This is a genomic window from Streptococcus mitis (assembly GCF_047459985.1).
GTDB classification, from domain to species: Bacteria; Bacillota; Bacilli; order Lactobacillales; family Streptococcaceae; genus Streptococcus; species Streptococcus mitis_DZ.
The window spans coordinates 230,686-288,356 of sequence record NZ_JASHHD010000002.1; the positions used below are offsets into that span (position 1 = coordinate 230,686).

At 41.1% G+C, this 57,671-nt stretch carries 58 protein-coding genes, 1 tRNA gene and 1 riboswitch (1 of these 60 running past the window's edge); of the genes, 15 read left to right on the forward strand and 44 right to left on the reverse strand.

From position 1 onward, the window contains the following. Positions 1-143 precede the first annotated feature (143 nt). The gene (locus QM959_RS02650; protein ID WP_414371277.1) at positions 144-1,427 is read left to right on the forward strand and encodes a uracil-xanthine permease family protein; all 1,284 of its coding nucleotides are present in this window, start codon (positions 144-146) and stop codon (positions 1,425-1,427) included. 199 nt (positions 1,428-1,626) lie between these two features. Here QM959_RS02650 and ffh read toward each other — a convergent pair whose 3' ends face one another. The 3 genes from ffh to QM959_RS02665 all read right to left on the reverse strand — a co-directional run bounded on the left by ffh (position 1,627) and on the right by QM959_RS02665 (position 4,010). Next, positions 1,627-3,198 (reverse strand): signal recognition particle protein, encoded by a 1,572-nt coding sequence (gene ffh, locus QM959_RS02655; RefSeq protein WP_414371280.1) that lies wholly within the window; start codon positions 3,196-3,198, stop codon positions 1,627-1,629. Between the two features lie 11 nt (positions 3,199-3,209). Then, on the reverse strand, positions 3,210-3,542 hold the full coding sequence (locus tag QM959_RS02660) for a putative DNA-binding protein (RefSeq protein WP_000402066.1): 333 nt from the start codon (positions 3,540-3,542) through the stop codon (positions 3,210-3,212). A 90-nt stretch (positions 3,543-3,632) separates the two neighbouring features. Further along, on the reverse strand, positions 3,633-4,010 hold the full coding sequence (locus QM959_RS02665; RefSeq protein WP_414371283.1) for a DUF1934 domain-containing protein: 378 nt from the start codon (positions 4,008-4,010) through the stop codon (positions 3,633-3,635). Between the two features lie 71 nt (positions 4,011-4,081). Here QM959_RS02665 and QM959_RS02670 point away from each other — a divergent pair, with 71 nt between their 5' ends. Both QM959_RS02670 and yidA read left to right on the forward strand, forming a co-directional pair. Beyond that, positions 4,082-5,386, forward strand: coding sequence for an HD domain-containing protein (locus tag QM959_RS02670; RefSeq protein ID WP_414371286.1), 1,305 nt, complete (start codon positions 4,082-4,084; stop codon positions 5,384-5,386). A 12-nt stretch (positions 5,387-5,398) separates the two neighbouring features. Next, complete coding sequence (gene yidA, locus QM959_RS02675) at positions 5,399-6,205, forward strand: sugar-phosphatase (protein WP_247935386.1); 807 nt, start codon at positions 5,399-5,401, stop codon at positions 6,203-6,205. A 360-nt stretch (positions 6,206-6,565) separates the two neighbouring features. Here the strand turns inward: yidA and QM959_RS02680 are convergent, their stop codons facing one another. Continuing rightward, positions 6,566-7,162 carry a rhomboid family intramembrane serine protease gene (locus QM959_RS02680; protein WP_414371289.1) on the reverse strand — a complete coding sequence of 199 codons (597 nt, stop codon included), beginning with the start codon at positions 7,160-7,162 and terminating at the stop codon, positions 6,566-6,568. A gap of 184 nt (positions 7,163-7,346) precedes the next feature. Here QM959_RS02680 and QM959_RS02685 point away from each other — a divergent pair, with 184 nt between their 5' ends. After that, positions 7,347-7,478 carry a hypothetical protein gene (locus tag QM959_RS02685; RefSeq protein ID WP_293920350.1) on the forward strand — a complete coding sequence of 44 codons (132 nt, stop codon included), beginning with the start codon at positions 7,347-7,349 and terminating at the stop codon, positions 7,476-7,478. A gap of 37 nt (positions 7,479-7,515) precedes the next feature. On the opposite strand, the gene QM959_RS02690 is transcribed toward QM959_RS02685, so the two are convergent. The 6 genes from QM959_RS02690 to QM959_RS02715 all read right to left on the reverse strand — a co-directional run bounded on the left by QM959_RS02690 (position 7,516) and on the right by QM959_RS02715 (position 9,615). After that, a tRNA-Arg gene (locus QM959_RS02690) sits at positions 7,516-7,587 on the reverse strand. A 42-nt stretch (positions 7,588-7,629) separates the two neighbouring features. Further along, a complete protein-coding gene (gene rplS / locus QM959_RS02695) occupies positions 7,630-7,977 on the reverse strand; it encodes a 50S ribosomal protein L19 (protein WP_001068669.1) in 348 nt (115 codons plus the stop codon). Positions 7,978-8,095: 118 nt separating this feature from the next. Further along, positions 8,096-8,425, reverse strand: a complete 330-nt coding sequence (gene crcB / locus QM959_RS02700) for a fluoride efflux transporter CrcB (protein ID WP_414371292.1) — start codon at positions 8,423-8,425, stop codon at positions 8,096-8,098. Further along, complete coding sequence (gene crcB / locus QM959_RS02705) at positions 8,419-8,793, reverse strand: fluoride efflux transporter CrcB (protein ID WP_247935392.1); 375 nt, start codon at positions 8,791-8,793, stop codon at positions 8,419-8,421. Before crcB (QM959_RS02705) ends, crcB (QM959_RS02700) begins: the two co-directional genes overlap by 7 nt. Further along, complete coding sequence (locus tag QM959_RS02710) at positions 8,790-9,056, reverse strand: chorismate mutase (protein WP_414371296.1); 267 nt, start codon at positions 9,054-9,056, stop codon at positions 8,790-8,792. The genes crcB (QM959_RS02705) and QM959_RS02710 overlap by 4 nt, the downstream gene beginning before the upstream one ends. A 115-nt stretch (positions 9,057-9,171) precedes the next feature. Further along, positions 9,172-9,615 carry a flavodoxin gene (locus tag QM959_RS02715; protein WP_001162125.1) on the reverse strand — a complete coding sequence of 148 codons (444 nt, stop codon included), beginning with the start codon at positions 9,613-9,615 and terminating at the stop codon, positions 9,172-9,174. Positions 9,616-9,718: 103 nt separating this feature from the next. On the opposite strand from QM959_RS02715, the gene QM959_RS02720 reads away from it, so the two are divergent. From QM959_RS02720 to QM959_RS02730, 3 genes are all read left to right on the forward strand, one after another. Beyond that, positions 9,719-10,654: a DHH family phosphoesterase gene (locus QM959_RS02720; RefSeq protein WP_414371299.1), complete on the forward strand. Its 936-nt coding sequence runs from the start codon at positions 9,719-9,721 to the stop codon at positions 10,652-10,654. A 95-nt stretch (positions 10,655-10,749) separates the two neighbouring features. Continuing rightward, positions 10,750-10,992, forward strand: coding sequence for a type B 50S ribosomal protein L31 (locus QM959_RS02725; RefSeq protein ID WP_061824508.1), 243 nt, complete (start codon positions 10,750-10,752; stop codon positions 10,990-10,992). A 122-nt stretch (positions 10,993-11,114) separates the two neighbouring features. Beyond that, on the forward strand, positions 11,115-12,488 hold the full coding sequence (locus tag QM959_RS02730) for an IS1182 family transposase (protein ID WP_414371302.1): 1,374 nt from the start codon (positions 11,115-11,117) through the stop codon (positions 12,486-12,488). 102 nt (positions 12,489-12,590) lie between these two features. Here the strand turns inward: QM959_RS02730 and QM959_RS02735 are convergent, their stop codons facing one another. The 3 genes from QM959_RS02735 to QM959_RS02745 form a co-directional block, all read right to left on the reverse strand. Beyond that, positions 12,591-14,273, reverse strand: a complete 1,683-nt coding sequence (locus QM959_RS02735) for an alpha-L-fucosidase (protein ID WP_414371304.1) — start codon at positions 14,271-14,273, stop codon at positions 12,591-12,593. Position 14,274: 1 nt separating this feature from the next. Beyond that, entirely contained in the window at positions 14,275-18,063 is a 3,789-nt protein-coding gene (locus QM959_RS02740) for a sugar-binding domain-containing protein (RefSeq protein ID WP_414371306.1), read from the reverse strand. 183 nt (positions 18,064-18,246) lie between these two features. After that, positions 18,247-19,131: an SPFH domain-containing protein gene (locus QM959_RS02745; RefSeq protein ID WP_025172052.1), complete on the reverse strand. Its 885-nt coding sequence runs from the start codon at positions 19,129-19,131 to the stop codon at positions 18,247-18,249. Positions 19,132-19,420: 289 nt separating this feature from the next. Here QM959_RS02745 and QM959_RS02750 point away from each other — a divergent pair, with 289 nt between their 5' ends. Next, positions 19,421-20,278 carry a 5'-nucleotidase, lipoprotein e(P4) family gene (locus QM959_RS02750; protein WP_247935190.1) on the forward strand — a complete coding sequence of 286 codons (858 nt, stop codon included), beginning with the start codon at positions 19,421-19,423 and terminating at the stop codon, positions 20,276-20,278. A 638-nt stretch (positions 20,279-20,916) separates the two neighbouring features. Here QM959_RS02750 and adcA read toward each other — a convergent pair. From adcA to QM959_RS02815, 13 genes are all read right to left on the reverse strand, one after another. Beyond that, entirely contained in the window at positions 20,917-22,422 is a 1,506-nt protein-coding gene (gene adcA, locus QM959_RS02755; RefSeq protein WP_414371308.1) for a zinc ABC transporter substrate-binding lipoprotein AdcA, read from the reverse strand. A 9-nt stretch (positions 22,423-22,431) separates the two neighbouring features. Further along, complete coding sequence (locus QM959_RS02760) at positions 22,432-23,238, reverse strand: metal ABC transporter permease (RefSeq protein WP_414371311.1); 807 nt, start codon at positions 23,236-23,238, stop codon at positions 22,432-22,434. Next, a complete protein-coding gene (locus QM959_RS02765; RefSeq protein ID WP_247935187.1) occupies positions 23,231-23,935 on the reverse strand; it encodes a metal ABC transporter ATP-binding protein in 705 nt (234 codons plus the stop codon). Before QM959_RS02765 ends, QM959_RS02760 begins: the two co-directional genes overlap by 8 nt. After that, a complete protein-coding gene (gene adcR, locus QM959_RS02770; protein ID WP_153224128.1) occupies positions 23,935-24,375 on the reverse strand; it encodes a zinc-dependent transcriptional regulator AdcR in 441 nt (146 codons plus the stop codon). The genes QM959_RS02765 and adcR overlap by 1 nt, the downstream gene beginning before the upstream one ends. A gap of 250 nt (positions 24,376-24,625) precedes the next feature. Next, the gene (gene dltD, locus QM959_RS02775; protein ID WP_414371313.1) at positions 24,626-25,894 is read right to left on the reverse strand and encodes a D-alanyl-lipoteichoic acid biosynthesis protein DltD; all 1,269 of its coding nucleotides are present in this window, start codon (positions 25,892-25,894) and stop codon (positions 24,626-24,628) included. Continuing rightward, complete coding sequence (gene dltC / locus QM959_RS02780) at positions 25,887-26,126, reverse strand: D-alanine--poly(phosphoribitol) ligase subunit DltC (RefSeq protein ID WP_050203593.1); 240 nt, start codon at positions 26,124-26,126, stop codon at positions 25,887-25,889. Before dltC ends, dltD begins: the two co-directional genes overlap by 8 nt. Positions 26,127-26,139: 13 nt before the next feature. Then, positions 26,140-27,384, reverse strand: coding sequence for a D-alanyl-lipoteichoic acid biosynthesis protein DltB (gene dltB, locus QM959_RS02785; RefSeq protein WP_414371316.1), 1,245 nt, complete (start codon positions 27,382-27,384; stop codon positions 26,140-26,142). After that, positions 27,381-28,931, reverse strand: a complete 1,551-nt coding sequence (gene dltA, locus QM959_RS02790; protein WP_414371319.1) for a D-alanine--poly(phosphoribitol) ligase subunit DltA — start codon at positions 28,929-28,931, stop codon at positions 27,381-27,383. Before dltA ends, dltB begins: the two co-directional genes overlap by 4 nt. 20 nt (positions 28,932-28,951) lie before the next feature. Continuing rightward, positions 28,952-29,083, reverse strand: coding sequence for a teichoic acid D-Ala incorporation-associated protein DltX (locus QM959_RS02795; protein ID WP_000813667.1), 132 nt, complete (start codon positions 29,081-29,083; stop codon positions 28,952-28,954). A 221-nt stretch (positions 29,084-29,304) separates the two neighbouring features. Beyond that, entirely contained in the window at positions 29,305-30,009 is a 705-nt protein-coding gene (locus QM959_RS02800) for an MIP/aquaporin family protein (protein ID WP_414371322.1), read from the reverse strand. Between the two features lie 70 nt (positions 30,010-30,079). Further along, on the reverse strand, positions 30,080-31,906 hold the full coding sequence (gene glpO / locus QM959_RS02805) for a type 1 glycerol-3-phosphate oxidase (protein ID WP_414371325.1): 1,827 nt from the start codon (positions 31,904-31,906) through the stop codon (positions 30,080-30,082). Between the two features lie 47 nt (positions 31,907-31,953). Next, positions 31,954-33,465, reverse strand: coding sequence for a glycerol kinase GlpK (gene glpK, locus QM959_RS02810; RefSeq protein WP_414371327.1), 1,512 nt, complete (start codon positions 33,463-33,465; stop codon positions 31,954-31,956). Positions 33,466-33,624: 159 nt separating this feature from the next. Then, positions 33,625-35,052 carry a helix-turn-helix domain-containing protein gene (locus QM959_RS02815; protein ID WP_414371330.1) on the reverse strand — a complete coding sequence of 476 codons (1,428 nt, stop codon included), beginning with the start codon at positions 35,050-35,052 and terminating at the stop codon, positions 33,625-33,627. 164 nt (positions 35,053-35,216) lie between these two features. On the opposite strand from QM959_RS02815, the gene hslO reads away from it, so the two are divergent. The 3 genes from hslO to QM959_RS02830 are packed head-to-tail and all read left to right on the forward strand — an operon-like array spanning position 35,217 to position 37,609. Then, positions 35,217-36,089, forward strand: coding sequence for an Hsp33 family molecular chaperone HslO (hslO, locus tag QM959_RS02820; RefSeq protein ID WP_414371333.1), 873 nt, complete (start codon positions 35,217-35,219; stop codon positions 36,087-36,089). Beyond that, entirely contained in the window at positions 36,076-37,056 is a 981-nt protein-coding gene (dusB, locus tag QM959_RS02825) for a tRNA dihydrouridine synthase DusB (protein WP_025169901.1), read from the forward strand. Before hslO ends, dusB begins: the two co-directional genes overlap by 14 nt. A 1-nt stretch (position 37,057) precedes the next feature. Then, positions 37,058-37,609, forward strand: coding sequence for a cysteine hydrolase family protein (locus QM959_RS02830; RefSeq protein WP_414371336.1), 552 nt, complete (start codon positions 37,058-37,060; stop codon positions 37,607-37,609). Between the two features lie 69 nt (positions 37,610-37,678). Here QM959_RS02830 and QM959_RS02835 read toward each other — a convergent pair whose 3' ends face one another. After that, a complete protein-coding gene (locus tag QM959_RS02835) occupies positions 37,679-38,377 on the reverse strand; it encodes a hypothetical protein (RefSeq protein ID WP_414371339.1) in 699 nt (232 codons plus the stop codon). A 286-nt stretch (positions 38,378-38,663) separates the two neighbouring features. Here QM959_RS02835 and QM959_RS02840 point away from each other — a divergent pair, with 286 nt between their 5' ends. After that, positions 38,664-38,894, forward strand: coding sequence for a hypothetical protein (locus QM959_RS02840; protein WP_414371341.1), 231 nt, complete (start codon positions 38,664-38,666; stop codon positions 38,892-38,894). A 203-nt stretch (positions 38,895-39,097) separates the two neighbouring features. On the opposite strand, the gene QM959_RS02845 is transcribed toward QM959_RS02840, so the two are convergent. From QM959_RS02845 to QM959_RS02925, 17 genes are all read right to left on the reverse strand, one after another. Then, positions 39,098-39,871 (reverse strand): NUDIX domain-containing protein, encoded by a 774-nt coding sequence (locus tag QM959_RS02845; protein WP_414371342.1) that lies wholly within the window; start codon positions 39,869-39,871, stop codon positions 39,098-39,100. Between the two features lies 1 nt (position 39,872). Next, on the reverse strand, positions 39,873-40,649 hold the full coding sequence (gene pnuC / locus QM959_RS02850) for a nicotinamide riboside transporter PnuC (RefSeq protein WP_414371344.1): 777 nt from the start codon (positions 40,647-40,649) through the stop codon (positions 39,873-39,875). Positions 40,650-40,658: 9 nt separating this feature from the next. Beyond that, positions 40,659-41,717 (reverse strand): AAA family ATPase, encoded by a 1,059-nt coding sequence (locus tag QM959_RS02855; protein WP_414371346.1) that lies wholly within the window; start codon positions 41,715-41,717, stop codon positions 40,659-40,661. Positions 41,718-41,864: 147 nt separating this feature from the next. Beyond that, positions 41,865-44,297 (reverse strand): ATP-dependent Clp protease ATP-binding subunit, encoded by a 2,433-nt coding sequence (locus QM959_RS02860; RefSeq protein ID WP_414371347.1) that lies wholly within the window; start codon positions 44,295-44,297, stop codon positions 41,865-41,867. Position 44,298: 1 nt separating this feature from the next. Continuing rightward, a complete protein-coding gene (locus tag QM959_RS02865; protein WP_414371348.1) occupies positions 44,299-44,757 on the reverse strand; it encodes a CtsR family transcriptional regulator in 459 nt (152 codons plus the stop codon). 118 nt (positions 44,758-44,875) lie between these two features. Then, complete coding sequence (locus QM959_RS02870) at positions 44,876-45,604, reverse strand: ABC transporter ATP-binding protein (RefSeq protein WP_414371350.1); 729 nt, start codon at positions 45,602-45,604, stop codon at positions 44,876-44,878. After that, positions 45,604-46,611, reverse strand: a complete 1,008-nt coding sequence (locus QM959_RS02875; RefSeq protein ID WP_414371352.1) for an ABC transporter substrate-binding protein — start codon at positions 46,609-46,611, stop codon at positions 45,604-45,606. Before QM959_RS02875 ends, QM959_RS02870 begins: the two co-directional genes overlap by 1 nt. A 37-nt stretch (positions 46,612-46,648) precedes the next feature. Continuing rightward, a complete protein-coding gene (locus QM959_RS02880; RefSeq protein ID WP_414371354.1) occupies positions 46,649-47,407 on the reverse strand; it encodes an ABC transporter permease in 759 nt (252 codons plus the stop codon). Beyond that, a complete protein-coding gene (locus tag QM959_RS02885; RefSeq protein ID WP_247935168.1) occupies positions 47,370-47,660 on the reverse strand; it encodes a thiamine-binding protein in 291 nt (96 codons plus the stop codon). Before QM959_RS02885 ends, QM959_RS02880 begins: the two co-directional genes overlap by 38 nt. Before the next feature lie 76 nt (positions 47,661-47,736). Beyond that, a riboswitch (TPP riboswitch) is annotated at positions 47,737-47,839 on the reverse strand. Between the two features lie 81 nt (positions 47,840-47,920). Then, positions 47,921-49,039 (reverse strand): choline binding-anchored murein hydrolase CbpD, encoded by a 1,119-nt coding sequence (gene cbpD, locus QM959_RS02890; RefSeq protein WP_414371356.1) that lies wholly within the window; start codon positions 49,037-49,039, stop codon positions 47,921-47,923. Positions 49,040-49,127: 88 nt separating this feature from the next. Then, a complete protein-coding gene (locus tag QM959_RS02895; protein ID WP_001278169.1) occupies positions 49,128-49,394 on the reverse strand; it encodes a Veg family protein in 267 nt (88 codons plus the stop codon). Between the two features lies 1 nt (position 49,395). Next, positions 49,396-50,748 (reverse strand): replicative DNA helicase, encoded by a 1,353-nt coding sequence (gene dnaB, locus QM959_RS02900; protein WP_000852490.1) that lies wholly within the window; start codon positions 50,746-50,748, stop codon positions 49,396-49,398. Between the two features lie 43 nt (positions 50,749-50,791). Further along, entirely contained in the window at positions 50,792-51,244 is a 453-nt protein-coding gene (gene rplI / locus QM959_RS02905; protein ID WP_000864214.1) for a 50S ribosomal protein L9, read from the reverse strand. Next, on the reverse strand, positions 51,241-53,214 hold the full coding sequence (locus QM959_RS02910; RefSeq protein WP_414371358.1) for a DHH family phosphoesterase: 1,974 nt from the start codon (positions 53,212-53,214) through the stop codon (positions 51,241-51,243). The genes rplI and QM959_RS02910 overlap by 4 nt, the downstream gene beginning before the upstream one ends. 135 nt (positions 53,215-53,349) lie before the next feature. Continuing rightward, positions 53,350-53,898: a ribosome hibernation-promoting factor, HPF/YfiA family gene (gene hpf, locus QM959_RS02915; RefSeq protein ID WP_000599100.1), complete on the reverse strand. Its 549-nt coding sequence runs from the start codon at positions 53,896-53,898 to the stop codon at positions 53,350-53,352. Between the two features lie 79 nt (positions 53,899-53,977). Then, a complete protein-coding gene (locus QM959_RS02920; protein ID WP_414371359.1) occupies positions 53,978-54,640 on the reverse strand; it encodes a ComF family protein in 663 nt (220 codons plus the stop codon). Then, positions 54,637-55,935 (reverse strand): DEAD/DEAH box helicase, encoded by a 1,299-nt coding sequence (locus QM959_RS02925; RefSeq protein ID WP_414371361.1) that lies wholly within the window; start codon positions 55,933-55,935, stop codon positions 54,637-54,639. The genes QM959_RS02920 and QM959_RS02925 overlap by 4 nt, the downstream gene beginning before the upstream one ends. A gap of 56 nt (positions 55,936-55,991) precedes the next feature. Here QM959_RS02925 and QM959_RS02930 point away from each other — a divergent pair, with 56 nt between their 5' ends. The 3 genes from QM959_RS02930 to cysK all read left to right on the forward strand — a co-directional run. After that, positions 55,992-56,627 (forward strand): YigZ family protein, encoded by a 636-nt coding sequence (locus QM959_RS02930; protein WP_414371363.1) that lies wholly within the window; start codon positions 55,992-55,994, stop codon positions 56,625-56,627. A gap of 14 nt (positions 56,628-56,641) precedes the next feature. Next, entirely contained in the window at positions 56,642-57,085 is a 444-nt protein-coding gene (locus tag QM959_RS02935; RefSeq protein ID WP_414371365.1) for a PH domain-containing protein, read from the forward strand. 96 nt (positions 57,086-57,181) lie between these two features. Continuing rightward, on the forward strand, positions 57,182-57,671 hold the 5' portion of the coding sequence (cysK, locus tag QM959_RS02940) for a cysteine synthase A (RefSeq protein WP_414371367.1). Its footprint extends 437 nt past the window's final position; the window shows 490 of its 927 coding nt (coding positions 1-490); it begins with the start codon at positions 57,182-57,184; the stop codon falls past the right edge of the window.

The window sequence follows — 57,671 nt, forward strand, 5'->3', positions numbered from 1 at the left end:
GTTTTTAATGACATCCCGTGAGGTGACGAAGACACAGAAATACTTGAAACTCTTTAAAGTCTAGATTTTAGAGAAGTCTTACTCTGAGGGCCTATTGCTGTAAAATAATGGGCTCTTTTTTGATGCCCAAAAGTGAGGTTTATATGAAACAAGAATCAACTGTTGATTTGTTACTCGACGTTGACCAACGTCCTTCTTTTGGTAAGGGGATACTACTCAGTTTCCAGCACGTTTTCGCCATGTTTGGTGCGACCATCTTGGTACCCTTGATTTTGGGAATGCCTGTATCTGTTGCCCTATTTGCTTCAGGTGTTGGAACACTCATCTACATGATCGCAACTGGTTTTAGAGTTCCAGTTTATCTAGGATCATCATTCGCCTTTATCACAGCTATGTCCCTAGCTATGAAAGAACTAGGAGGTGAAGTATCAGCTGCACAAACAGGGGTTATCCTTACAGGTTTTATCTATGTGCTTGTCGCTGCTGCTGTTCGTTTTGCAGGTACAAAATGGATTGATAAACTCTTGCCACCAATCATCATCGGACCTATGATCATCGTTATCGGTCTTGGACTTGCAAGTTCAGCTGTTACCAATGCTGGTCTTGTAGCTGATGGAAGTTGGAAAAATGCTCTTGTAGCAGTCGTTACTTTCTTGATTGCTGCCTTTATCAATACAAAAGGAAAAGGCTTCCTACGAATCATTCCATTCCTCTTTGCCATTATCGGTGGTTACCTCTTCGCACTAACTCTTGGCTTGGTTGACTTTACACCAGTTCTAAAAGCTAACTGGTTTGAAATTCCTGGTTTCTACTTGCCATTTAGCACAGGTGGTGCCTTTAAAGAGTACAATCTTTACTTTGGTCCAGAAACCATAGCTATCTTGCCAATCGCTATCGTAACAATTTCTGAACACATCGGAGACCATACTGTTTTGGGTCAAATCTGTGGTCGTCAATTCTTGAAAGAACCAGGTCTTCACCGTACTCTTCTTGGTGACGGTATCGCAACTTCTGTTTCTGCCTTCCTTGGTGGACCAGCCAATACAACTTACGGAGAAAATACAGGGGTTATCGGTATGACTCGTATCGCTTCTGTCTCAGTTATCCGTAACGCTGCCTTTATCGCGATTGCCCTTAGCTTCCTTGGTAAATTTACTGCCTTGATTTCAACTATTCCAAACGCTGTACTTGGTGGTATGTCAATCCTTCTCTATGGTGTTATCGCAAGCAACGGTTTGAAAGTCTTGATCAAAGAACGTGTTGATTTTGGTCAAATGCGTAACCTTATCATCGCAAGTGCCATGTTGGTCCTTGGACTTGGAGGAGCTATCCTTAAACTTGGTCCAGTTACACTTTCAGGTACTGCCCTATCAGCCATGACAGGAATCATCTTGAACTTAATCTTGCCATACGAAAATAAAGACTAATACTCTTCGAAAATCAAATTCAAACCACGTCAACGTTGCCTTGCCGTACTCAAGTACAGCCTGCGGCTAGTTTCCTAGTTTGCTCTTTGATTTTCATTGAGTATAAGAGTCTAAATACATCAAAACGAGCATTTCCAACTACGGAAGTGCTCGTTTTTCTTCTTTCTAAAAAAGGAAAGCCCTGCGGCCTTCCTTTGTCTTACTTGCGTTTCTTCTTCGCTTTTTTCATTTTGTTAGCCATACGTTTCATGGACTGTTTCATGGCAAATTCACCGATTTTACCTTTGAGTCCACCACCAAACATCTGGCTCATATCTGGCATTCCTGCTCCTCCGAGAGCTGATAAGTCAGGCATACCACCTTGTCCCATCATTCCTTCAAGGGCAGACATATCCATTCCTCCCATATTTGGCATATTTTTAGGAAGGTTGTTTGGATTGATTCCCATTTGCTTCATCATCTTGTTCATATCTCCAGACATGACACCCTGCATGAGTTGTTTGGCCTGATTAAAGTCTTTAATGAATTTATTGACTTCAACAAATGTATTTCCAGACCCAGCAGCGATACGACGGCGACGGCTAGGATTTAACAAATCTGGATTTTCACGTTCTTCAGGTGTCATGGAAGACACAATAGCACGTTTGCGAGCAATTTGGCGCTCATCTACCTTCATGTTTTGAAGGGCTGGATTATTAGCCATACCTGGAATCATCTTGAGCAAGTCTTCCATTGGCCCCATGTTTTGCACCTGATCCAACTGATCAATGAAATCATTGAAATCAAAGGTGTTTTCGCGCATCTTCTCAGCCATTTCAAGGGCTTTTTGCTCATCGTATTCTTGAGAAGCTTTCTCAATCAAGGTCAGCATATCCCCCATACCAAGGATACGGCTAGACATGCGGTCTGGGTGGAAGGTTTCGATATCTGTAATCTTTTCACCTGTACCAGTGAACTTGATTGGTTTTCCAGTAATGTGACGAACAGACAGAGCCGCACCACCACGAGTATCCCCATCAATCTTGGTAAGGATGACCCCAGTCACTTCCAACTGAGCATTAAACTCACGCGCAACATTGGCCGCTTCTTGACCAATCATGGCATCAACGACAAGGAGGATTTCATTTGGTTGAGCCAGTGCTTTCACGTCACGAAGCTCATTCATCAAAAGCTCATCAATCTGCAAACGACCTGCTGTATCAATCAAGACATAATCATTATGGTTGGCTTGGGCTTGTTCCAAACCTTGACGGACAATCTCAACCGCAGGAACTTCTGTTCCAAGTGCAAAGACAGGCACATCAATTTGTTGCCCCAAGGTTTTAAGCTGATCAATGGCAGCAGGACGATAGATATCCGCCGCAATCATCAAAGGACGGGCATTTTCTTCTTTCTTGAGTTTGTTGGCCAATTTACCAGCAAAGGTTGTTTTACCAGCCCCTTGCAAACCAACCATCATGATGATTGTAGGAATCTTAGGAGACTTGATAATCTCAGCCGTATCAGAACCTAGAACGGCTGTCAATTCCTCATCAACGATTTTGATAATCTGTTGCGCTGGATTAAGGGTATCAATGACCTCATGTCCGACCGCACGCTCACGAACTTTCTTGATAAACTCCTTCACCACAGGTAAGGCAACGTCGGCCTCAAGCAAGGCCAAGCGAATCTCTTTGGTTGCCTCTTGGACATCAGCCTCTGAGATTTTTCCTTTTTTACGTAGATTTTTAAAGACGTTCTGCAAACGTTCTGTTAAACTTTCAAATGCCATGTTTCTTCCTCTTATTCTCTATTATCAATGCTTGTTAAAATTTCTATCTGCTCCTGCAGAAAGTCATCCTTGGGATAGCGCTCCAAAATCTGGTCAAAAATCTGACTGCGGACAATGTAGTCCGAGTACATGTGCAATTTCATCTCATAATCTTCCAGAATCTTTTCTGTTCGCTTGATATTGTCGTAAACAGCCTGACGACTGACACCGAACTCTTCAGCAATCTCAGCAAGGCTGTAATCATCAGCGTAGTAGAGCTCTATATAATTCATTTGCTTATCTGTCAAAAGCGCTGCATAAAATTCAAAGAGCGCATTCATACGATTGGTTTTTTCGATTTCCATAACTTTTATTATACCAAAAAATAGCCTAATCTACCAGACTAGGAAGCCAATCCAAGAAGATAGCCAGGTAAATTTGAAAAAGACATGAGCCTAACCCCAAGTAATTTCCAATTGATAGCTGGCAAAGGGGTGTCCCTCTTGATTTTGTAGTTGATAGTCTAAATAGATCTTTTGTCCATCCACTTGATAACGATTCGTTTGGATGATAAACTCCTGCATGCCCATAGGTGTCGGAATATAGGCTAAACTATCGCTATCCTTTAGAAAGCGCATAATGGTCTTGGGATTGGAAAAACGGCTCATCATCAACTCTTGACCATGAAATTTAATGACTACTTTTTCCTTTTCCTCATTATAAAAAAGCAGGTAGCTATAATCTCCCTTTTCATGCACTTCCACGTCATAAAGCTGGTCAATCACTTCCAACTGCTCATCAAACTGAATCGTATTTCGCATCCGAATTTTCACATCAAGTCCTCTTTCTTGTCTCTTGTCCTACTATTTTACCAAAAAGAGCAGGATTTTGCTATAATGGTCATATGAACGAAAAAGTATTCCGTGACCCTGTTCACAACTACATCCATGTTAATAATCAAATCATCTATGACTTGATTAATACAAAAGAATTTCAACGCTTGCGCCGGATCAAGCAACTAGGAACTTCCAGTTATACCTTCCACGGTGGGGAGCACAGTCGTTTTTCCCACTGCTTAGGAGTCTATGAGATTGCACGACGCATCACAGAGATTTTTGAAGAAAAATATCCTGAGGAATGGAATCCTGCCGAGTCTCTCTTAACCATGACTGCAGCCCTGCTTCATGACCTAGGACACGGTGCCTATTCGCATACTTTTGAAAATCTCTTTGACACAAATCATGAGGCGATTACGCAGGAAATTATCCAAAGTCCTGAGACGGAGATTCACCAAGTCCTGCTACAAGTGGCACCAGATTTTCCAGAAAAGGTAGCCAGTGTTATCGACCATACCTATCCTAACAAGCAGGTCGTGCAACTCATTTCTAGTCAGATTGATGCAGACCGCATGGACTATCTCTTGCGCGATTCCTATTTTACGGGAGCATCTTATGGGGAATTTGACCTGACTCGAATCCTCCGAGTTATTCGTCCTGTCGAAAATGGTATTGCCTTTCAGCGCAATGGCATGCACGCCATCGAAGACTACGTCCTCAGTCGCTATCAGATGTATATGCAGGTCTATTTCCATCCTGCAACACGCGCTATGGAAGTCCTCCTACAGAATCTCCTAAAACGCGCCAAGGAGCTCTATCCTGAAGAAAAAGATTTCTTTGCACGAACTTCTCCACACCTCCTCCCTTTCTTTGAAAAAAAGGTGACCTTGACTGACTATCTGGCTCTGGATGATGGTGTCATGAATACCTACTTCCAGCTCTGGATGACCAGTCCTGACAAGATTCTCGCAGACTTGTCGCAACGTTTTGTCAACCGCAAGGTCTTTAAATCCATCACCTTTTCACAAGAGGATCAAGACCAACTCGCCAGCATGAGAAAATTGGTTGAAGACATTGGCTTTGATCCAGACTACTACACTGCCATTCATAAGAACTTTGACCTTCCTTATGATATTTATCGTCCCGAATCTGAAAATCCACGGACACAGATTGAGATTTTACAGAAAAATGGAGAGCTGGCAGAACTCTCTAGCCTGTCTCCTATCGTCCAATCCCTTGCTGGCAGTCGTCACGGAGATAATCGCTTTTATTTTCCAAAAGAAATGTTGGAACAAAATAGCATCTTTGCAAGCATCACCCAGCAATTTTTACACTTGATCGAAAACGATCATTTTAAACCAAATAAAAACTAAAAGAGGAACTATATGAGTATTAAACTAATCGCCGTCGATATCGATGGAACCCTTGTCAACAGTCAAAAGAAAATCACTCCTGAGGTCTTTGCAGCTATCCAAGATGCCAAAGAAGCTGGTGTCAAAGTCGTGATTGCAACTGGCCGTCCCATTGCAGGTGTTGCCAAACTTTTAGACGAATTAAACTTAAGAGATGAGGGGGACTATGTAGTGACCTTCAACGGTGCCCTTGTTCAAGAAACTGCTACAGGACATGAAATTATTAGTGAATCCTTGACTTATGAAGACTATCTAGATATGGAATTCCTCAGTCGCAAACTTGGTGTCCACATGCATGCTATTACCAAGGATGGCATCTACACAGCCAATCGTAATATCGGAAAATACACTGTACACGAATCAACCCTCGTCAGCATGCCTATCTTCTATCGTACACCTGAAGAAATGGCTGATAAGGAAATCGTCAAATGTATGTTTATTGATGAACCAGAGATTCTCGATGCTGCGATTGAAAAGATTCCAGATGAATTTTACGAACGCTACTCTATTAACAAATCTGCTCCTTTCTACCTCGAACTCCTTAAAAAGAATGTAGATAAGGGTTCAGCTATTACTCACTTAGCTGAAAAACTAGGATTGACCAAAGATGAAACCATGGCTATCGGGGACGAAGAAAATGACCGCGCCATGCTGGAAGTCGTTGGTAATCCAGTTGTCATGGAAAATGGAAATCCAGAAATCAAAAAAATCGCCAAATACATCACTAAAACTAACGATGAATCTGGCGTCGCCCACGCTATTCGTACATGGGTACTGTAAAAGGAAAGAATAGACGAAAACCGCTCAGCTGAGCGGTTTTTGATAACTAATTACTGCCCCCTACATGAATTTGTAAGAAATTTTCATATTGAAAATAAACAAAAATGTTGAAATATAGCTGATTCTAGGGAAATACTTTTAGGTATTTTCAATGTCAGGATTTAAAAATGGGGCAAAAGTGGGGCAGCTGAACAGCTGTTTTAATTGTAGAAATATATCCCATCGTGTCTCCCTTTTACCGTTATAAAATCACCCTTTGCGCAATGACAAAAGGTGATTTCTTCATTGATATAGAATATTATATGTCGCAATAATGGAAGAGTCAAGGATACAGGATGAAAACCTCGCTCAAGAGCCGGTTTAATAGTCGGTTGTCCTTCTTAAGTTTTTACTTCCTATAAAAACCAAAAGGTAACTAGCAATTCCTGAAAGATGCAAGAAGGTCGAGATCCATCCGGTGATTATTGGTAAAAGCATCAGGCTAGCTAGAAGGATTAAGAAAAGATAATACAGTTTTACGGTGCATGAAAATTCTTTCCAAATATTCGGTAAAAGTATGACTCCTCCAGTTATAAAAGCATAGCCAACCGCAGAAATCCCCGTCGCCTGAATTTTTTGCCCCTGTGTTAAGAAGTGAAAGGCGATGGAAGAGATGACTGTCGCGGTAACAAAAACAAGCAAGACATGTTTGGAGCCTCTTTTCCTTTCCAGTAGTCCGCCAAAAGGTAGAATCATGAGCCCATTTAAAAATAGATGTACCCATAAAAACCAGAGGGGGGCTCCTTTACTTCCATGCATCAAGGTTCCACTCATATACTGCCAATAATAAACCGGTTTTGAATGAAAGGCCAATAGGTCGTACATAGCATTCCCATAAATAGAAGTGAGAATTCCTAACAATAAACAAATGAAAGTTAAAGTACTGACAACTGGGTAGGTTTTGAGGATGTTTTTCATATTGCTAATTCTCTTCTATATACTTCTAATTTTTTCAGTTCTTCATCTATGTCTATTATACTACACTTCGATTCTAATTTCCCATTTTATGCTCACCTTCAAAGACAATAGATATTAAACAAGAAAATGCCAGTAGATGTAGTTGTAGATGAAAATCCAGATCGGTTTCCAAGCGGAGTAATGGATGATTGGTAATGAAGAAAGGGTGTTGATACATTCAAGTTATTATCATACTGAGGAAGATGGAACAACAAAACAAGATGAGTTCAGTGCAACTAAGCAACCGGAAGAACTGAAGAATAAGATTATACAATAGAAAAGCGAGGTTACCCTCGTTTTTTTATTGATTTAGATACCCCCTGCAGGAATCGAACCTGCAACTACTCCTTAGGAGGGAGTTGTTATATCCATTGAACTAAGGGAGCTAGATAAAAACTCTGCTGAAAAAGCAGAGTTTTTTAGTCGAATTAACGACGGATTTCTTTGATACGAGCTGCCTTACCTTGAAGAGCACGCAAGTAGTACAATTTCGCACGACGTACTTTACCGTAACGAACAACTTCGATTTTTTCAACACGTGGAGTGTGGATTGGGAAGATACGCTCAACACCTACACCGTTAGAGATTTTACGAACTGTGTAGTTTTCTGAGATGCCAGCACCTTTACGTGCGATAACAACACCTTCAAAAATCTGAATACGTTCACGGTTACCTTCGACAACTTTCGCGTGTACACGAACAGTGTCACCAGGACGGAATGATGGGATATCTGTACGAAGTTGACCTTCAGTCAAGCTTTGGATTAATGGATTCATTATATTCTCCTATCTTTGTCAATCTTGAGGAATCTTCCTCAGCGGATAAACTGTATTTTTGTGCGTCCACTACACACAAGATACAGTTTACCAAATTTCCACAAAAAAGTAAAGAAATTTATAGCAGAATTCCTAAAAAAATCGCAATCAAACCACCTAGGTAGGTCAAAGTCAGGTAAGAATAAAAGACCTTCCTATCGCTTAGCAGTCTTTGAAGTTCGTCATTCAAGGTCGAAAAAGTTGTTAAACCTCCGCAAAAGCCTGTTGCTAGAATAGCATAGACTTCCTTGGCTTCCACATGATTGTAGAAAATTCCAATCAAAAAACAACCTAGAAGATTGGCTATAAGCGTTCCGAGGGGCAATTTAGAAGCTTGATTATAGCGGGAAAAGAAATAGCGCACTAAAGCTCCGCAGCCACAAGCGATTGCAAGATAGACGATTACCATTTCTTCCTCCCCAAATAATAAGCCAAAAGCAGACCTCCACCGATACTCAAAAGCAAATACATGATCAAACTAAGATAACGCCCTGTATCCAGCAGTTTTACAGCATCAAGCATTAGACTGGAAAAGGTTGTTAAACCTCCACAAAAGCCTGTCCCCAGTGCTAAAACCAAGCCTTTACTGCTTCCCTTATATACCAGATAGCCTTTTACCAGATAGACCAAGCAGAAAATTCCTATATAGTTGACAAGAAGGGTTCCCCAAGGAAATTCTGGACTAGCTGGCAACCAAGAAGAAACAAAGTAGCGGACAAGTCCGCCAAACATAGCAGCTAGAAAAATCCCTAGCGGATAAAATTGTTCTTTTTTCATTTGATATTTTGATCCTGATAATCACGCGAACGTTTGAGTATGTCCGAAAACGTTGCGACAATAGTCTCCTGATAGCGCTTGTCCTCTACACGACTCCTAACCTTCTCAAAAATAACTGCTTCTCTCTTGGTATCTAAAATCGGTTTATCCGAAGCCTTCTTATAAGCGACAACCCCTTCAACTAAGTGCATTCGTTCTTCTAATAGTTTGACAATTTGGTCGTCAATTTGATCAATTTCTTGACGAATTCTATCTAAATCCATACAGTCTCCTCCTTTATTTGAATTATTGTATCAAAAAGCTACTAAATAGGCTAGTAAAATTCCAACTTATAATAAGAAAAATGCACTGATTGATTGCATCAGCGCACGTTCATGCTTATCCTACTTTAGCAGCCAATTCTTCTGCGAATTGTTCCAAGCGTTCAATGTCTTCTTCCTCAGCAGAAAGATCAACTTTAACGCATTCTGAGCCTTTTTCTGCTCCTGTCGCTACAAAGACACGATCAAAGTCATCAACAGCCTTACAGAATTCATCGTAGAAGGTATCTCCTGAGCCGACCACTCCGTAGATTTTGCCATTCAAGTTGAGATCTGCTAGGTCTTCGTAGAAGTCCATCATCTCATCTGGCAATTCTCCATCACCATAAGTATAGGTCGCAACGATAGCGATGTCTGCTTCCAAGAAGTCTGAAGCGTCAACAGTTGTACATTCATCAACATCGACATCCAATCCCAAGTCACGTAATTTGTCTGCTACAATATCTGCAATTTCTTCGGTATTACCGGTCATACTGGCAAATACAATTTTTGCTAATGCCATATCGTCCTCCTCAATTTATCTTTCTCCATTATATCACATCTTTTTCATTTTAAAAATAAAAATTCTTGTGCTACAATGAAATGAGAAAGAATTGAGGTTATTTATGGAAATTTGCCATCACATTTTAGAAAAAATCAAAGAATACGACACGATTATCATTCATCGTCATATGAAACCAGACCCAGATGCCTTAGGAAGTCAAGTGGGTTTGAAAGCTCTTCTCAAACATCATTTCCCAGAAAAAACCATCAAAGTCGTAGGTTTTAATGAACCCACTCTTACTTGGATGGCTGAAATGGATCTTGTTGAAGATAGTGCCTACCAAGGCGCCCTTGTCATCGTCTGTGATACGGCGAATACTGCTCGTATCGATGATAAGCGCTATAGTAAAGGTGATTTTCTCATTAAGATTGACCACCATCCAAATGATGATGTATATGGTGACCTATCTTGGGTGGATACTAATTCAAGTAGCGCTAGTGAGATGATTACCCTATTTGCCCAAACAACTCAACTGGCCTTGTCAGATCGAGCTGCTGAGTTGCTCTTTGCAGGAATTGTTGGTGATACAGGTCGCTTCCTCTACCCTTCTACCACTGCACGGACTCTTCGCCTTGCTGCTTATTTGAGAGAGCATAACTTTGACTTTGCGGCTCTCACTCGTAAAATGGACACTATGAGCTACAAAATCGCTAAACTTCAAGGCTACATCTACGACCATCTGGAAGTTGATGAAAATGGTGCAGCGCGCGTTATCCTGAGTCAAGAAATCTTGAAACAATTCGATGTCACCGATGCTGAAACTGCAGCCATTGTCGGTGCTCCTGGACGCATTGATAGTGTCAGTCTCTGGGGAATTTTTGTGGAGCAGGCTGATGGCCACTACCGCGTTCGCTTACGCAGTAAAATTCATCCTATCAATGAAATCGCCAAGGAACATAATGGCGGAGGCCACCCTCTAGCAAGCGGTGCCAATTCCTATAGCCTGGAAGAAAACGAAATCATCTACCAAAAGTTAAAAAACTTGCTTAAAAACTGATAAAATACTTGCCAAACTTTTCAGAATCTGATAGACTAGTATGGTAACAATCTATGGCTCGCAAAGAGACCATGGCAGAAAGGAAATATTGCAAAATGAAAAAAGATATCCATCCAGAGTATCGCCCAGTTGTCTTCATGGACACAACTACTGGTTACCAATTCCTTAGCGGTTCAACAAAATGCTCTAACGAAACAGTTGAGTTCGAAGGCGAAACTTACCCATTGATCCGTGTGGAAATTTCATCAGACTCACACCCATTCTACACTGGACGTCAAAAGTTCACTCAAGCAGATGGACGCGTGGATCGTTTCAACAAAAAATACGGTCTCAAATAATGATAAAAAGACAGCTTCGGCTGTTCAGATTGAAGACAAAGTCCTTAGAACACAAGTTTCTAAGGGCTTTTCTTTTTGTAAAGTCGTATAATAGAGGTAAGAAAAGTTGTGAGGTGTTCCCTATGTTTCACAAAGAAAAACCTGATTATAACCGTAAGCAATATGGTTTCTATACAATAGACGAATTGGTCCCAAAAGATCACTTTCTTCGACAAGTTGATTCAAAAGTTGATTTTGACTTTATCTATGATTTAGTAAAAGATACCTATAGTCCAGATAAGGGTCGTCCTAGTCTTGATCCCGTCATGTTAGTCAAAATTCCTTTGATTAAATGTTTTTATGGAATCCGTTCCATGCGCCAAACCATTAAAGAGATTGAAGTTAACGTGGCCTATCGTTGGTTTCTTGGACTAACTTTAGATGATAAGGTCCCTCATTTTACTACCTATGGAAAGAATTACAGCCGTCGTTTTCAAGATAAAGAACTCATTTCTGAGATTTTTTCCCAAGTTCTCAACCAAGCTTTGTATGCTGGCTTAATTGATCCTTCTGAAATATTTGTGGATGGTACCCATATCAAAGCGGCGGCTAATAGTCACAAGTATCGTAAGGAAATGGTAGACCAACAAGCTAAGTTTATGAGTGAACAATTGGAAGTTGAGATTGATTTAGATAGGAAAAAACACGCAAAAAAGTCCTTAAAGCCCGCAAAAGAAAGTGAGGCTAAAGAAAAGAAAATTTCAACGACAGATCCCGAGTGTGGTTGGTTTCACAAGGGAGAACACAAGGAAGTATTTGCCTATTCTGCCCAAGTTGCTTGCGATAAGCATGGTTGGGCCTTAGCTTATACGGTTGAAGCGGGAAATGTTCATGATAGTCAGGCTTTCCCTGCTCTTTTCTCAAAGTTAGAACCTTTCTCCCCACGCTATATTATTGCGGATGCAGGCTACAAGACCCCAGCTATTGCCCATTATTTATTAGACCGTAACATCATCCCTGTTTTTCCTTATACTCGTCCAAAGGGAGTAAAGGGGAACTTAAGGCCTAGTCATTTTGTTTATGATGCAAGTTATGATCATTATGTTTGTCCAGAGAATCAAGTATTAAGCTATCGCACAACCACTCGAGAAGGCTACCGTGAGTATAAGAGTAATCCCAAAGTATGTGTTGCCTGTCCTTTATTATCCGTTTGTACCCAAAGCAAGAATTTTCAAAAAGTAGTAACGAGACATGTCTGGAAAGATGCTCTTGAATTTTGTGAGGAGATTCGTCACCAAAGAGAAATGAAGGAACTCTATAAGAAGCGCAAAGAAACTATTGAACGACTCTTTGGGACGGCTAAGGAATACCATAACTTGAGATACACTAGAGAGAAAGGAAAGTCCAAAATGGAGGATAAAGTTGGGCTTACTTTGGCGTGTTTAAATATTAAAAAATTAGTGAAATGGATAGAGAATATCTCTTTTTATTTTTCTCAAATTCAGATTTTGGGATAGATTAGTAGGTGATAAGACAAAATATTTTTGAAAAGCAAAAAAGACAAATGCCAAAAATGACGTTTGTCTTCAATCTGAGAACCTTTGCAAAGGTTCTTTATTTTATGAAACTTGAACTTGAGCTTGATCAGCCAGTTGTCCATCAACAGTCAGATTCAGATAGAAATCTAAGGTCTTATCAGCAGCAAAATACAGGGTTGGTAGGCACAAATCTTTTTTGCTTTCCCCTACTTGGAATTGAAGGACTTGGATTTCATCCTGATAGGCGACACCATGGACACCTGTCCCCGGTTGAATCGAAATCTTAGCTTCCAAAAGAGTATTACTTTCGCTACGTTCAATCCTAAAATGAAGAGTCTCTCCCTTTGCTACAGCCAGACTTTTTTCTGCAAATGCTAGCCCCTGAACAACTTCTTTTTTTGATAAGCTAGGAGTTTTATAGAGGGAAATCTTGGTCAATACAGGCATAGATTGTGCCTCTGTAATCATCACGCGCACCTTCTGTGCCTCTACTAGCGGACCTCGCAGGAGACGCTTATGACCAACTGTAAAGCCCATTCCAAATTCTTGCCAGACACCATCCACCTCGACTTGAACATGAAAAGCAGCGATTCGTTGCCCTAGCTTCAAATCTTCTCTTAACTCAATTACATCAAAAGTTTTAGGAGATCCTAGGTCGAGTTCCAGCTGGATTGGCAAGCCTACATCGCTTGCCCAAGAGCTGGTCTCAAGGCCATCTGTTAGATGATAACAGGCAAAGTCTGCGGAAAGAGCAGGACCAGATACCTCAGCTCCCAGAGCCAAATCTTCTTTATAGAGCTCATTGCGATAGGTCGCAAATTCATAAAGTCGTTCAATATCCTTTGCATCAAAGAGCCCATCTTTATTCGGCGGAATATTGAGTAAGAGTGGGGTTCCCCGACCCACCGAATGAAAGTAGATTTCGGCCAATTCCTCAAGAGACTTAGGATCCTGCTCCTCATGGTAGAACCAGCCCGGCCGAATGGATACATCTGCCTCACCGATTGAAAAAATCGTGCCCGAAGAATCTCCATGCTGAAGATAGTCCAGCTCTGCTTCTGTTCCTAGTTTGTCAGGATTCACCTTTTGCCATAGGGGATCACCTGCATACCCTCGTTCATTGCCAATCCAGCGGATACTGGTGCCCTCTGTTGAAAAAATCAAGCAATCGCCCTGCAGGTCACGAATGGTTTCAAACCATTTTTCAAATTCATAATTGACCTTTTGAGCGCCCTCTCCTCTAGCACCATCCATCCACACCTCAGCAAATTTTCCTCTATTTCCATAGGCAGGATTTGATAAGATTTCCTTCAGCTGAGCCAGATAATAGGCATTGTAGTCCGCTTCTCGGTCCACATGATAGAGAGGACTGTGGGCATCCCAGGGTGATAGGTAGACCCCCATATCCATATCAAATTCTGTAGCAGCTTGGGATACTTCAAGGAGCAAGTCTCCCTCGCCATTCTTCCAAGGACTGGCCTTAACCGAATAATCTGTGTAAGCTGTCGGATAAAGGATAAAGCCATCGTGGTGCTTGACCACCAAAATCAACTTTTTAAAGCCTGTTTCCTTGAGCACGCGAACCCATTCACGCGCATCTAGCTGTGTCGGGTTAAAGCGTTCAGGATCCTCCTGACCTGTCCCCCATTCCTGATCATAAAAGGTATTGGGACCAAAATGGATAAAAGCTGCTAGTTCATCCTCTAGATAAGCTAGCTGGGCCTGACTAGGCAAGGGGCCATGCGGTTTTATTTCTCTTACCATACTACTTCCTATCTACATTTTTCTTAACTTTTTTGGCGTGTACTTGCAATTCTGTTAACGCTAGAGAGCTTGCCAAGTTTTCAAATCGAAGACGAAGGGCATAAGTTTCTACCTTGTCAAATTCAAAACCAAGCTCTTCATCCTTGTTGCTTGACACTTTTCTAATAGCTGATACAGGTCGCCAATTCTCCTCTTGCTTGAGCAGAGATTCCTTATCCAAATGATTTGGAGTCCGAGGCAAGCTAGGCTCATTCCCTACATAATAATCGATATAAGTAGGCTCCACTGCCACGTATTCTTGATTCTCAACATAATACAAGGTCACGTTATCCACAAATCGAGGTTTTAAAATGCCTGCATCTCCAAAAAGAATGCCCACGCTGGCTTTCTCTGACTTGGCAATCCAAGTATTGGCTGTCGATTTTTTCCGAGCAATGACCTTGTCATTGAGGTAAGAGGCTGGGTGATTCGGCTCCGAGTGGGAAGCAAAGACCAGAGGCAGGTTGGATCCTGTCCACTGATTGGAAATAACTTCCCCAGCTACACTGGTATCTGTCACATGAATGGTGACTGTTGCTGGCAACTCACAGCCCTCTACTTGTCCTGTAAGCACACATTCTCCTACCTGAGCATAGACTTGAGGATCGGGTTCATCCCAAGTCACCTTGGCCGTATCTCGTCTGCCATCTGACAAGACTAGCTTGACTCGGTCTGGTAAGTGTGGGGCTTCCTTGACAAGCGTCCAAACCCTTTCAGGCTCAATAGCGCAAATCTCTTGAACACAAACCTGAGCAGAAGCCTTTAAAGTCAGCCCCTCTATCTGACCATATACCGTAAATTCATGAAAGCTAGCTATATCTTCTTCGGAGATTACCTCCCAAACAACCTTGACTCGTTTTGCACCACCGAACTCATAGTCCACCAAGACTGAAGATGGTAGCTGTGGATAAGTTCCCCTATCTGTATACAAGCGAAGTGGTCGTACAGAAACTGCCTGCCCTAGTGAGGTATTTTCTGCAACCTGCAAATGAGTTTGATAGGTCTTCCCTTGATAAATGGCGCGAATAACCAAGTCGCCGGCAGACAAGCAATGAAGCACTCCCCGCTTGACAACGGCGTGGGCACTGCCACTCGTCTCCCAAATCACTTCACTATTCCCCACCTTGTTCACAGGGTTATCCACAGTTTGTGGATAAAGTCCAATAGCTGGGTAATCTCCCTCTTGCAAACCTGCCTGCTTGTCCACTCGAATCTCAAACAAGCGCTGATTTTTCACTGCTTGGGAATCCAAAGCCTCTCCCACTAAGAGATCAAAACTTGCTGACTCTAGCCCTCTGGCACTAGCTTTTACTCTCACCTGACCTGCCTGCTCCAAGCTCTGAACTAAGAGGACACCTCTGCCATGAAAGGCTTTTCTCTTAAGCTGACCATTTTTCTGAGCCTGATAACGTTCACGACTGGCCTGCCTACCGTTATCCACACCCACAATGCGAGCTGGTCCTTCAATTTCAAAATGAAGCTGATTGGAAGCACTCGGCACCCAATTTCCATCTTGGTCCAATACATCAAAATAGAGATAGAGGAGTTCTTGCCCATCTGGCTCCAGTTGTGTTTTCTCGGCATGTAGGTCAATCTTAGCAGACTTGCCTGCAGTCACTACCCTATCTTCTGCCACAATCTGACCTTGATGGTCATAGGCCACAGCATGCAATTCTCCTGGTTGATAAGCCAAACACCATTCGAGATAGAGTTGGTCAGAACCTTCTCCCTCTTGGTATTTTCTACCATCTGCAGTCCATTTTTCCTGAAAAGTCTTCCTGCCTTGAGATTTTCCATTGAGAAATAGCTCTACAGAACCAACATTTGAATACACTCGAACAGGGATATCCCCATACTTATCCACAACTTGTTGATAACTCTTGTGGATTTCCCAATTCCAGTGGGGCAAGATATGAACCATGGGATGCTGATTTACGTCCAACCACTGACTTTGATAGAGATAATAGTCATTTTTAGGAATCCCTGCCGTGTCCACAATCCCAAAATAGGAACTCTTGACAGGCGTGTCGTTTTGATTGTGCCAAGGAGTTGGCTCACCAATATAGTCCACTCCTGTCCAGATAAACTGACCTGCGTAGTCTAGCCGATTTCTATCTGCTATCCAAGAAGCCGTCGCTGTCTTTCCCCAAGGAACCCGATCATTGCCATAGTCTGACTGTTCAAAATTCCTCACGCGGCGATTATCTCCAACCCACTCCTTATCTGGGCGAAAATAGCTATCACGCGTCCGGGTGGCCGATGAGGTTTCAGATCCGTAAAGTCGCCACTTGGGATGTCTTTTGCGAATTCCATCAATATTGTCTTCTGAGTAATTCAAGCCCACTACATCCAGCAAATCAGCAATCTTTTCATGACCTCCAGAACCATCTCCAAAGCGGAATTGATCCATTCCCATGGTCACAAAACGACTATCATCCACTTCCTTTACCCTTCCTAGCAAGCGTTTGATAGTCTTCAGTGAATGAGCATCGCCATTTGCTTCACTAACTTCATTTCCCAAGGACCACATAAAGATGGCTGGATTGTTCTTACCACGCTCAATCATGATTCGCAAATCGTAATCTGACCAGAAGTCGCCTGCTTTCGCTTCGGGATGAGTCGCTTCTTCCTCAAAAAAGCGACCATAGTCATATTCTTTCTTACCTCCATACCAGGTATCAAAGGCTTCTTCTTGGATAAGTAATCCCATTTTAGCAGCCACATCCAGCAAGATACTACTAGCTGGATTATGGGTGATTCGGATCGCATTGACACCCATGTCCTTCATCTGGCGCAATCGTCTCTCAGCAGCTGACCTGTTTTCCACAGCTCCCAGCGCTCCGTAGTCATGGTGCAGACAAACTCCATGAATCTTCAACCAGCGACCATTTAGAAAGAAGCCCTTATCCGCTTGCCAATCCATATAGCGATAACCAAAGGTCTCCTCTTCTTCATCAACCAAAATGCCATTTTTGTAAAGTCGAGTCTTCAATTGGTAAAGGTGGGGATGGTCAATATCCCAAAGTAAAGGGTGAAAAATTGATATGGCTTGTTTGAAATGATGTTTTTCTCCAGAATCAATTACTAGAGAGTCTGTCGCCTGCCAGTCTGACAATTGCTGCCCTTCATGCCAGATACTCTGTTCCAAATACACCGACACGGACTGAGATCCATCATTTGAAACCTTACTTTCAAGCTGAGTTTCTACCCAAGATTGCCTTTGCTCCTTAAGCTTGGGACTTTCTATCTTAATCCCATATAAATCCAAATGCACCGAATCGGTCATCAACAATTTTACTTCTCGGTAAATACCGCTACCAGAGTACCAACGACTGCTAGGTTGCTGATTGTCCACAAAAACCGCAAGCTGGTTGGCCGTCCCATCGTTTCTTAGATAAGGCGTGATATCATAAGAAAAAGGTGTATAGCCATTGGGATAATAGCCCAGCACTTGCCCGTTGATATAGACTTGGGCATTCATGTAAACCCCGTCAAAGAGCAAACGCACCGAAACCAGACTGGCATCATCTTCCAAGTAAAACTGCGTCCGGTACCAAGCCTGACCCCCGTTTAACTGGCCACCCTCATTTTGCGCTGGCGAATACTGGTCAAAATCATTGTAAATACTCCAGTCATGTGGCACTTGAATAGCCTGCCAATTTTCCCTCTGAAAATCCGGCGCCAAGGCTTCTTCTTTTCCCACCTCCTGGCTAAAAAACCAGTGATTTCGAAAAACTTCTTCTCTTCTCATACAAGCATTCCTCTTTAAACGACTCAATTTACTTGACTATAACACAAAACAAAAGCGCTTTCAAGACTTCCTCCATCACTCACTAAATACTCGGAAAAGATTCTATAATTTGTGGAGGAGGATTTTAATCCTCAAGCCTAAAAGTCAACGCAAAAAGAGCCTGTTGCCAAGCTCTTTAGTCTATTATTTCTTCTCAGCGCGGAGGGCTGACAAGATTTGTGTACGGATATCATCCACACCATTTGGTGTATTTGGTAAAAAGATCGTTTGATTGCCTTTTGCAGCAAAGGTATTCAAGGTATCCAAATACTGGTTGGTCAAGAGGATGGACATGATTTGTTCTTCTGTCATGCCAACATTGGCTTCCTTGAGTTCTGTGATAGACTCTGCCAATCCATCCACAATCGCCTTACGTTGTTGGGCAATCCCCACACCATGGAGGCGGTCTTTTTCTGCTTCGGCTTCAGCTGCAGTGACGATTTTTATCTTGTCTGCTTCCGCCAATTCTTGCGCTGCAACCCGCTTACGTTGCGCCGCATTGATTTCATTCATGGATTGCTTAACTTCTGCATCTGGTTCGACCTTTGTAATCAAAGTTTTCACAATAATATAACCATAAGTAGTCATTTCTTCTGCTACTTGGTGTTGAACTTCAAGGGCAATCTCATCTTTTTTCTCAAATAATTCATCCAAGGTTAATTTGGGAACAGAAGAGCGAAGGGCGTCTTCGATATAAGATTTAATCTGAGATTCTGGACGCATGAGTTTATAGTAAGCATCTGTCACGCTTTGCTCATTGACACGGTACTGGGTCGCCACATTCATCATAACGAACACATTATCCTTGGTCTTAGTCTCAACCACAATATCGCTTTGCAACAAGCGCAACTGAATTCGCGCTGCAATCGAGTCAATCCCAAAAGGCAAGCGAATATGAATACCGCTATTGGCAACCTTTTGGTATTTCCCAAAGCGTTCAATAATCGCCACCGACTGCTGACGAACCACATAAACTGTACTCAGTGTGACTATCACCAATAGGAGTACACAAACCACTACAAAAATCATCAAAAATGTTGCCATTATCGTGACCTCCATCATTATTTTTCCTGTATTATAGCACATTTAAAGAAGGCTGTGCAGATTTTACTGCGATTTTTCCTGAAATGTCAATAATTAGAGGTGAATTGTCACATTGTCGTCTAATCTCTGGCTAAAACAACTCTTTATAAAATGCAATCGCTTTTTTCATTACATTAACTTCTGTAGAATCTACATCCATAGTCCGAGAATGACTTGCCTTAACTTTTCCCTCGTGCTATACTAGTGATTGAAATTAATGAATAGGAGATATTTCATGAAAACAGCAAAAACTACTGTTACAATCCTTTCTACACTTGCTTCTGTCGTCTTATTGGCTAGTTGTGCAACAAAGTCTACAGAAACACAGACAAGCAATAATAGCTCATCTGATAATCAGATTACAATGACATATGACCAACTACGGTCAAGAGAAAACACTATGTCAACCCTTTGGTATCAAAAATCAGCTGAAACTAAAGCTTTATACATACAGGGTTATAACGTTGCAACAAGTCACCTAAAGGAATTGCTCAAAACAGAATCAGACAAACCTTACTCTATCGTTTTAGACTTGGATGAAACTGTCCTAGATAATAGCCCTTATCAAGTACAAAATGTCAAAGATGGTACAGCATTTACACCCGAAAATTGGGATGTTTGGGTTCAAAAAGCTTCAGCAAAAGCCGTCCCAGGTGCCAAAGATTTTCTTCAGTTTGCTGATCAAAACGGTGTCCAAATCTACTATATTTCTGACCGCTCAGCTAATCAAGTAGATGCTACTATTAAAAATCTTGAAAGTGAAGGAATTCCTGTTCAAGGACGTGATCATCTTATGTTCTTAGAAAGTGGTGTAAAATCCAAAGAAGGTCGTCGCCAAAAAGTTCAAGAAAAAACAAACCTTATCTTATTGTTTGGTGATAACCTCGTAGACTTTGCAGATTTTTCTAAGACTTCTGAATCTGACCGTGATAAACAACTTGAAGAATTGCAAAAAGAATTCGGTGAAAAATTCATCATCTTCCCAAATCCAATGTACGGATCATGGGAATCAGCTGTATACGCTGGTAATAAACTAGATGCTAAAGGTCAAGTAGAAGAACGCCAAAAAGCCTTGCAAGGTTTTGATAAATAAAACAAATAAACTAATTCTACATAAAATAAAATTAGCTTACAATCTTCAAAAAGTGGATAGGAAGGAATTCTGATAATCAGAAAACTTTCCTATCCACTTTTATAATTGATATAACATCAAGCTTTTATACATCTGATACTATACTTTTTTTGATTTTAAAGACTTTTTGCCTATCCCCTATATTTCAAGAATTAAGCAAGCTTGATGGTCTAAATTTAATGTGTATACTATTTTTGTCATCGGTTACCGATTACGTTCCTTACGGTTCGTGAGAGGAGGTAAAACTAATGAACCTTGCCCCAGAGCTCGTTCTTACTATTATAGCGGACGTCATCGCTGGAATTATCTTGTATTTCGTTTGCAAATGGCTAGATGGTAAGAAATAGACCGAGTGACTAGCCTATCAACACCCGTTAAATCGCTAAGATACGTCAAAAAAGCCCTTAACTACGGCAATAGTTAGGGGCTTTGGTGTTCTAATGAACCTTATCAATTAACTACATTCTAGCATATAAACCCCGATATTTCAAGAGTTTTATTTATTTTTTAAGCGACTTATGTATCTGAAAGATCTATAATGAAGTTAGCCACCTAGTACTCAAAAACCGACTAGCTCCTATGAACTAGTCGGTTTCTCATCAATGCGCCAACATTTCTTGGGCGATTTCTTGACCAGATAGGTTATCTAGGTAGTAGGTTGGCCAGTTATCCATTTCTTCAAAGAGGGCTTCTTGGCTTGTTCCTCCAAAGAAGATATGGAAATGTTCTGCCTTCACTGGGGCGATATTGTGGTCACTAAACTGAACATACTTGAACTGTCCAGCATCCGCATCTGTCGCTTCAAAGAGGAAGCGCACGCCACGATTGCCTTTCTTGTAAGTCAAGATTTTCTTACCAACATACTTGTAGGTGAATTTCTTACTTTGTCCACCTTGAACAAATTCCATAGTGTTATCAGTGATGTTAATCTTAGTCACATCGGTCTGATAGCCTTTTGTATAGTAGGCCTTGTACTCAGCCTGAGTCATCTTACCAGTCAACTTAGCCTTGTAGTCAAAGACTTGATCAAACGTACCATCTTCAAGGAAAGGATAAACTGATTGCCAGTTACCTGCATAGTCACTCAAGGTGCGGTCCTTGACAGCTGTATCCTCAAAGTAACCATTTTGGACTGTCTTGGTATCCTCTTCCTTTTCAGGTTCGATAGCAGGGCCTTCTTGGTCTGTTGTTTGTTTTAGAGCCTTGAGGTTTTTCTCCATCACAGAAATGTAGTTTTCTCCAGCCTTGGTGTCCTCTTCTGTCAGACTTTCTAAAGGATTAAGGACATCTGTTTTGACACCTGCCTCTTTTGAAAGTGTGTTAGCAAGAGCTTGTGAAGCATTTTCTTCAAAGTAGATATAGGCAATTTTATTTTTCTTGACGTACTCTGTCAATTCCGCCAAGCGAGCTGCTGATGGCTCTGCATCTGGAGAAAGGCCTGAGATAGCAACTTGCTTGAGTCCATAGTCCAAGGCAAGGTAGTTAAAGGCTGCGTGTTGCGTTACAAAGCTCTTTTGTTTGGCTTGAGATAAGCCTTCTGCATAAGCCTTATCCAAGGCTTGCAATTTTTCGATATAGGCAGCTGCGTTCTTTTCAAAGGTCTCTTTTTTATCAGGATAATCTGCTGACAAGCTGTCACGGATGTGCTCTACTAGTTTAATGGCACGGACTGGTGATAACCAAACATGGGGATCGAACTCATGGTGATGACCTTCTTCTCCATGATCATGGTCTCCCTCTTCTTCCTCGCCACCTGGTAAAAGCAACATATCGCCTGTCGCCTTGATGGTTTTCACCTTTTTCTTATCCAAGGTATCTAGCAATTTAGGGACCCAGGTCTCCATGTTTTCATTTTCATAAACGAAGGTGTCTGCGTCTTGTATTTTGGCAACTGCCTTGGCAGACGGTTCATATTCATGGGGTTCTGTACCAGCACCGATTAGGAGTTCTACATTAGCAGTATCTCCTGCGACTTGCTTGGTAAATTCATAGACAGGATAAAAGGTTGTCACAATATTTAGTTTGCCATTTGCTTGCTTTTGATTGGAACAAGCTACTAAAAACAAGGCACATAGACTGGCTAGCAATAAGCTAATTTTTTTCACGTTAGTCTCCTATTTTATAAATCGTCTTACTAAACTGATTAGTATAAAGACAGTTACAAAAATAATGGTAATACTTGCACTTGCAGGTGTTTCTGCATAGTAGGAAATGTAAAGACCTGCTACCATTCCCAAAAATCCAATAGCACTGGCAAGCAGCATGACCGATTTAAAGTTTTTACCCAGACGCAGGGCAATACTAGCTGGTAAGACCATAATGGTCGATACCAAAAGAGCTCCCGCAGCTGGAATCATAAGGGCAATGGCCACCCCTGTCACCATGTTAAAAAGAATGGACATGGTACGAACAGGCAAGCCATCCACAAAGGCCGTATCTTCATCAAAGGTCAGGATATACATTGGACGAAGGAAGAGGAAGGTCAAGATCAAAACAACCGCTGCAATGACAAAGAGGGAAATAACCTGCTCTTCACTAATCGTCACGATGGAACCAAAAAGGTACTGGTCCAAACTCATTGAACTAGAGCTTTTACCCTTGCTCATGACAATCAGAGAAACAGCCAGACCTGTCGACATGAGGATAGCTGTCCCGATTTCCATAAAGCTCTTGTAAACCGTACGGAGATACTCCAGAAAGACCGCCGCAATCAAGACAATAGCAATAGTTGAAATAGTCGGAGAAATCCCCAGAACCAGACCAAAGGCTACACCCGAAAGTGAGACGTGGCTGAGGGTATCACTCATCAAACTCTGACGACGCAAGATGAGGAAGGTTCCCAATACCGGCGAGAAAAGACTCATGGCAATAACTGCCAAAAAGGCCCGTTGCATAAAATCATAAGACAGTAGATTAAGCATGCTCCACCTCCTGGTCACTTTCATGAACATTAAAGCAACGCCATGGCGAATCTTGGTCTCGAACCAGGTGGATGTTGCGATCTGCGTAGTCTTTGACTTCTTCTGGATCGTGAGTAATCATCAAAACAGCCTTGCCATGATGGTGGGCACTATGGTGCATAAGCTCATAAAATTCATTCTTGGTTCCTGCATCCATCCCTGTCGTCGGCTCATCCAAAATAAAGATATCCGGATCTGAAGCAAACATACGTGCGATAACAGCTCTTTGCTTTTGCCCACCAGAGAGAGAACCAATGCGTTTATCCCGATGCTCCCACATCCCAACAGAATCCAAACTAGCCTTGATGTGTTCTTCATCATGGGCATTCAAACGACGGAACCAGCCCTTTCTAGGGTATCGGCCTGATTTTACAAACTCATAAACAGTACTTGGAAAGCCCGCATTAAAACTAGAGATTTGCTGAGGAAGATAGGCAATTCTTAGTTTCGTCCCACGAGTGTTGGTCTTTGAAATAGTAACTTTGCCAAATCTTGGTTGAAGAATGCCCAGACTGGCCTTGATTAGAGTTGTCTTAGCGGCTCCATTTTCCCCTGTCAAGGTAACAAATTCCCCACTATCAACACTATAATTGATATGTTCAAGAACGGGCTCCTTATCATAATAGAAGGATAAATCCTCTACCGTAATATATCTCATTATTTGATTTCTCCTACTAAAGCAGTCAAAAACCGCTGAATCACTTTTTGTTCATTTGGAGTAAACTGAGTTGCCACTTGTTCATAGGTTAAAAGTGTATGCTCATGGTGATGATGATGCTCCTCAGCGATTGGACGAGCCAAATCAGTCAACTGATAAAAAATCACACGCGCATCCTTCGGATCTTTAGATGTTTCCAACATCCCTTCCTTGACCAAAGACTTAATGGCCTTGGTAACTGCTGCCTGGCTGACATTGAGGCGACGCGCCAACTCTGAATTTGTTAAAGATTCCTCTGACAAAAGCATGAGAATGTGCTCCTGAGTATTGGTCAGGGCCACCTCGCTAGTGCAATGACCTATTAGGATTTCATGCTGATTTTCAGATTTCAAGATAACCTCATTCAAAAAAGTATCAATTTCCTGCGCAAGCTGTCTCATGTGTTACTCCTTTCTTAACTATCACTTTTAGATAATACTCTTCGAAAATCTCTTCAAACTACGTCAGCATTGCCTTGCCGTACTCAAGTACAGCCTGCGGCTAGCTTCCTAGTTTGCTCTTTGATTTTCATTGAGTATAAAAGTACCGATAGTCACCGATTCTTTACTGGTTAATTATATCACAAACCAAAAAAGAGTCAAGAAAAAACGTGAAAATAGGCTTCATTCTTGAACTCTTCTATACTATTATCTATTGAAATTCCTTGACATCTCCATCATAAGTCGCCCAATCTTTGCTGAAAAAGCGCTCATTCAAATGATAAGTCGGAGCTGGTGTGGGATTAGACAGGAAAGGATCAACTGCCTTGTCAAAAGCCAACCAACCCAACCACCCAAGGTGAATAGTATCCTTCATAAAGAATGGTTCTCCACCATCCTTAGAAAAATCTGCTATATTTGTAAAACCTTGACTTTCTAACTGGTAACGAATCTTCTGCACCGTTTGTTGGTACATATCCTCCCGCAAACCAGCATAGTCCATCCATTTTTTATTAACAGGTGGAATGATAAAAATCGGGTTTACCTTGGATTTAGAAAACTGGGTTAACACTAATTGTAGGTCATTATATTCTGGCGACTTGAGATAGGTAAAGTTTTTCTGAGAATCCTTTAATTTCGTCAAATCCTTCTTAATCTGCGTATTATAGAAATAATTTTCCATTCCCAGATCATTATTGGAAGTATTCTTTTCAGCATCTGCTTTAACAATATCTTCTATGGCTTGATAAGAAAACTGGTCTGGCAAGGTCTTTAAATACTTACCTACATGCTTATCATATTTGAAATAGCCTCTAACCGAAAACTGACCAAAAAAGGAAGCTTGGCGCTCATTAAAACGAGCCAATAATTCAATCATTTTATCGTCTGCAGTCGACAGTTCTTCTTCACTTGCCAACTTCTGAACCAAATCCTTCATAGCTACGTTTGGGAACTGCTGCAGTAAGCGAGTCGCTGCATATTGACTAGCCTGATCTCCAGATTGATTTTCCAGAAAACTGGTCAACTGGTCTCCATTAAAATATTGTTGGAAGGCAGCTGGCTCATAGCCATTTTTACTGAACCACTGAGGTGAGATAACATACACAACTTGTTTATTCTCTAGCTGTGGTAACATCTGTTGCATTCCAAAATACTGATTGAGCGATGCAGCTCCTCTCTGTCCTAAAAGATAAGGGCGATAAGAACGATTGTATTTCTCAGCCAATACCGCAGGATGAGCTCCATCAAAACGAAGCCACTCACTGGAGCCAAAGAAGGGAACAAAACGCATATTTGGATCAGATAGGGCTCTGACCTTTTGACTCCTCTCCTTAAAACTTTCAATAGTAATAGCCACCGCCGAACGCTTTTCGACCCCCAAATCATGACGCATCTCAGTAGGATAAAAGAAAATGAGCAGAAAAACCAACAAACCAGCTATCAAGACCGGTCCGAAGATCATCCATAAGCGTTTAAGCATTTTGTAGCTCCACAATACCAGATATGATTTTATTGGCTGTATTCCAGTCGTCGCGACCAAACTCTGTTACAGGAACACGAATGTCAAAACGGTTTTCAATCTCCACAATTAATTCAACCGTCCCCATACTATCCAAGACACCTGCGTCAAAAAGATCTTCATCCATCATGTCAGAAACATCTTCCATAAACAACTCATCAATAATTTCGATAACTTCTGATTTGATATCCATATTTTATTTCCTTTTATTTTTTAAACCATAAATCATTCAAAAATCCAGAAAAGATTAAGAATGACAGCATGACGACATGGAAGGTGACCACCATACCAAGCAACTGAATCCAGCGATTCTCAGGTAGAGCAACCTTCCCTGCTTTTTTCCGCTCCTTATTGAGTGTTTTTCTCTTGCGAACCCAAGCATCATTGATGACCAATCCCAGTCCATGAAAGAGTCCATAGGCGATATAGTACCAGGTCACACCGTGCCAAAATCCCATAATCAGCATATTTACAATGTAAGCCACACTTGAAGTTACATTACGATTTTTAAAGACCTTCTTTCTGGTCAATACCATTACCATCCGCATAAAGACAAAGTCACGGAACCAGAAAGACAGGCTCATATGCCAACGATTCCAAAATTCCTTTAAATCCCTTGACAAAAAGGGCTTATTAAAGTTGATAGGACTACGGATTCCCATCAAGTTTGAGATGGCTAAGGCAAACATAGAGTAACCTGCAAAATCAAAGAAGAGCTCCAGACCAAAGGTATACATAACTGCCAAGGCATAGAGGTTAAAGAAACCACCTGCCTGCAAAGCTAGATTCTTCAGAGGAGGCAACAAGGTCTCTCCTAAAACATGAGCTAGGATAAACTTATACAAAAAGCCCCACATAATATAGCGAACAGATTCATCCAGCATATCCATCAACTCATCCCGCTCAGGAATGGTCTGATAATTTTCATTAAACCGTTTAAAGCGGTCGATTGGGCCACTTGAAAAGGTCGGCATGAAGAGAAGAAAGCGGAGGAATTCCCAGAGGGTAAAATCCTTAATCACTCCATCTCTCAGCTCGATGATAATCCCAACCGAACGAAACGTCAGGTAGGAAATTCCCAAGAACCCCAGCAAAGACTGCGTTCCATTGATAGCCGGCTGCACCTTGACAAAGATAATCGGAAGGAGGGACAGAAAACTAACTAGGTAGAAGACCCACTTGCCATCCTTACTTTTTCTATAGTGCTTGTAGAAAAGCAAGAGCAATATTTCCCAGCACAGATAAATACCCAAGGCGGCCAATTGATTAGTCTTCCCACCTACCAACATAGTGACGATGAAGAAGAGACTAACCAGTATTTCATACCAGGCAAAACGTTTCTTGAAAAAGAGACCGATAAAGATAGGCAAGGTTGCAGCTATCACATAGACAAAATACTGAGGATTACCATATGGCTCTAAATGAGGAAGCTGTTGAAAGAACTCCATCATCTGCTATTCACCTCGTTAATCAATCCTTTGATGTCAATCTTCCCATTTGGAGTCAGTGGTAAACTGTCTCGATAAAGGAATTTAGATGGCATCATGTAGGACATCATGATATCTGTCAAATCTTCCTTGATAGCCTTGGTAATATCGATATCACGTTCAAACTGTTCACGAACACCATCTTTTAAGATGACATAAGCCAGTAAATTTTGTACCTTGTGGTCCTTGTTATAACGTGGAACAGCAACAGCAGACTCGATAAAGCGAGACTTATTGAGGTTTTGAGAGACATCTTCTAACTCAATGCGGTAACCGTTAAACTTAATCTGGAAGTCCATGCGTCCACCGTAGAGAAGCAAGCCTTCATCTGTCATAGTTCCCACATCACCTGTGTGATAGGCTGGCAGTCCTTCGAACTCAAAGAAGGCTTCCGCTGTTTTTTCAGGATTGTTCATATAACCTTTTGAAACAGCTGGTCCAGAAACAATGATTTCTCCCTGTTCACCATTTGGCAGTTTCTTACCTTCCTCATCAATGATAAAGGTTGGAGAATCAGCCTTGGTATAGCCGATTGGTAGACGTTTGAGAGTCGCTAGCATCTCGTCTGTCACAGCAACAGCTGATAGGGCTACTGTCGCTTCTGTTGGGCCATAGGCATTGATAATACGGGCATATGGGAAACGTTCGCGCAGTTTTTGAGCCGTTTTAACCGTCAATTCTTCGCCATCAAAGTAGAAATGCGTGATTCCAGGCATTTTCTCACTGTTAAAGTCTTCTGACAACATGGCCATATCCGCAAAAGAAGGGGTTGATGTCCAGATAGCGATTGGCAATGAAAAGATGGTCGCAAAGAGTTGCTTAAAGTCTTGAGTAATGGCTGAAGGAAGAGCGAAGAGCGTACCACCTAGTGCCAAGGTCGGTGCCCAGTACATGACAGACAGGTCAAATGAATAAGGTGGCTGAGCCAGCATTTGCGGATGACTTGGCGTCGCAAATTCCTTATCCGTAATCATCCAGTTGGTAAAGCTGAGGAGGTTATCATGTGAAATCTGCACTCCTTTAGGCTTACCAGTTGTACCAGAAGTAAAGATAATGTAGTAGTTATCATCACCCTTGACTGGATGCGTAATCTCATAGCTAGTCCCTTGAGCAAAGGCTTCTTGAACCTGAGCTAGAGTCAACATCGGTGTAGAAACCTGCTCCAATGGAAAATCTGAGATGGCAATAATCAAGCTTGGCTCTGCTACTTCTAAAATAGCCGAAACTCGCTCCAAGGCCGAATGACTATCAATGGGAATGTAGGCATGACCTGACTTAGTCAACGCTACAAAAGTTGCCAACATTTCATATTCTTGGCCTCCAAAAACAACCACCGGAGACTTCTCTGGTAAATTCAGTTGGTCAATAGCTGCAGCCAAACTATCCGAATCAGCCTTTAAATCTCCATAAGTGTGTTCCTGCCCCAAAACATTGTAAACAGGATAGCTAGGCTGGGTCTGAGCAAAATGCTCAATGGTTTCAATCATATCTACTATTGGTTTATTTGACACAATAGGGATTCTCCTTCAAGTTAAAATTCATTATAGATAAAGCTTCCTTGACCCTGACCAAGATAGCTAAAGAAGTAAAGCAGCCCTAGAAAGATAAGAAAATACAAGGCTGTCCTACCAAGAAAGAGGTACAATTCTTTTCTCTGTTTCATCAAGAAAAACCATTCATTTCTGTAATTTTTGCTAAATAAGATGAACTCTTACTATAGTATTTTTCTACCATTGTACCACTTTCTCGGGTAATTTTTCAATTGTTTGCCGTAGATTTTCATTATATTTAAGCTAATTTTAAAATTATGCGGTTTTTCTATGTATATTTTAAAAAAGCCTGAGATTTTCATCCCAAGCCCTATCAACATAATTATTTTCTAGATTAGAAAAGTGAGAATACAAGCACAGCCAAGGCTGCTCCGATAACAGGTCCCACAACAGGGATCCAAGCGTAAGACCAGTCTCCGTCTCCCTTGTTTGGAATTGGTAAGATGCTGTGCATGATACGAGGTCCAAGGTCACGCGCAGGGTTCAAGGCATAACCTGTTGTCCCACCTAGTGATAGACCGATACCGACAATCAAGGTACCCACTGCAAAGGTTCCGATTCCTGCTTGAAGGTCATAAAGTCCCAAGGCAAAGATTGTCAATACCAATACAAAGGTTCCAAGGATTTCACTAATCAAGTTTGATACAGTATCTTTGATAGCTGGTCCTGTGCTAAAAGTAGCCAAAATATTTCCTGCATTTTCTTCTGCTTCGTAGTGAGGTTTGAATTGCAACCAAACCAAAATCTGACCAAACATAGCTCCTGCAAACTGAGCTAGGATATAAGGGAATACTGAAGCCCAAGGTAAGTCACCTTTTAAAGCCACACCAATTGTCACAGCTGGGTTTAAATGAGCTGGACTGAGTTTTCCAGATACAAAGGCTGCAACCGCAACTGCAATCCCCCAACCCATAGTAATCACAATCCAACCTGCATTGTTGCTCTTGGTTTTAGGAAGAACCACACCTGCTACAACACCGTTCCCTAGAAGAATCAGGATTAAAGTCCCTAGAAATTCTCCAAATAATTCATTCATCATATTTCTGTCTCCATTAAAAAGGAGGAAAGGGTAGACTAGGAGTCTTGCCCTCCACCTCTTTTATTTTTTCTTAATTTTTTAATTCTGCCAAATCATTGTTAGCGATGGCTACTTCTAAATCAGCACGGTAAGCTGCTTTTTCATCTTCTGTCCATTCATAGAATCGTCCCATTTCATCCAAAACTGGCTCTACGATGCTGTCCAAACTATCACGCATAAAGAGCATATGGTTGGTACGACGAAGAAGGAAGTCAACTGGGCTCAGAGCCAACTCATTGCGCATTGCATAGTGAAGCGACAAGGTATCCGCCAAGCTGAGTCCTGGTGCTTGTTCCAAACTATGAGCAAGAGCAAAGACCTTAGGTGCATTTGAACCATAGAGATTTGCTAGGTAATGAGCTTCCTTGCTATCCAAACCACGAGATACACCAAGTTCAGCAAAAGCCTCGATTTCTGTATCCACGCTTGCTGGGTTCAATTCACCACCTGAAACAGGATATGTCTTAGAGTTGATGAGTTTAAAGCTACGGTCAAATTCTGCTTTGAGGATATCAAGCACACGCTCCATAGCTCCTTCAGCCATCTTACGATAATCTGTGATTTTACCACCAGCAAGGGTCAAGAGACCATTGTCATCACGGTCCAAGCTAGATCCACGAGAAACCGCTGACGGATCCAAATGTTTCTCAGATGTGCTGCTTTCAAGCTTGCTAACAGCAGCCTCAACATCTTCACGAGTTTTTTCTTTAGTGAGGTAAGATTCAACAGTCGCAATCAAGTTGTTAAAGCTTTCATCACTGATGGTACCGTTATTTCCTCCATTGTAGTCAGAAGCGCTATTGCCTGCAATCAATGGACGAAGACCAGCCCAGCTACTTTCAATGTCAGCAACAGTAATGTTTGCTTCTGGGAAACGGTTATTGACAATACCAAGTAGGTAATCTACATCTTCTTGAGTTACTTTTGGATGTTCTAAATCACCTGTGTAGTCTGTGTCTGTTGTACCGAAGTAAGTCTTATTTTCACGTGGAAGTACAAAAACCATACGACCATCTCCCAAGCCTGTATCAAAGTAAACTGGTTGAGAAACCTTGATCTTGCTTGAATCAACTACCAAGTGAACTCCCTTAGTTGGACGCATTTGTGAGAATTGTGCTCCCTTATTAGACAAATTGCGTACCTTGTCACTCCAAGGACCTGTTGTGTTGATAACCAGACGAGCCTTAATTTCAAATACTTGATCAGTCAAGAGATCACGAGCTACCACACCTGTAATCTTGCCACTTTCGTCAAAGAGGAATCCTTCTGCTTTAACATGGTTGGCAATGAGGGCACCGTCTTGGTTAGCACGTTTAATATTTTCAATTACAAGACGGGCATCGTTGTTACGGAAGTCAAGATACACTCCACCTCCTACCAAGCCTTCTTTCTTCAAGTTTGGTTGGCGTTCTAAGACTTCTTCCTTGCTCAAGACCTTGTTAGCAGCTGGCGTATTGTTAACACCTGCCAAGAGGTCGTAAAGATCCATAGCTACTTTAAGACGGAAGAGACTAAAGGTTGCTCCATCTTCTTCATAAACTGGTAAGAGCATTGGGTCTGGTTTTGGAATGTGAGGTGCAATTTGTTGAACTACTGCACGTTCTGAAACCGTATCTGATACAACTTCTACGTCAAATTGCTTAAGGTAACGAAGACCTCCATGAACCAATTTAGTTGAACGGCTAGATGTTCCTTCTGCAAAGTCTTGCATTTCAATCAAACCAGTGTCAAGACCGCTAGCTGCCGCCTGCAAGGCTACACCAGCACCGGTGATTCCTCCACCGATAATCAAGAGGTCCAAGATACGTTCCTGCATTTTTTGAATTGATAATTCACGTGTTTTCTTTGAAAATTCCATTTTTACACACTTTCTAGTTAAGTCCTGTCATTGTTAAACTGATGTCATCAGTATGAGTCTTCTTCTGCAAAAACTTGAGTTGCTTTCACAGCCTTCTTCCAACCCTTGTAAAGTTGTTCCTTACGAGATTCGTTCATAGATGGTTCAAAGAGTTCTCCAGTCTCGTTCAAGAGCTTCAACTCATCCAAGTCTTTCCAGTAACCAACTGCCAAACCTGCTAGGAAGGCTGCTCCTAAAGCGGTTGTTTCCAAGTTTTTAGCGCGTGCAATGTCGATTCCCAAAATGTCAGCTTGGAACTGCATGAGGAAGTTGTTCATAGCTGCTCCACCATCCACTTTCAATACTTGAATAGCTGTTTGAGCATCCACCTGCATTGTGTCAATGATATCACGCACTTGATAAGCAATTGATTGAAGAGTTGCCTTGATAAAGTCTTCCTTACTTGTTCCACGAGTCAATCCAAAGACAGAACCACGTGCATTTTGATTCCAGTATGGCGCTCCCAGTCCTGTAAAGGCTGGAACGACATACACTTCATCATCGTTGTTAGAATCACGAGCATATTTTTCAGATTCTGGTGAGTTCTCTACCATACGAAGTCCATCACGAAGCCATTGAATAGCACTTCCTGCGATGAAGATTGAACCTTCCAAGGCATAGTAAACCTTGCCGTTGATTCCGTAACCAATCGTTGTTAAGAGGTTGTTTTCAGACAACTGCATTTCTTCCCCAGTGTTCATGATGATGAAAGAACCTGTTCCATAAGTATTTTTAACCATACCTGGTTCAAAGGCCAACTGTCCAAAGAGGGCTGCTTGTTGGTCCCCAGCCATACCTGAGATTGGAACTTCTCCACCATAGAAGTGGAATGGAGCTGTCTTACCGTAGATTTCAGAGTTAGAACGAACTTCTGGAAGCATAGCCTTAGGAATATTGAGGATTCCCAAAATCTCATCATCCCATTTGAGTTCCTTAATGTTATAAAGCATAGTGCGAGCTGCATTTGAATAATCCGTTACGTGAGACGCACCGTCAGTCAATTTCCAAACCAACCAAGTGTCGATCGTACCAAAGAGCAACTCACCTTTTTCAGCTCTCTCTTGAGCACCTTCAACATGGTCCAAAATCCAACGAACCTTGGTCGCAGAGAAGTAAGCATCGATAATCAAACCAGTCTTTTCATGGAACTTTTCCACATAGCCTTTGCTTTTTAGTTGCTCAGCTAAAGGAGCTGTCTGACGAGATTGCCAAACGATGGCATTGTAGATTGGAAGCCCTGTTTTCTTATCCCAAACAACTGTTGTTTCACGTTGGTTAGTGATTCCGATTGCTTCGATTTGACTTGGTTTCACACCACTTTCAATGAAAGCACCCGCAATAACAGACTGTACAGAATTCCAAATTTCATTAGCATTGTGTTCTACCCAACCTGCGTGAGGGAAAATTTGAGTGAACTCTTTTTGACTAGAGCTGACTTTTTCTCCTTTTTTATTAAAGATAATAGCACGAGAACTTGTTGTCCCCTGGTCAATAGCCATAATGAATTTTTCTTGTGACATGTGATGTCCTCCTCATAAAGATCTTGAGGATGTCTCCTCTTTACAGTAACTAGTATACAAAATAAAGCGCTTTCCTGTTTATCAATTTTTTTTAATTTTTAAAAAAATGTGAGGATATTGTGTAAATTTCACAAAAAAGACCTGGAACAACCAGGCCTTTTAAGTGAATAATAACTGACGAATCCCTGCCAAATCTTCCATATCCAAGTCGTTTTTTAAATAATAGACTGGTGTCTGTTCCTTCTTATGAATGGGGTTATTTGTAACCAGTAAATCATAATGCCGAGTTCGGTCATAGGCTTCAATGGTAATAAAACGATTGTATTCCAAATACCGTTTCAAAATGGCTGCCATCCTTGAAAAGACAAGAAAACCAGAGGTTAAATCCAGACCAATCCGCATATGCTGGCCACCATTTTCTGCCATATATTCCATCAACTGGAGCCATTCCCAGAGAATTTTCTTATCTAAATCCGTCCCCTGATGAAAGGCAGGTAGAGCATGAAAAATCTCCTCTGCCGTTCCCCTAAAATCATGTTCCATCAGCAAATAAGGATGACAATTCTCTAACTGGTACTTATAGCGGTCCTGTAAAATATAACCCTTGTATAAATAGACTTGAGCACAAAGCTGACTGAGTTCATAGGTGACATGGTCCTCTGTATAACCGCCCAGCAACTCCTCCTTCTTCATTTCTTGAATCAATTGCGTCAGCAAATCTGCCAACTGCCCTCCAAAACCAAGGATATACTCCATAGTATGAAGAGGAAGAATGCGATGAGATAGGAGGAAAGAAAAGAATATCATCATCTCCCCATCCTCAGTTCCTAGAGGAAGGTGTTGCCCAGCAAAAAAGGACTGAGCTTTTCGATGCAAACGAAGGTAGAAAATATTGTCAAAATACCCTCGCATTTTCTCTTCTATCACTTGAAACTGACAGGCATTGACCCGAAGACGTTGTTGACTGATGTGAGCCCATAAAACCAAGTCCAGTTTCTGTCCTGGAGATAAGCTCGCACCACAGATTTCTTCTAGTGTAGCAATCTCCTTTTTTCTCTCTAGTTTTTGCAGGTGACCTTCCCATTCCTGACTCGACCAGACCTTGCGGAAAAGACAGAAATAGAAATAGCGAATCTGATGTTCTGGGCCACGCAACCGCCCATTTTGAATAGATAAGTCAAACTCGGATAAAATCTGGTTTAAACTTGATAAATGACGACCAAGCGTAGCCTCACTAATCATCAATTCTTGAGCCAGCTGATGTGCTAAAAACTGCTGATGATAAAGAAGATAGACTAAAATTTGGTATTTTATGGCATTTTCTAAAAATAGGCTTCGAATCTCTCTCCCCTTGACTGCAGGACCAATTGATAAACATAGATTTTCATCTTCTGAGTGAATAGTCAGCTCTAAGCCACTGTCCAAAGCCTTATCATTGAGCAGGGTGACATATTTTGTTAGGGTTGCTTTTGAAAATCCTGTTTCCTCCATCACAGCCTTGACGGTCGTCTGAGAATCTTGTAGTAGAAAGGAAAGGATTGAAAATTGGCCCGATTCAGCCTTTTCCATCAAGTCGCCTAAATACATTTGTTACCCCTTTCATTTTCTTCCTTTAGAATAACACAAAACTTAAAAATGATGAAACAATCTGTTTCTATTTTTATTTTCATGATGATTTCCTAGTCCATTATCCTGAAAATCAGCAAACACACGGCTCCCCCTTTGGGCATTTTTATGCTAAAATAGTAGCTATGGATAAAATTATTAAAACTATATCAGAAAGCGGCGCTTTTCGTGCTTTTGTCCTTGATAGCACAGAAACCGTCCGCACTGCTCAAGAAAAACACCAAACCCAAGCTAGCTCAACTGTAGCGCTTGGTCGAACTCTTATCGCCAGCCAGATTCTCGCAGCCAATGAAAAAGGAAATACCAAACTAACCGTTAAAGTACTGGGATCTAGCTCTCTAGGGGCTATCATCACCGTCGCTGATACCAAGGGGAATGTCAAAGGTTACGTTCAAAATCCTGGTGTTGACATCAAAAAGACTGCAACTGGTGAAGTTCTAGTTGGACCTTTTGTTGGAAATGGTCACTTCCTCGTTATCACAGACTATGGCACTGGAAATCCTTACAACTCTATGACTCCCCTCATCTCTGGAGAAATCGGTGAAGACCTTGCCTTTTACCTGACTGAAAGCCAACAAACCCCTTCAGCAGTCGGTCTCAATGTCCTTTTGGACGAAGAAGACAAGGTTAAGGTTGCAGGCGGTTTCCTAGTTCAAGTCTTGCCAGGAGCCAAGGAAGAAGAGATTGCTCGCTTTGAAAAACGCATCCAAGCAATGCCAGCTATCTCGACACTTCTAGAAAGCGAAGACCATATCGAAGCACTCCTCAAGGCTATCTACGGTGACGAGGCCTACAAGCGTCTTTCTGAAGAAGAAATCCGTTTCCAATGTGACTGTAGCCATGAACGCTTTATGAACGCTCTTGCCAGCCTTCCAAGCTCAGACTTGCAAAAAATGAAAGAGGAAGACCACGGGGCAGAAATTACTTGTCAATTCTGCCAAACAACTTACAACTTTGATGAAAACGATCTGGAGGAACTCATTCGTGACAAATCTTAATACACCTTTTATGATTGGCAATGTTGAGATTCCCAATCGTACCGTTTTAGCACCCATGGCTGGTGTCACCAACTCAGCCTTTCGTACTATTGCAAAAGAACTCGGAGCTGGACTCGTTGTGATGGAGATGGTCTCTGACAAAGGAATCCAATACAACAATGAAAAAACCCTGCACATGCTTCATATCGATGAGGGCGAAAACCCTGTCTCTATCCAACTTTTTGGTAGCGATGAAGACAGCCTAGCACGCGCAGCAGAATTCATCCAAGAAAACACCAAGACCGATATCGTGGATATCAACATGGGCTGCCCAGTTAACAAAATCGTGAAAAATGAAGCTGGTGCCATGTGGCTCAAGGACCCAGATAAGATTTACTCTATTATCAACAAGGTCCAATCTGTCCTTGATATCCCACTCACTGTTAAAATGCGTACAGGATGGGCTGATCCATCTCTGGCAGTAGAAAATGCCCTCGCTGCTGAAGCTGCAGGTGTTTCTGCCCTCGCCATGCATGGCCGTACCCGTGAGCAAATGTACACAGGTCACGCAGACCTTGAGACTCTTCACAAGGTCGCTCAAGCTCTGACCAAGATTCCCTTCATCGCCAACGGTGATATCCGTACGGTTCAAGAAGCCAAACAACGTATCGAAGAAGTCGGTGCTGACGCAGTCATGATTGGCCGCGCTGCTATGGGAAATCCGTATCTCTTCAACCAAATCAACCATTACTTTGAAACAGGAGAAATCCTACCTGATTTGACCTTTGAAGATAAGATGAAAATCGCCTACGAACACTTGAAACGATTGATTAACCTCAAAGGGGAAAACGTCGCAGTTCGTGAATTCCGTGGCCTCGCTCCACACTACCTCCGTGGAACATCTGGCGCTGCCAAACTCCGTGGAGCCATTTCACAAGCTAGCACCCTAGCAGAGATTGAAGCCCTCTTACAATTGGAGAAAGCTTAAAATGGTTCATACTGCTCTACTGGTTATCGATATGCAAAAAGCATTTGATAGCCCTATCTGGGGAGAACGAAACAACCCTCAAGCTGAACATCAAGCATTGAGGGTACTGGCATACTTTCGTAAACACGCTCTTCCAGTCTTACATGTTCAACACATATCTGACAATCCCCAGTCGCAATTTCATAACAAACAAAATCAAGTGTTTAAAAATGGATTTGAACCGATCACCTCAGAACCTGTCTTTCAAAAAAAGGTTAATAGCGCCTTTATTGGAACAAATCTTGAAACATATTTACGAAAAAAACAGATTGGTCATTTAGTCGTTGTTGGTTTGACTCTGCCTCATTGTGTATCTACTACTACAAGAATGGCAGCAAATCTTGGTTTTAAAGTCACTTTACTAGCAGATGCTACTGCCAGTTTTACCCTATCTAACACAAACGGTCAAGCCATCTCTCCTGAGACTATCCATGAGATTAATCTCCTTTCTCTACAAGATGAGTTTGCTCAAATTCTTACTACAGAAGAATTTTTAACCCAAATACAAGTATAAAATAATCCGTCAACTCTTATTGAGCTGACGGATTTTCTTTGATTGTAAAAATTCAAATACTGAGAGTTATTATTGACTCAAAGCAACACTGGAAACCTTACCATCTGCTCCTGTTGTAATTTGGATGATTTTTCCTCCACCGATTTTGGCATTATACTTACCATCGTCAAGAGTATAAGAATAACCTTTGATAGAGTAATTTTCTTTCTTTCCATCAGCAGATTCTACTGTAAATTGACCACCTGATGAAACTGTGATGGTTTCGCCATTGGCTCCCTTCCAATTGCCCGCTGCAGCTGAGAAATCACCATCTACCATGGTTAAAACACCCTTGTAGCGTTTATTTTGCTCTGCTTGCTTGTCTTGAAGTTTGCGGTCAGTTGTTGGATCATAGCTTGATTGGTTAGACTGAGTTTGAGAAGCCTGTTGAGTTGAAGGAGCCTGAGCAGGAGTTTGTTGACTAGCAGCCTGTTGATTAGCTACTTCTTGACCTTGTCTTTGCTCTGTTGCAGGTGCCGCTTGTGATGGTGTTACAGTTGCTGAAGACTGGTTGTTAGACGTCTTGGCCTTTTCAGATGAAGCTGAACTTGAGGACTTCTGAGTCTTGCCTTCTTTGCTAGAAGAAGCTGCTTTAGAGCTTGATGATTGGCTTGTCTTAACAGAACTGCTTGCTTGAGTTGTTTCCTTTTTATTTCCACAAGCTCCTAATAGCAAGGTAGAAGCCAATACAGTCGCTGCCATCAATTTGATATAGGTTTTCTTTTTCATTTTTTCACTCCTTTGTAATACTTTAGAAATATTAAGAAATCTTTTTGTAATACAATTGTAACATTGTGATTTAAATGTGTCAACTATTTATCTAAACTATTTTAAAAATCTTAAATACTTTAGATACATTTACTCCTCCTACTCTTCTATTCGTAATCTAATAGAAAAAACAGATATAAATTCCTATTTTGTTTAAAATTTTTTAAATCACTCCTGTGTAGCCGCTTGCATTTTTTTCTTGAAGGGCTATAATAAAATTGAAATAGGATATTGGAGGTGTAGGCTTATGTTAAGCAACTATTACAAGTATCTTCCTTGGTTGATTTTAGGTGCTTTCACTTCTTATGGGTCAGCTACTCATTACGCTCAAACAACATTTGATTTGTTCTACCTAACTGCCATTTTCATGATTGTCTATATAGCTTTATTGTATTTACACGAAACCTACTTAAAATATAAATACAAAGATTTATTCATTCGAATTATGAGCAATTCTAATAAAGATAAACATTCTTAGTAGCCAAAAAAGAGGTCGGGAAAAATCCCGACCTCGCTTTTTTATGACTAATAAGTCTTTGACACGATGGCTGAATTGACTTTTGACACAAACTTTATGTTCTCAATTCTCAAGCTTGAACCAGCCATCAGATTTGTTGAAACTTCTCAGGATTTAGACTAGGAAACCGATACTTGGTCTATCGATTTCGGTCCCCAAGCCTTTTATTTCAATCGATAGGTTTTCCTTGGTTTCTTTTTAGGTACTCGTTTGAGTCCGACTTCTTCTACATATTCTCCGTATTTTACGAGAAAGTTATTGCTGACGATTGGGCGACCTGGGTTGATAAGATTGACCAGCTCAGTTCCTTCATAGACAGTGAACTCCTCCTCTAACAGATAGAGGAAGGTCGGATTCCAGTCAAGTCGTCCTTGGATTCGTTTAATAGACTCTTGGATAATGGCATAATGGTCAAAGGCGAAGGCGTGCTCCTCTAACTCTAGTCCCTCTAAGAAGCACTTGCCCGTCTGAAAATCGACATCTACGAAAACAACATCCTTGGCATCGTCTCCTGCCTGAACGAGGTCTAATGCGCGGCTAGGTAGATATACCAAGTGGGCAATGGTCACTGTCCAGCCCCGTGGGTCACGGCCGGGGGTAGATACGGTCATCAATTGCTCAATTTTTTCCAAAGGAAGATCGAGGTTGACCTCTTCTCTTACCTCACGCTGACAGGCATGCGCAGCATCCTCTCCCTTATCCATAAAGCCTCCAACCAGAGCCAAACAGTTTTGATAAGGGTGGGCCTTGCGACGAATCAGCAAGAGTTTGATCTTTCCTTCGACAAAGCAGTAAGCCACCATATCTACTGTCACACTTGGTTTTTCATATTGAGGGAGTTCCAGATTGTAGTACCAATCTAAAAATTCCTTCTCAGTCGCATGAATCTCAAAATATTCTCTTTCTGTCATTCCAGCTGGGATTATCGTTTCAGTCATCTTATCCCTCCTTGACAGCCTTAGTCCATTGGTACCAACCGACTAGACTATTGAGGGTGTAGACCCAGTACATACCTTGAATATGGATGTTTTCACCCCACCAGAGATAAATACTAAAGAGATTGGTTGCAATCCAGAAAATCCATTGCTCACGGTAGAGACGTGTCATCAAGAGCTGACCAACACCATTGGTCGCATCCGTTACACTATCACGGAAGGGGCGAGCGCTATGAATGCTTTGGTAAGCTAACCCCATGCCAATCCAGATGAGAGCTGTCAAGGCCAAGTACTTGAGCCAATCAACCAGACCAAGTTTCTTAGCTTCAAAGTGAGACTCCTCTGGTTTTCCTTGGTCATTGATACGATTGGACAACCAAGCATAGAGACCAATAGGCTGCATGACAAAGAAGTAAACAGTCGTCAAAACTTCGCCGTAGAAAGTAGCATTCATAGATAGTACCAAGTAGATTGCAGAGTTAATAGCTCCAAAAAGATAGTTACTAGCTCGACCTTCAGCTACCAAGATAACGCAGACAATCCCTGTCCAAGAGGCCAAGAGGCCAATCCAGTCATGACTTTCCGTGTTTTGTGTAAACTCCAGAATAAGAGGAACACTTGACAAGGCGATGAGATACAACCACTGGAAGAGGCTACGGCCGACAAAGAGATCTTTCCAGAGCAAGTGCATGATTCCTGCAAAACCAATCTTGCGGGCTTCTGCATGGACATTTTTAAAGTTTTCGATAAATTGTGTGATTTTTTTAGTTAGTTTTTTCATATTTTTCTCCTAATCTGCTTGGTAAATGGCATCAATAGCCACTTTTGCTGCTTCATAATTTCCTAGATAATCCTCAGCTAGATAAACTAGTGGAATGTTTGATAAGTAGCGCTCCCTCATCTGATCCAAATGCTGGGAAAAACTGTGACGAATATGGTCCTCCGCCATGGTCATATCTCTAAAGCCGTCATTGACATAGGAGCCGACAGGTTGCACAAAGAGAATCAGGTCCCATTTCTCCTTAGCCAAAATCGAGGCAAAGAGATTATCAAAAGTCTCTCCTGATAAGTCCCCTTGGTCCTCAGTCTCCATATAATAATCATAGTAGCCCTTGGTTACTAAGGAGTTGGTGTCTGCTATCACCAGTCCCCTATTGGCATTGCTATCGATTAACTTAGAGGTCTGATCATACTGCCCCAACAGGAGATAATAGTAATCTTTTGGAGTCAATTCATCGTCGCGGACATTGTTTTTGATCTGGTACTCACGTGCGTATTCAAGACTAACTGGTGCATCGTAATACCTAGCTAAATCCTTGGCCAGAGTGGTCTTCCCATTGCTGGCACTTCCCATAATCAACACTTTTTTAGTAAATTGACGACGGAAGGGCTGAGCGATATATTTCCAATACTTGCTTGGATTTTCTCGAATCATGGTTGCTGAGATTCCAAACTTTCTTTCTTGCAAAACCGTCTTAAAACCACGCTGTTTCAGCTCTTTTTGATAATCCTTCTCTCCCACAAAGAAGATCAGCTCTTGCTGGTTTTGATCGTAGGCAATCTCTTCTAGCATTTTATCTAGCCACTGATCCCAACCCATAGGGTAACGGGGAAGATTGGTTTCATCTAACTTACAAACCGAGGTCAACTCGTCATCACGAAAAGCCTCTCGGATATAGCGAAATCTTTTTTGAAGCGTTAAGCCTACCTGTTCCCCTCTATCTCCCTCATAGCCTGAAACGACAGCCCAGACCTGGTCACACTGCCGCTTCGCTCGCTGGATCAGATCAATATGACCTTGATGAAGCGGAGCAAAGGTCCCAAATACCACTGCTGTTTTCTTTTTCATAAGCGTCTTACCTTTTTATATTTTTTGATATTTATCTTATCTATGTTTTTATTATAAACTATATTTTTGTTTTGTCAATAGTTTTTATTATTTTTTATAAAAAAGTAGCAAAAAAAGAGAATCAAGATTGCTCCTGATTCTCCATTTTTATGCAATATCAAATTTTAACTGACCTGCTTTGACACCAATCTTAAGTGTGCTACCTGCCTCTAATTCTCCCTTGAGAAGAAGTTCTGCTAATTTATCTTCCACTTCTGTTTGTAGAGTTCTACGAAGTGGACGAGCCCCCATCTCTGGATCGTATCCTTGATTTGCCAACAATTTCAGTGCGGAAGCTTGTAATTTCAAGTCAATGCCTTTTTCAGCCAAACTTGCCACTAAAGGTTTAACCATAATCTTCACTACTTCCTGCATATGGTCGCTAGACAGGCTATGGAAGACTACCTTTTCATCAATACGGTTGATAAACTCAGGTCTATAAGCCTTTTTCAGCTCTTCAAACATGCGTTTTTCCATATTTTTCTGGTCAAAACGAATATCCTTAGCCCCAAAACCAACTGTCTTATCATCACGAAGGGCTGTCGCACCAAGGTTTGACGTCATGATGATAATGGTATTTGAAAAGTCGACCTTGCGGCCCTTGCTATCGGTCAAAACACCATCATCCAAGACCTGCAAGAGAACATTAAAGATGTCTGGGTGGGCCTTCTCTACCTCGTCAAAGAGGAGAACAGAATATGGTTTGTTGCGAACTTTCTCGGTCAACTCCCCACCTTCTTCATAACCTACATAGCCCGGAGGAGCTCCATTGAGACGGCTGGCTGCGAATTTCTCCATATACTCACTCATATCAAAGCGGATAAGGGCTGATTCGTCATCAAAGAGAACTTCTGCCAGGGCCTTAGCCAATTCGGTCTTTCCGACACCCGTAGGTCCTAGGAACATAAAGGAACCAATCGGACGTTTGTGACTGCGAATCCCAGACTGGTTGCGGCGAATGGCACGACTAATACTTGAAACAGCTTGATCTTGCCCGATGACACGTTTGTGCAATTCAGCTTCCAAATTCAAGTATTTCTTAGCATCAGTCTGAGTCAGTTTTTGGACTGGGATACCTGACAAACGACTCAAGGTGGTCAAAATATCAGACTCTGTCACCAGGTCTTTATAGACAGGCACTTCCTCTTCTTTTGCGATTAACTGAGTTGCCTGTTTCCACTTGCCATCCATCAAGGCCTTGTCAGCTGGACTCAAACCTGAATCGTCTGCTTTTACATGCTTTGCCTTATTTTGCACTGTTGCTGCCGCCTCATCCAAGAGATCGATAGCAGAGTCTGGCAAATGGCGACTAGTCAAGTAACGATGAGCCATCTTAACCGCTGTTTCAACCGCCTCATCTGTGATTTGCACACGGTGATGTTTCTCATAAGTCGCCTTCAAGCCTTGCAAAATGGTCATGCTGTCTGCCACACTTGGCTCTTCAATCGTCACTTTGGCGAAACGACGAGAAAGGGCAGCATCTTTTTCGATATGTTTTTGATACTCTTCCTGAGTGGTGGCACCAACCGTTCTCAAAGTTCCACGGGCCAAGGCTGGCTTCAAGATATTGGCTGCGTCCAGAGTCGAATCAATTCCACTACCAGAACCCATGATGGTATGGAGTTCATCGATAAAGAGGATGACTTGACCATCTTCTTCAATATCCTTGATGATATTGTTCATGCGCTCTTCAAAGTCACCACGGAAGCGTGTCCCTGCAACGACATTCATCAAATCAAGCTCTAACACGCGCATCTTAGCCATTTCCGCAGGCACGTCACCACTAGCAATACGCTGGGCAAGACCAAGCGCCAGAGCTGTTTTCCCGACACCAGCATCCCCAACCAAGACAGGATTATTCTTGGTCTTCCGACTCAAGATTTGAATCATACGAGAGATTTCCTTGTCCCGACCAATGACTGGCTCTAACTTGCCAGAACGAGCTTGCTCTGTCAAATCATGCGTATAGTCCTCGAGACCACCACTCGGAGTCTGGGGCATGCCCATCATATTAGCCATAGAATTTTGCTTGTCAGCTACTGTACGATGGCGTTGGCGTAAAGCCTTAAGATCTTCACGAGTCCAACCTGCACGTTCTTCTAAATTGCGACGAAGAGCAGCAATCTTGACCTGATCTTTCTTGTCTTCATAAGAAAAACCAGCCCTCTCCAAGATGCGAGTTGCCAAGGCATTGCCATCATGCAAAATCGCATAGAGGACATGCTCTGTCCCTAGCACCTTAGCATGAACCACTGACGCTACATACTCTGCTTCATCAAAAAGAACCTGCAAACGATGAGAAAACGGCAATTCCGTAAAGGTTTCATCCTGGCTATAGTCCGTTTCAGTCAGTTCCAAAGCGACCTCTTCTAAACGGTCCATCTCATATGGATAATCATTTAAAGTCGCCCCAGCCACACTATAACTGTGATTGGACATGGCAATCAACAAGTGCCAAGACTCTAGGTAACGAGCTCCAAAATGGCCAGCAACCATGTAGGCACTTTCGATACATTCATTCAATGCTTTTGAATAGTTCATCTTACTTCCCTTTTCTATCTACCTCTTGTATGACCTGTCGTAGCATATTAGCACGAACAAGTGGAGCTTCTTCTCCTAGAACGCGATCCAAAGCTACTGTCATCAACAAATTCATCTCCTGCTTGGTCATCAATTCCTGCTCAACCAAAAGCTGCAGAAAATCTTCGTAAATTTCTTGACTAATTCGCTCACCAATTGAGTAAAGCAGCTCCCTGAGCATTTCATGATGACTAGAAAACTCAATCCGTCCTATACGAATATAGCCTCCACCACCACGCTTACTTTCAACCAAGTAGCCCCTACTTTCCGTAAAGCGTGTCTTGATTACATAGTTAATCTGACTAGGAACAACCTGAAAGGTATCTGCCAACTGACTCCGTTGCAACTCCACAATTCCAGATTGATCTAAAATCGCCTTGATGTAGGCCTCAATATGATCCGATGTATTTTTAAATCTCATAACAAACCCACCTCTCTCTTTAAACCTTGACTATCTTTGACTATTATACCGAAATTTTCTCATTTTTAAAAGAAAAAGGGCGCTGGTAAAGGATAATCTTCACCAACTCCCTATTTTTCTACTTATCTAAGCCTAATTCTGCTAAGATTTGACGTTTGTAGGCAATCTTTTGAACTTCCTTGTCCTCACTTTCAGACCAATCTAGTTTAATTTCTGAAACAATTTGCCCAGGACGATTTTTCAAGATATAGATGCGGTCGCTGAGATTAAGAGCCTCCTCGATACTATGCGTAATGATGAGCGTCGTCAACTCTAGATGTTTGTGAATATCAAGATACCAAGCATGAAGTTCCATCTTAGTCATCTCATCCAAGGCGCTAAAGGCCTCGTCTAGAAGAAAAAGCTTATGCCCGAAAAGGTAGGTACGGAGTAAAGCAACACGCTGGCGCATCCCACCACTGAGTTCATGAGGATACTTATCCCTTACAGCCGTCAACTGAAAGGTAGCGAGGATTTCATCTGCTTTGGCAATGGCTTCTGCCTTATCCACTTTTTGAATCAAAAGGGGCAGGATAATATTACCAAGAACTGTCTTATGTTCTAGGAGCAAATCCTTTTGGAGCATATAGCTCACGCGCCCCTTGGGATTTTCCTCCCCGTCAAGAATGATTCGGCCAGACTGGACTTCTAAAATCCCTGCAATCAGGTTAAAGAGAGTGGTCTTGCCTACACCACTGGGGCCTAGGATAGAGACCACTTCACCTGAAGTCACTTGCAGATTAATATCCTCTAAAATCTTTTCATTATCGTAGGCATAGCTTACATGTTCTAGTCTAATTTCTGTCATTATTTTACAAATTCGTTAGTGAATCCTTTATCAGTCAAGTCTTCCTTGAGGATACCATTTTCTTTATCCCATTTGTAGAAGGCATTCCAGCGATCAGCATCAAATTGTCCCCATTTTTCCTTGTCACTTGCATATTCTTTTGACAAGTATTTTTGAGATTCGATGACGAAATCACGTTTTTCCTTAAGTTCAGGGGCATTCTTGATGAGGATATCTGCAGCTTCTTCTGGGTGTTCCATAGCGTATTGGTAACCTTTTTTGATAGCTTGGATGACTTTACGAGCTTCTTCTGTGTTGTCTTTCAAGTAGTCGTTGTTGGCAATGATGACTGGTGAGTAGTAGTCAAACTCTTTAACGTAGTCTTTCAAGTACATGAAGTTAGCATCTACGCCTTGAGATTTAGCAAGGATACCGTCCCAACCATAGTAGATCCAAGCAGTGTCAAAGACACCATTGGCAATTGGTGTGATAGAGTTTGAGTCATTGTTTGGTACTTTTTCAACCTTTTCAAAGTCACCACCTTGAGATTCTACCAAGGTTTTCAACATAGCAAGCTCAGTTGGGTCATTCCATGTCCCGTATTTCTTACCAACCAAGTCCTTTGGACTGCTTACATTGTCCGATTTACGTGAGATGATTCCTGATGTATTGTGTTCTACGATAGCTGCAACGGCAGTAATTCCTGCTCCTTTTTCCAATTTTTTAGCCATGTAATCTTGGAAATACACTGCAAATGGAGCCTTACCATTGATAACCAAGTCAGAAGAACTTTCTTCTGGTGGCAATTTCAAATCAACATCCACTCCAGCTTCTTTGAAGTAACCTTTTTCCTTGGCTACATAAAGACCTGTATGGTTGGTATTTGGTGTCCAGTCTAGAATAAAGTCAATTTTTTTGAGTTCTGCCTCTTTGTTTTCCTTAGAAGCAGTTCCTTGACCACAGGCCACAAGCACAACAGCTACAAGAGCTGTCACAAGCGTTAAAAACACTTTCCATGTTTTCTTCATTTTGATTTCCTCTTTTCTTTTTCTAAAACGCTCTATTTTAAGTACGTTTCCATTTAATCACATATTTTTCACTAATATCAACCAATTTCATACCCAGAAGGCTGATCAGCGATACCAGAATAATAATCGCGAACATAGTGTCATACTGAAACAGTTTTTTGGACTGAATCATGTAAACACCAAGTCCTTCAAAACCTCCCAACCACTCAGATACCACTGTTGTGATAAAGGCATAGGAGACACTGACCCTCAGACCTGCATAAAAGTAGGGCAGGCTGACAGGGATTTTAAAATGCCAGAGAATTTGCCAAGGATTGGCTCGCATCAAACTAAACAAGGTCAGCATATCCTTGTCACAATGCCTAAAACCATCTAAAATACTTACGATAATAGGGAAGGTTGTCGTCAAGATGATCAAGACAATCTTGGGCAAGATTCCATAACCCAACCATAAAACCAGGATAGGGGCTATGGCAATTGTCGGTATGGTCTGGACAACTACCATCATGGGGTAAATCAAGTCATTGAGCCAACTCAGACTATCCATAAGGACGGCCATGATACAGGCTATCAAGACACCCAACACCAAACCTAATAAGGCTACTCTCAAGGTTGCCCAACTATGGTACCAGAGAAATTCTCTGTCACGAACAAAAGACTGAAGGATTTCAAGTGGTGTCGGCAAGATAAACTTTGGTAAGAGTTTTAACAAACCCGCTACCTGCCAAAGAGATAAGACACCCAAAAATCCTAGCAGACTAATATGTCGTCTCATTATATTTTTCAAGTTTCTCATCAATGCTTAAAATCTCTCCTACATTTATTTTCACATTGGCAAAAACATTGTCTGCTTCTTGCCCCGCCACTTCTAACGCTTCTTTGAGAATTCGCATAAGCTCATCAAATTCTCCCTCTAAAACTGTTTCAAAGGGTGTCACCACCATGGTCACTCCTTGGGTTTGCAGATAGGCAATAACCTTATCGATAAGAGCTACGCGGTCAATCCCTTGTGACAGGGGCAGGACTTGTAAAGCAATGCTTGCTTTCATTAAAACCTCCTTCTAAGTTACAGTTTTTCTTTGTAAAAAAAAGAAAAACCTCTTTCATATATGAAAAAGGTGCAGAATTCGGCTAAGTATCGTTCCCTACGCTGGCATTACCCAGATCAGGTGCGGTCGAAGCTTAACGCTTCCTCTCAGACTGTACACAGACTCCCATATATTATATGGAAATATGATAGCGCAAAACAAAAAAAATGTCAAGGAAACTGCTTACAGAAAAGAGCAGGAAATTTTCCTACTCCAATTTTCTATACTCGTTCTCCATCACTATTTACTCTGTAGCCATCCACCGTCGTATTAACAGCTAAGGCGCCCGAAGAGTAAGAATAATACCACTTACCAGAGACTTGATACCATCCCGTTTTCATTGCCCCCGAACTATCCAGATAATACCAAACCCCATTTTCCTTTAACCATCCTGTCTGCATTTCACCTGATGATTTCAAATAATACCAACTAGAACCATCCTTCAACCAACCTGTTGATTTAGACCCATTTGATTTGAAATGATACCAACTACCATTTATTTTCTTCCAACCAACAGTCAATCCATTATTTGAGCTATAATTAGAGCTATTTCCTGATTGATTCTGATAATTCTGTGAAGAAGTCACTTCCTCTAGCTGGATATAACGACGACTTCCGTTATAAGCCGTATAACTCAACCACTTGTATCCGTCTTTTTCGAGAATCTGATCATAATGAACATTCTCCCCAGGATAATAGTAATCAATCGCAGTTGCGCTAGCTAGAGGCTGATTTTTGATAGCTGACCTAGCCTTGAAAAAATGTGTTCCTCCTGTTGAAGTTGAGGATTGACTATTCCCTGCACTACCTCCAACTAAATCTTTAAAATGAATAAATCCAGTCATGGTATTGGCCTTCACGACGCGCTTATTGTATGATTCCCTGATTCCATAGTTGTATTCTTCAATCTCAATCTCATCTCCCACTACATTTGACACCCATGCAACATGACCATAAGTTCCTGCAGTAGACCAAGCAATGGAGCCAATCGTTGGTGTATTATCTACACGGTACCCTTCACGACGAGCACGATAGCCCCATTCATTCGCATTTCCATAAGCCGCCGGAATCTCAAAACCATTGACATTACTCAAACGAAAGGCTGCAAAAGAAGTACACTGACGAGAATACATGCGCCACTTGTCAATCTCCTGGCTTCCATTTTTATAATAAGCAGGATAATCATCTCCACGCGCAATCGATCCATTTCCTCCAGAATAGGCATAGACACTATCACCTGCTGCTAGCATCAATCCTACTACTAAAAAAGGAACAACCTTTTTAACTGATTTTCTAAAAGAAAACCCTGTCTCTGTTACTTTAAATGGTGAAATTTTCATTCTTCCTCCTTGAAAAATAATATAAGTTGAAGATTACCTTCACTTAAACTATTCGGAGAAAAAAGAAAAAGTGAGAAAATTTCTCACTTTAGTCCAGATAATGAATCAAATTCTTTTCTGTAAGGATATCTGAGTAAGTAAAGGATTCAACATAAACATTAGCTTGTTTATCTCCTTCAACGTTCCCAAATTCAACGATAAACAGGGATGGATAAACCTCAATTAACTTACCCAATCTATTTTTTTGGCGCTTACGACCATTCTCCAAAGTCATTTCTACGACTTGTCCCTCATGTGCCTTGATTTCTTCTTTGATTTTTTTCATCTTGGCTACATCTGTAAATGCATCTGACATCTTATGCCTCCCTCTTTGAGATACTTGAAAATTTATTGTATTCTTTTTGGAAAATCAATTCCACCGTTCCACGAGCTCCACTACGGTTTTTCTCGATAATAACCTCTACCTTATTATTTGGTATACCTTCCTCTTCTTCACCACCACGCTCATAGTAGTCGTCGCGATAAAGAAAGGCTACGATATCAGCGTCCTGCTCAATAGACCCAGATTCACGAATATCAGACAAGACTGGTCTCTTATCCTGACGTTGTTCTACACCACGAGAAAGCTGACTTAGAGCGATTACTGGAACTTTCAGTTCTTTGGCTAGGATTTTTAACTGACGAGAAATTTCAGAAACCTCTTGTTGTCGATTTTCTCGACCAGTTCCCGTGATAAGCTGCAAATAGTCAATCAAAATCAAACCAAGATTTCCAGTTTCTTGGGCCAGTTTGCGTGAACGCGAACGAATTTCCGTGATCCGAATTCCTGGAGTATCATCGATATAGATACTCGCGTTGGCTAGGTTCCCTTGAGCAATGGTATATTTTTGCCATTCCTCATCGGTCAATTGACCTGTACGGATAGAATGGGATTCCACCAAACCTTCTGCCGCAAGCATACGATCCACTAGACTTTCCGCACCCATTTCGAGCGAAAAGATAGCAACCGTTTTATCCAACTTAGTCCCAATATTCTGAGCAATATTCAAGGCAAAGGCTGTCTTACCAACCGCCGGACGAGCTGCTAAGATAATCAACTCCTCCTCATGCAAGCCAGTCGTCATATGATCTAAATCACGATAGCCTGTCGCAATACCTGTAATATCGGTCGTTTGTTGAGAGCGAGCTTCCAGATTTCCAAAGTTGACATTCAACACATCTCGAATGTTCTTAAATCCACTTCGATTGGCATTTTCGCTGACATCAATCAACCCTTTTTCTGCCTGAGCAATGATTTCATCAGCTGGCTGCGAAGCCTCGTAAGCTTGATTGACAGACTCTGTCAACTTGGCGATTAATCGCCGTAGCATAGCCTTTTCTGCAACAATTTTAGCATAATACTCCGCATTAGCAGAAGTTGGCACAGAATTGACAATCTCAACCAAGTAAGACAGGCCACCAATATTCTGTAAGTCACCTTGATTATCAAGAATGGTACGAACCGTTGTTGCATCTATAGCATCGCCACGGTCGGATAAATCAACCATGGCTTGGAAAATCAAACGATGGGCATACTTAAAAAAGTCCCGAGACTCAATATATTCTCTCACAAAAACAAGCTTACTCTCATCAATAAAGATAGCCCCTAAAACGGATTGCTCAGCTAAGATATCTTGAGGTTGTACCCGTAACTCTTCTACTTCTGCCATCAGACTTCCCTTCCTTTTACAATCTTGTCAAGAAGGTGTAAACTTATCCTTCTTTCACACGAAGATTGATTACACTTGTGATATCTTGATAGATTTTCACTGGTACATCAATCAAACCAACTGCTCGAATCGGAGCTTGTACTTGAATATGACGTTTATCAATCTTAATTCCAAATTGCTTTTGCAATTCCTCTGCAATCTTCTTATTGGTAATAGAACCAAAAGTACGGCCATCTGGACCAACCTTTTCAACAAATTCTACAACAGTTTCTTCTGCTTCAAGTTGGGCTTTAATTGCTTTTGCTTCTGCAATCATCTCAGCGTGAGCTTTCTCTTCAGATTTTTGTTTACCACGAAGTTCACCTACAGCTTGAGCAGTCGCTTCTTTGGCTAGATTCTTTTTGATAAGAAAGTTTTGCGCATAGCCTGTCGGTACTTCCTTAATTTCGCCTTTTTTACCTTTTCCTTTAACATCTGCTAAAAAGATTACTTTCATTCTTCTTTCTCCTTTTCCTTTATTTCATTTAATACAATTTCTGTCAGTTTTTCACCTGCTTCTGACAAGGTTAAATCCCTAATTTGAGCTGCTGCCAAATTAAAGTGGCCTCCACCTCCCAGCTCTTCCATGATCCGTTGTACATTCAGTTTACTACGACTGCGAGCTGAGATAGAGATAAATCCTTGTGTATTCTTGGCAAGAACAAAACTCGCTTCAATACCTGACATAGCTAACATGGCATCTGCTGCCTTACTAATAACAACTGTATCATAGCATTTCGAGTCCTTAGCCTCTGCTATTAATACATCAGAACCTAATTTACGCCCCTGTAAAATAAGTTCATTGACCTCACGATATTCTTCAAAATCTGTCGCAGCAATTTCCTGGATAGCAATACTATCACTTCCGCGCGTTCTGAGATAGCTAGCAACATCAAATGTCCGACTAGTCACTCGTGAGGTGAAATTTTTAGTATCCAACATCATACCAGCCATCAAGACACTGGCTTGCATACGACTCAAACGATTTTTCTTAGAATTTTGGAACTGGATCAATTCCGTTACCAACTCGCTGGCACTACTTGCACCACTTTCGATATAAGTAATAACTGCATTGTCTGGAAAATCCTGATCCCGTCTGTGGTGGTCAATGACAATGGTTTGAGTAAACAAATCATAAAAATCTTTTGATAGAGTTAGAACTGTCTTTGAATGGTCTACAAGAATCAACAAAGAACGATTGGTCACCATTCCCATTGCATCCTTAACAGATAACAACTTCGTAACTCCCTCTTTTTCTAAGAATGAAACAGCTCGTTCAATATCTGGTGACATTTGATCCTCATCATAAAGAGCATAGCTATTTTCAGTCACATTGCTGGAAAATAACTGCATACCTACAGCAGAACCCAAAGCATCCATATCTAGATTTTTGTGACCAACTACAAAAACCTGATCCACACTCCGAATCTTATCTGAAATAGCCGTCATCATAGCGCGCGTACGGGTACGGGTACGCTTGGTTGAGGCAGCAGACCCACCACCAAAATAAACAGGATTTTTCGTTTCGTCGTTTTCCTTGACAACCACCTGGTCGCCACCACGCACCTCAGCCAAGTTCAAGTTGAGCAAAGCAACTTTCCCTATCTCATCATGATTTCCATCACCATAAGAAAATCCCATACTTAAGGTCAAGGGCAACTGTCTCTGTTTCGCCTCTTCTCTGAAAGCATCAATAACAGAAAATTTATCATTCATCAATTCCTCAAGTACCGTATAGTCCGTAAATAGATAAAAACGGTCCATACTCACTCGACGGGAGAACATGGCATGCTTCCCTGCAAATTCTGAAACAAAATTGGCTACAAAACTGTTAATATGACTGATATCAGACTCTGATGTTTTATCTTCTAAATCATCGTAGTTATCAACAGAAACAATCCCAATAACAGGTCGACTCGTTACTAACTCAACAGTCGCTTCGTATTCTCCAGACACATCAAAGAAGTAAAGAACTCCAGATCCCTTGTCCATATGAACCGAATAACGGGTCTCACCCAAGGTAGCATAAGAACCTGGATTTCCAACAGATGCCTTGATAATAGTCTGAATTAAGGCTACATCAATCTCGCCCACTTCATTAGTCAAAATCAATTCAGCATAAGGATTAAACCATTTAACTTCACCTGACGACAAGTCTAATTTAATGACTCCGACAGGCATCTGTTCTAACAAGGTCGTCAAACTTTCTTCAGCTTGGTGGTTTACATACTGGATTTGTTCTACTTCACTCCTTGAATAATAGTCTCTCTGATGGATGAATAATAAACTATATGAACCCAAAATAAGTAGCAAAAGAAATAGCGTTACCAGTGTATTCGTTACAAAAACAAGTTGCACAGATAGCACTCCGAACGCCACTATTCCTAATATTAAGGGGAAAATAGGACTTACATAAAATTTTTTCATTCCAAACCTCTTGGCATCCATTATACCATAATAACCACCAAAAAGCGACTTTTTAAAAGTGTAATCAGTAATTCTATCAATTATAAGAAAAAGGAGGTTTACAACTCAGTAAACCTACCTTTACACGTATTCTAATTAAGATTCTTTAACTTCTAACAAACCAATTTCGCCATCTTCACGACGATAAATCACATTAGTTGTTTGATCTTCAACATCCACATAGATAAAGAAATCATGTCCCAATAAATCCATCTGTAGAATAGCTTCTTCCAAATCCATTGGTTTTAAATCAATTTGTTTTGAACGAACAACTCTCGACTGGACAACATTTGGATCTTCCACCAAAGCATCTGTAAATAATTGACTAGTTGCTACCTTATTTTTATTTTTACGCTCGATTTTTGTTTTATTTTTACGAATCTGACGTTCAATTTTATCAGTTACAAGATCAATTGAACCATACATATCTTGAGACACATCTTCTGCACGAAGAGTAATAGAGCCAAGCGGAATCGTTACTTCTACTTTAGCAGTTTTTTCACGATACACCTTCAAGTTAACTCGAGCATCCAACTCTTGCTCAGCTTGAAAATACTTTTCGATCTTTTCGAGTTTAGAAACTACATAATCACGAATTGCTTCTGTTACTTCTAGGTTTTCACCACGGATACTATATTTAATCATATGAGTACCTTCTTTCTAAACATTTTTGTTTTTCTAATTTCATTATAACGCTTTCATTTTATTTTTGCAAATTTTTTCCTCATCTTACAAGGGAAAATGTTTTTACATCCTCAGCACCAGCCTCTTCCAACAGTTTCTTCACACGATTTATAGTTGTTCCAGTAGTATAAATGTCATCTATAAGTAGAATTTTTTTAGGAATAGTGACTCCACTTTTAATAAAGAAAGGAAGTTCTGTCCCTAAGCGCTCTGAGCGATTTTTAGAAGAACTGGCTCGCTCTTCTCTCTTATCTAATAAATCCAAACACGCAAAGCCTGTCGCCTGTACCAAGCCTTCAACCTGATTAAATCCTCTGTCAAGTAATCTTTCAGGACTTAGGGGAATGACTACAAATTGATACTCTTTGTACTTTTTCAACTCCTCACTTAAAACTGAAGCGAACACTTTTCTTAAAAGGAAGTCCCCATCAAACTTATACCGACTGAAAAAATCCTTCATAGCTTGATTGTAAGTAAAAATCGCTCTATGACTAACCTCAACTCCTTCTTTACACCAAAATTGACAATCTTGACACTTTGTTGACAAACCTATTTTCATACAGTTTGGACAGTGCTCTTCTCTAATTCTTTCAAAAGTAAAATCACAGTCTGAACAAAGATATGAGTCATCAATCCTCAGCAGTAAGAGACTACTAAAAGTTAAAACAATCTTTATAGTCTGCCCACATAACAAACACTTCATAAACCTGCCTCCTTATTCATCTGCTGAATTTCCTTAATTGCCTTCTTGATTGAAGCATTTAACCCATCATGGAAGAAAAGCAAATCTCCTGTCGGTCTATCCATGCTTCGTCCAACTCGTCCACCAATCTGAATCAAGCTAGACTTAGTAAACAGACGATGATTGGCCTCTACTACAAAAACATCCACACAAGGGAAGGTAACTCCACGCTCCAATATCGTCGTACTGATAAGTATTGTCAGTTCTCTATCTCGAAAAGCTTGTACCTGCTCTAATCGATTTTCTGTGATAGAAGATACAAAGCCAATTTTCTCATTTGGAAATTGCTCCTGTAAGATTTCTTTTAACTGCTCCCCTTTCTTAATCTCTGAAGCAAAAATGAGTAACGGATAACCTGTCTTTCTCTGCATCTCAATATAAGACTTTAACTTTGGTGACAAACACTTCTTATCTAAATAGCGATTAAAATCCGACAACCAAACAGGTTTAGGAATAATCAAAGGATTTCCATGAAATCGTCTTGGCAAACTCAATCGTTTTAATTCTCCTAAACGAACCTTCCTGTCTAACTCATCGGTAGAAGTCGCTGTTAAAAAGATTCTCAGCCCATTCTCCTTTACACTATTCTTGACAGCGTAGTAAAGCGTGGGATTATCAACATAAGGAAAAGCATCTACTTCATCCACTATCAGCAAATCAAAAGCTTGATAAAACTTCAATAACTGATGGGTCGTCGCAACAACTAGTGGTGTTCTAAAATAAGGTTCCGATTCTCCATGTAGGAGGGCTACCTCACAAGAAAAATCATTTTGCAGGCGCTTGTACAGCTCCAAACAAACATCTATGCGAGGACTAGCCAAACATACTGCACCACCCGCATTGATCACTTTAGCCACTACTTGATAAATCATTTCTGTCTTTCCAGCTCCTGTCACCGCATGTACCAGTGTTGGCTCTTGCTTATCTACTGCTTGAAGCAGTCCCTCTGACACCTTCTCTTGAAAAGGAGTTAATTGACCACTCCATTTAAGAACATCTTGCTTCGGAAAATCCTCCTGCGGAAAATAGTATAAAACTTGGTCACTCCTGACTCTCTTCATAACTAAGCACTCTCGACAATAGTAAGCACCGATGGGCAAATACCATTCCTCCAGAATAGCACTATTACAACGTTGACAAAAAAGTTTCCCCTTCTCCTTTCTCATTGCTGGAAGCTTCTTCGCTAACTGACGTTCCTCTTCTGTTAATTCATTCTCAGTAAACAATCGACCGAGATAATTTGGATTTACTTTCATACTTCTTTATTCGTAAAAACCTAGCACTTTAGATGATTTTTTAGTACAATTAAATCATGGAATTTAGAACAATTAAAGAGGACGGTCAAGTCCAAGAAGAAATCAAAAAATCACGCTTTATCTGTCATGTCAAGCGTGTTTATAGTGAAGAAGAGGCTCGTGACTTTATTACTGCCATCAAAAAAGAACACTACAAAGCTACGCATAATTGCTCTGCCTTCATTATTGGAGAACGTAGTGAAATCAAACGTACAAGTGATGATGGTGAACCCAGTGGTACTGCTGGAGTTCCCATGCTTGGGGTACTAGAAAATCACAATCTTACTAATGTCTGTGTGGTAGTAACGCGCTACTTTGGTGGTGTTAAACTAGGTGCTGGAGGACTAATTCGTGCTTACGCCGGCAGTGTGGCCTTAGCTGTCAAGGAAATTGGCATCATTGAAATAAAGGAACAAGCTGGTATTGCTATTCAAATGTCTTATGCTCAGTACCAAGAGTACAGTAACTTCCTTAAAGAATATGATCTCATGGAGCTTGAGACAAACTTTACAGATCAAGTCGATACGATGATTTATGTTGATAAAGAAGAAAAAGAAAATATTAAAGCTGCACTTGTGGAGTTTTTTAATGGGAAAGTCACTTTAACTGATCAAGGTTTACGTGAAGTTGAAGTTCCTGTAAACTTAGTGTAAACAAAGGAGAAAATATGGCATTTGGTAAATTCATTCAAGGACTCGCTGGTAACTTTAGCGAGCAAAACAAAGAAACTCTTATCAAAGAATATGGACAATATCTACTAGAAAATGAAGAAATCCAAAATGGATATAAACTGATTCGTGACTCAATTATATTTACAAATATCCGTATTATCTTTACAGATAAACAAGGCGCTACTGGTCGTAAGATGTCCGTTAAATCAATTTTTTTGATGAATATTGTTAACGTTGAAATGGAAACTGCAGGAGCAGGCATAGATGATAGTGAAATTACTATTACTTATTTAGAAAATGTCTTTCTAAAAGCACATAATGAGCATTTTAGTGCTCATAAATTTGAATTCCCTAAGAAAACGGATATCGTTCCACTCTATACCTATTTACTAGAGTTAGCTTATCACAATCGCTTAAAAATTAATGGCTTAGACCTATGATATAAAAAAATCCTATCGCTCCGATAGTATTTCTATATTTTACAAATTTTATAGATAGCGTTATACTAGAAATATCTTATACAAAGAGGTATTCATATGTCTATTTATAACAACATTACTGAATTAATCGGACAAACACCGATTGTTAAACTCAACAACATCGTGCCAGAAGGTGCTGCGGACGTCTATGTAAAGCTTGAAGCATTTAATCCTGGTTCATCTGTAAAAGACCGTATTGCCCTTAGCATGATTGAAAAAGCTGAGCAAGACGGTATTCTGAAACCAGGTTCTACTATTGTTGAAGCAACAAGTGGAAATACTGGTATTGGACTTTCATGGGTAGGTGCTGCTAAAGGATATAAAGTTGTCATCGTTATGCCTGAAACTATGAGTGTAGAACGACGTAAGATTATTCAAGCTTATGGTGCTGAACTCGTCTTAACTCCTGGTAGTGAGGGAATGAAAGGTGCTATTGCTAAAGCTCAAGAAATCGCTGCTGAACGTGATGGTTTCCTTCCTCTTCAATTTGACAATCCAGCTAATCCAGAAGTACACGAAAGAACAACAGGAGCTGAGATATTAGCTG

Bases quoted from the DNA above. Each gene is read 5' to 3' on its own strand.
- QM959_RS02650 (WP_414371277.1), top strand. From the start codon at position 144: ATGAAACAAGAATCAACTGTTGATTTGTTACTCGACGTTGACCAACGT.
- ffh (WP_414371280.1), bottom strand. From the start codon at position 3,198: ATGGCATTTGAAAGTTTAACAGAACGTTTGCAGAACGTCTTTAAAAAT.
- QM959_RS02660 (WP_000402066.1), bottom strand. From the start codon at position 3,542: ATGGAAATCGAAAAAACCAATCGTATGAATGCGCTCTTTGAATTTTAT.
- QM959_RS02670 (WP_414371286.1), top strand. From the start codon at position 4,082: ATGAACGAAAAAGTATTCCGTGACCCTGTTCACAACTACATCCATGTT.
- yidA (WP_247935386.1), top strand. From the start codon at position 5,399: ATGAGTATTAAACTAATCGCCGTCGATATCGATGGAACCCTTGTCAAC.
- QM959_RS02680 (WP_414371289.1), bottom strand. From the start codon at position 7,162: ATGAAAAACATCCTCAAAACCTACCCAGTTGTCAGTACTTTAACTTTC.
- QM959_RS02685 (WP_293920350.1), top strand. From the start codon at position 7,347: ATGATTGGTAATGAAGAAAGGGTGTTGATACATTCAAGTTATTATCAT.
- rplS (WP_001068669.1), bottom strand. From the start codon at position 7,977: ATGAATCCATTAATCCAAAGCTTGACTGAAGGTCAACTTCGTACAGAT.
- crcB (WP_414371292.1), bottom strand. From the start codon at position 8,425: ATGGTAATCGTCTATCTTGCAATCGCTTGTGGCTGCGGAGCTTTAGTG.
- crcB (WP_247935392.1), bottom strand. From the start codon at position 8,793: ATGAAAAAAGAACAATTTTATCCGCTAGGGATTTTTCTAGCTGCTATG.
- QM959_RS02710 (WP_414371296.1), bottom strand. From the start codon at position 9,056: ATGGATTTAGATAGAATTCGTCAAGAAATTGATCAAATTGACGACCAA.
- QM959_RS02715 (WP_001162125.1), bottom strand. From the start codon at position 9,615: ATGGCATTAGCAAAAATTGTATTTGCCAGTATGACCGGTAATACCGAA.
- QM959_RS02720 (WP_414371299.1), top strand. From the start codon at position 9,719: ATGGAAATTTGCCATCACATTTTAGAAAAAATCAAAGAATACGACACG.
- QM959_RS02725 (WP_061824508.1), top strand. From the start codon at position 10,750: ATGAAAAAAGATATCCATCCAGAGTATCGCCCAGTTGTCTTCATGGAC.
- QM959_RS02730 (WP_414371302.1), top strand. From the start codon at position 11,115: ATGTTTCACAAAGAAAAACCTGATTATAACCGTAAGCAATATGGTTTC.
- QM959_RS02735 (WP_414371304.1), bottom strand. From the start codon at position 14,273: ATGGTAAGAGAAATAAAACCGCATGGCCCCTTGCCTAGTCAGGCCCAG.
- QM959_RS02740 (WP_414371306.1), bottom strand. From the start codon at position 18,063: ATGAGAAGAGAAGAAGTTTTTCGAAATCACTGGTTTTTTAGCCAGGAG.
- QM959_RS02745 (WP_025172052.1), bottom strand. From the start codon at position 19,131: ATGATTTTTGTAGTGGTTTGTGTACTCCTATTGGTGATAGTCACACTG.
- QM959_RS02750 (WP_247935190.1), top strand. From the start codon at position 19,421: ATGAAAACAGCAAAAACTACTGTTACAATCCTTTCTACACTTGCTTCT.
- QM959_RS02760 (WP_414371311.1), bottom strand. From the start codon at position 23,238: ATGCTTAATCTACTGTCTTATGATTTTATGCAACGGGCCTTTTTGGCA.
- QM959_RS02765 (WP_247935187.1), bottom strand. From the start codon at position 23,935: ATGAGATATATTACGGTAGAGGATTTATCCTTCTATTATGATAAGGAG.
- adcR (WP_153224128.1), bottom strand. From the start codon at position 24,375: ATGAGACAGCTTGCGCAGGAAATTGATACTTTTTTGAATGAGGTTATC.
- dltD (WP_414371313.1), bottom strand. From the start codon at position 25,894: ATGCTTAAACGCTTATGGATGATCTTCGGACCGGTCTTGATAGCTGGT.
- dltC (WP_050203593.1), bottom strand. From the start codon at position 26,126: ATGGATATCAAATCAGAAGTTATCGAAATTATTGATGAGTTGTTTATG.
- dltB (WP_414371316.1), bottom strand. From the start codon at position 27,384: ATGATGGAGTTCTTTCAACAGCTTCCTCATTTAGAGCCATATGGTAAT.
- QM959_RS02795 (WP_000813667.1), bottom strand. From the start codon at position 29,083: ATGAAACAGAGAAAAGAATTGTACCTCTTTCTTGGTAGGACAGCCTTG.
- QM959_RS02800 (WP_414371322.1), bottom strand. From the start codon at position 30,009: ATGATGAATGAATTATTTGGAGAATTTCTAGGGACTTTAATCCTGATT.
- glpO (WP_414371325.1), bottom strand. From the start codon at position 31,906: ATGGAATTTTCAAAGAAAACACGTGAATTATCAATTCAAAAAATGCAG.
- glpK (WP_414371327.1), bottom strand. From the start codon at position 33,465: ATGTCACAAGAAAAATTCATTATGGCTATTGACCAGGGGACAACAAGT.
- QM959_RS02815 (WP_414371330.1), bottom strand. From the start codon at position 35,052: ATGTATTTAGGCGACTTGATGGAAAAGGCTGAATCGGGCCAATTTTCA.
- hslO (WP_414371333.1), top strand. From the start codon at position 35,217: ATGGATAAAATTATTAAAACTATATCAGAAAGCGGCGCTTTTCGTGCT.
- QM959_RS02830 (WP_414371336.1), top strand. From the start codon at position 37,058: ATGGTTCATACTGCTCTACTGGTTATCGATATGCAAAAAGCATTTGAT.
- QM959_RS02835 (WP_414371339.1), bottom strand. From the start codon at position 38,377: ATGAAAAAGAAAACCTATATCAAATTGATGGCAGCGACTGTATTGGCT.
- QM959_RS02840 (WP_414371341.1), top strand. From the start codon at position 38,664: ATGTTAAGCAACTATTACAAGTATCTTCCTTGGTTGATTTTAGGTGCT.
- QM959_RS02845 (WP_414371342.1), bottom strand. From the start codon at position 39,871: ATGACTGAAACGATAATCCCAGCTGGAATGACAGAAAGAGAATATTTT.
- pnuC (WP_414371344.1), bottom strand. From the start codon at position 40,649: ATGAAAAAACTAACTAAAAAAATCACACAATTTATCGAAAACTTTAAA.
- QM959_RS02855 (WP_414371346.1), bottom strand. From the start codon at position 41,717: ATGAAAAAGAAAACAGCAGTGGTATTTGGGACCTTTGCTCCGCTTCAT.
- QM959_RS02860 (WP_414371347.1), bottom strand. From the start codon at position 44,297: ATGAACTATTCAAAAGCATTGAATGAATGTATCGAAAGTGCCTACATG.
- QM959_RS02865 (WP_414371348.1), bottom strand. From the start codon at position 44,757: ATGAGATTTAAAAATACATCGGATCATATTGAGGCCTACATCAAGGCG.
- QM959_RS02870 (WP_414371350.1), bottom strand. From the start codon at position 45,604: ATGACAGAAATTAGACTAGAACATGTAAGCTATGCCTACGATAATGAA.
- QM959_RS02875 (WP_414371352.1), bottom strand. From the start codon at position 46,611: ATGAAGAAAACATGGAAAGTGTTTTTAACGCTTGTGACAGCTCTTGTA.
- QM959_RS02880 (WP_414371354.1), bottom strand. From the start codon at position 47,407: ATGAGAAACTTGAAAAATATAATGAGACGACATATTAGTCTGCTAGGA.
- QM959_RS02885 (WP_247935168.1), bottom strand. From the start codon at position 47,660: ATGAAAGCAAGCATTGCTTTACAAGTCCTGCCCCTGTCACAAGGGATT.
- cbpD (WP_414371356.1), bottom strand. From the start codon at position 49,039: ATGAAAATTTCACCATTTAAAGTAACAGAGACAGGGTTTTCTTTTAGA.
- QM959_RS02895 (WP_001278169.1), bottom strand. From the start codon at position 49,394: ATGTCAGATGCATTTACAGATGTAGCCAAGATGAAAAAAATCAAAGAA.
- dnaB (WP_000852490.1), bottom strand. From the start codon at position 50,748: ATGGCAGAAGTAGAAGAGTTACGGGTACAACCTCAAGATATCTTAGCT.
- rplI (WP_000864214.1), bottom strand. From the start codon at position 51,244: ATGAAAGTAATCTTTTTAGCAGATGTTAAAGGAAAAGGTAAAAAAGGC.
- QM959_RS02910 (WP_414371358.1), bottom strand. From the start codon at position 53,214: ATGAAAAAATTTTATGTAAGTCCTATTTTCCCCTTAATATTAGGAATA.
- hpf (WP_000599100.1), bottom strand. From the start codon at position 53,898: ATGATTAAATATAGTATCCGTGGTGAAAACCTAGAAGTAACAGAAGCA.
- QM959_RS02920 (WP_414371359.1), bottom strand. From the start codon at position 54,640: ATGAAGTGTTTGTTATGTGGGCAGACTATAAAGATTGTTTTAACTTTT.
- QM959_RS02925 (WP_414371361.1), bottom strand. From the start codon at position 55,935: ATGAAAGTAAATCCAAATTATCTCGGTCGATTGTTTACTGAGAATGAA.
- QM959_RS02930 (WP_414371363.1), top strand. From the start codon at position 55,992: ATGGAATTTAGAACAATTAAAGAGGACGGTCAAGTCCAAGAAGAAATC.
- QM959_RS02935 (WP_414371365.1), top strand. From the start codon at position 56,642: ATGGCATTTGGTAAATTCATTCAAGGACTCGCTGGTAACTTTAGCGAG.